General features: G+C 43.3%; 39 protein-coding genes and 1 pseudogene (1 of these 40 running past the window's edge). 4 read left to right on the forward strand and 36 right to left on the reverse strand.

What is annotated here, in order from left to right; all coding sequences use genetic code 11:
• Positions 1–312 precede the first annotated feature (312 nt).
• Positions 313–1,626, reverse strand: coding sequence for an anti-phage deoxyguanosine triphosphatase (locus AC1DLI_RS07745; protein WP_477601197.1), 1,314 nt, complete (start codon positions 1,624–1,626; stop codon positions 313–315).
• 97 nt (positions 1,627–1,723) lie between these two features.
• On the opposite strand from AC1DLI_RS07745, the gene AC1DLI_RS07750 reads away from it, so the two are divergent.
• Complete coding sequence (locus AC1DLI_RS07750) at positions 1,724–2,287, forward strand: guanylate kinase (RefSeq protein WP_477601199.1); 564 nt, start codon at positions 1,724–1,726, stop codon at positions 2,285–2,287.
• Positions 2,288–2,347: 60 nt separating this feature from the next.
• Here AC1DLI_RS07750 and AC1DLI_RS07755 read toward each other — a convergent pair whose 3' ends face one another.
• The 16 genes from AC1DLI_RS07755 to AC1DLI_RS07830 all read right to left on the reverse strand — a co-directional run bounded on the left by AC1DLI_RS07755 (position 2,348) and on the right by AC1DLI_RS07830 (position 25,072).
• Positions 2,348–3,517 (reverse strand): Gfo/Idh/MocA family protein, encoded by a 1,170-nt coding sequence (locus tag AC1DLI_RS07755; RefSeq protein WP_477601201.1) that lies wholly within the window; start codon positions 3,515–3,517, stop codon positions 2,348–2,350.
• A 243-nt stretch (positions 3,518–3,760) separates the two neighbouring features.
• Positions 3,761–4,672 (reverse strand): Rossmann-fold NAD(P)-binding domain-containing protein, encoded by a 912-nt coding sequence (locus tag AC1DLI_RS07760; RefSeq protein ID WP_477601203.1) that lies wholly within the window; start codon positions 4,670–4,672, stop codon positions 3,761–3,763.
• A 114-nt stretch (positions 4,673–4,786) separates the two neighbouring features.
• Positions 4,787–5,203, reverse strand: coding sequence for a hypothetical protein (locus AC1DLI_RS07765; RefSeq protein WP_477601205.1), 417 nt, complete (start codon positions 5,201–5,203; stop codon positions 4,787–4,789).
• A 46-nt stretch (positions 5,204–5,249) separates the two neighbouring features.
• Positions 5,250–7,109, reverse strand: a complete 1,860-nt coding sequence (locus AC1DLI_RS07770) for a 3'-5' exonuclease (RefSeq protein ID WP_477601207.1) — start codon at positions 7,107–7,109, stop codon at positions 5,250–5,252.
• A gap of 726 nt (positions 7,110–7,835) precedes the next feature.
• Positions 7,836–8,858, reverse strand: coding sequence for a class I SAM-dependent methyltransferase (locus tag AC1DLI_RS07775; RefSeq protein ID WP_477601209.1), 1,023 nt, complete (start codon positions 8,856–8,858; stop codon positions 7,836–7,838).
• Complete coding sequence (locus AC1DLI_RS07780; protein ID WP_477601211.1) at positions 8,830–9,684, reverse strand: polysaccharide deacetylase family protein; 855 nt, start codon at positions 9,682–9,684, stop codon at positions 8,830–8,832. Before AC1DLI_RS07780 ends, AC1DLI_RS07775 begins: the two co-directional genes overlap by 29 nt.
• 109 nt (positions 9,685–9,793) lie before the next feature.
• Positions 9,794–11,287: a glycoside hydrolase family 32 protein gene (locus tag AC1DLI_RS07785; RefSeq protein ID WP_477602321.1), complete on the reverse strand. Its 1,494-nt coding sequence runs from the start codon at positions 11,285–11,287 to the stop codon at positions 9,794–9,796.
• 267 nt (positions 11,288–11,554) lie between these two features.
• The gene (locus AC1DLI_RS07790) at positions 11,555–13,018 is read right to left on the reverse strand and encodes a glycoside hydrolase family 68 protein (RefSeq protein ID WP_477601213.1); all 1,464 of its coding nucleotides are present in this window, start codon (positions 13,016–13,018) and stop codon (positions 11,555–11,557) included.
• A 165-nt stretch (positions 13,019–13,183) separates the two neighbouring features.
• The gene (locus AC1DLI_RS07795; protein WP_477601215.1) at positions 13,184–14,467 is read right to left on the reverse strand and encodes an ABC transporter substrate-binding protein; all 1,284 of its coding nucleotides are present in this window, start codon (positions 14,465–14,467) and stop codon (positions 13,184–13,186) included.
• A 27-nt stretch (positions 14,468–14,494) separates the two neighbouring features.
• Positions 14,495–15,685, reverse strand: coding sequence for a helix-turn-helix domain-containing protein (locus AC1DLI_RS07800; protein ID WP_477601217.1), 1,191 nt, complete (start codon positions 15,683–15,685; stop codon positions 14,495–14,497).
• Positions 15,686–15,689: 4 nt separating this feature from the next.
• The gene (locus tag AC1DLI_RS07805; RefSeq protein WP_477601219.1) at positions 15,690–17,471 is read right to left on the reverse strand and encodes a sensor histidine kinase; all 1,782 of its coding nucleotides are present in this window, start codon (positions 17,469–17,471) and stop codon (positions 15,690–15,692) included.
• Positions 17,472–17,719: 248 nt separating this feature from the next.
• Positions 17,720–20,017, reverse strand: a complete 2,298-nt coding sequence (locus AC1DLI_RS07810; protein ID WP_477601221.1) for a DUF2357 domain-containing protein — start codon at positions 20,015–20,017, stop codon at positions 17,720–17,722.
• Between the two features lie 5 nt (positions 20,018–20,022).
• Entirely contained in the window at positions 20,023–22,089 is a 2,067-nt protein-coding gene (locus AC1DLI_RS07815; RefSeq protein ID WP_477601223.1) for an McrB family protein, read from the reverse strand.
• A gap of 2 nt (positions 22,090–22,091) precedes the next feature.
• The gene (locus AC1DLI_RS07820) at positions 22,092–23,141 is read right to left on the reverse strand and encodes a DNA cytosine methyltransferase (RefSeq protein ID WP_477601225.1); all 1,050 of its coding nucleotides are present in this window, start codon (positions 23,139–23,141) and stop codon (positions 22,092–22,094) included.
• A gap of 23 nt (positions 23,142–23,164) precedes the next feature.
• Positions 23,165–24,385, reverse strand: a complete 1,221-nt coding sequence (locus tag AC1DLI_RS07825; protein WP_477601227.1) for a DNA cytosine methyltransferase — start codon at positions 24,383–24,385, stop codon at positions 23,165–23,167.
• A 123-nt stretch (positions 24,386–24,508) separates the two neighbouring features.
• Positions 24,509–25,072 (reverse strand): site-specific integrase, encoded by a 564-nt coding sequence (locus AC1DLI_RS07830; RefSeq protein ID WP_477601229.1) that lies wholly within the window; start codon positions 25,070–25,072, stop codon positions 24,509–24,511.
• Positions 25,073–25,705: 633 nt separating this feature from the next.
• Between AC1DLI_RS07830 and AC1DLI_RS07835 the strand changes: the two genes are divergently transcribed.
• A complete protein-coding gene (locus AC1DLI_RS07835; RefSeq protein ID WP_477601231.1) occupies positions 25,706–26,146 on the forward strand; it encodes a GIY-YIG nuclease family protein in 441 nt (146 codons plus the stop codon).
• An 868-nt stretch (positions 26,147–27,014) separates the two neighbouring features.
• Here the strand turns inward: AC1DLI_RS07835 and AC1DLI_RS07840 are convergent.
• Positions 27,015–29,009, reverse strand: a complete 1,995-nt coding sequence (locus AC1DLI_RS07840; RefSeq protein WP_477601233.1) for a hypothetical protein — start codon at positions 29,007–29,009, stop codon at positions 27,015–27,017.
• Complete coding sequence (locus tag AC1DLI_RS07845) at positions 29,002–29,547, reverse strand: hypothetical protein (RefSeq protein WP_477601235.1); 546 nt, start codon at positions 29,545–29,547, stop codon at positions 29,002–29,004. The genes AC1DLI_RS07840 and AC1DLI_RS07845 overlap by 8 nt, the downstream gene beginning before the upstream one ends.
• 268 nt (positions 29,548–29,815) lie before the next feature.
• Here AC1DLI_RS07845 and AC1DLI_RS07850 point away from each other — a divergent pair, with 268 nt between their 5' ends.
• Positions 29,816–30,148, forward strand: coding sequence for an MrcB family domain-containing protein (locus AC1DLI_RS07850; RefSeq protein ID WP_477601237.1), 333 nt, complete (start codon positions 29,816–29,818; stop codon positions 30,146–30,148).
• A gap of 340 nt (positions 30,149–30,488) precedes the next feature.
• Here the strand turns inward: AC1DLI_RS07850 and AC1DLI_RS07855 are convergent, their stop codons facing one another.
• From AC1DLI_RS07855 to AC1DLI_RS07910, 12 genes are all read right to left on the reverse strand, one after another.
• Positions 30,489–31,175 carry a nuclease-related domain-containing protein gene (locus AC1DLI_RS07855; RefSeq protein ID WP_477601239.1) on the reverse strand — a complete coding sequence of 229 codons (687 nt, stop codon included), beginning with the start codon at positions 31,173–31,175 and terminating at the stop codon, positions 30,489–30,491.
• A 585-nt stretch (positions 31,176–31,760) separates the two neighbouring features.
• Entirely contained in the window at positions 31,761–32,231 is a 471-nt protein-coding gene (locus AC1DLI_RS07860; protein WP_477601241.1) for a hypothetical protein, read from the reverse strand.
• Positions 32,232–32,251: 20 nt separating this feature from the next.
• Positions 32,252–34,291: an ATP-binding protein gene (locus tag AC1DLI_RS07865; RefSeq protein WP_477601243.1), complete on the reverse strand. Its 2,040-nt coding sequence runs from the start codon at positions 34,289–34,291 to the stop codon at positions 32,252–32,254.
• Positions 34,288–34,467, reverse strand: a complete 180-nt coding sequence (locus AC1DLI_RS07870) for a hypothetical protein (protein ID WP_477601245.1) — start codon at positions 34,465–34,467, stop codon at positions 34,288–34,290. The genes AC1DLI_RS07865 and AC1DLI_RS07870 overlap by 4 nt, the downstream gene beginning before the upstream one ends.
• Complete coding sequence (locus AC1DLI_RS07875) at positions 34,454–36,586, reverse strand: DEAD/DEAH box helicase family protein (RefSeq protein ID WP_477601247.1); 2,133 nt, start codon at positions 36,584–36,586, stop codon at positions 34,454–34,456. Before AC1DLI_RS07875 ends, AC1DLI_RS07870 begins: the two co-directional genes overlap by 14 nt.
• Positions 36,587–36,592: 6 nt before the next feature.
• Entirely contained in the window at positions 36,593–39,946 is a 3,354-nt protein-coding gene (locus AC1DLI_RS07880; RefSeq protein WP_477601249.1) for a sigma factor-like helix-turn-helix DNA-binding protein, read from the reverse strand.
• A 682-nt stretch (positions 39,947–40,628) separates the two neighbouring features.
• On the reverse strand, positions 40,629–41,360 hold the full coding sequence (locus AC1DLI_RS07885; protein WP_477601251.1) for a restriction endonuclease: 732 nt from the start codon (positions 41,358–41,360) through the stop codon (positions 40,629–40,631).
• Positions 41,361–41,383: 23 nt separating this feature from the next.
• Positions 41,384–41,602, reverse strand: coding sequence for a hypothetical protein (locus AC1DLI_RS07890; RefSeq protein ID WP_477601253.1), 219 nt, complete (start codon positions 41,600–41,602; stop codon positions 41,384–41,386).
• 60 nt (positions 41,603–41,662) lie between these two features.
• Positions 41,663–42,544, reverse strand: a complete 882-nt coding sequence (locus AC1DLI_RS07895) for a glycerol kinase (RefSeq protein WP_477601255.1) — start codon at positions 42,542–42,544, stop codon at positions 41,663–41,665.
• A gap of 710 nt (positions 42,545–43,254) precedes the next feature.
• Positions 43,255–44,976 (reverse strand): restriction endonuclease, encoded by a 1,722-nt coding sequence (locus AC1DLI_RS07900; protein WP_477601257.1) that lies wholly within the window; start codon positions 44,974–44,976, stop codon positions 43,255–43,257.
• Positions 44,977–45,157: 181 nt separating this feature from the next.
• Complete coding sequence (locus AC1DLI_RS07905; RefSeq protein WP_477601259.1) at positions 45,158–46,051, reverse strand: hypothetical protein; 894 nt, start codon at positions 46,049–46,051, stop codon at positions 45,158–45,160.
• A 380-nt stretch (positions 46,052–46,431) separates the two neighbouring features.
• Positions 46,432–48,285, reverse strand: coding sequence for an ATP-dependent nuclease (locus AC1DLI_RS07910; RefSeq protein WP_477601261.1), 1,854 nt, complete (start codon positions 48,283–48,285; stop codon positions 46,432–46,434).
• Positions 48,286–48,534: 249 nt separating this feature from the next.
• Here AC1DLI_RS07910 and AC1DLI_RS07915 point away from each other — a divergent pair, with 249 nt between their 5' ends.
• Positions 48,535–49,470, forward strand: a complete 936-nt coding sequence (locus AC1DLI_RS07915) for a hypothetical protein (protein WP_477601263.1) — start codon at positions 48,535–48,537, stop codon at positions 49,468–49,470.
• Positions 49,471–50,418: 948 nt separating this feature from the next.
• Here AC1DLI_RS07915 and gntK read toward each other — a convergent pair.
• From gntK to AC1DLI_RS07940, 5 genes and pseudogenes are all read right to left on the reverse strand, one after another.
• Positions 50,419–51,870: pseudogene (gene gntK, locus AC1DLI_RS07920) on the reverse strand (gluconokinase); the annotation flags it as partial.
• Between the two features lie 4 nt (positions 51,871–51,874).
• Entirely contained in the window at positions 51,875–53,221 is a 1,347-nt protein-coding gene (locus tag AC1DLI_RS07925) for a GntP family permease (RefSeq protein WP_477601265.1), read from the reverse strand.
• A gap of 79 nt (positions 53,222–53,300) precedes the next feature.
• Positions 53,301–54,917, reverse strand: a complete 1,617-nt coding sequence (locus tag AC1DLI_RS07930; protein ID WP_477601267.1) for a response regulator — start codon at positions 54,915–54,917, stop codon at positions 53,301–53,303.
• Positions 54,892–56,727 carry a sensor histidine kinase gene (locus AC1DLI_RS07935; protein ID WP_477601269.1) on the reverse strand — a complete coding sequence of 612 codons (1,836 nt, stop codon included), beginning with the start codon at positions 56,725–56,727 and terminating at the stop codon, positions 54,892–54,894. The genes AC1DLI_RS07930 and AC1DLI_RS07935 overlap by 26 nt, the downstream gene beginning before the upstream one ends.
• Positions 56,687–57,671: the 3' portion of an ABC transporter substrate-binding protein gene (locus AC1DLI_RS07940; RefSeq protein ID WP_477601271.1), read on the reverse strand. It continues 335 nt past the right edge of the window; 985 of the gene's 1,320 nt are visible here — the last part of the coding sequence; the start codon falls outside the window, past its right edge; the stop codon is at positions 56,687–56,689. Before AC1DLI_RS07940 ends, AC1DLI_RS07935 begins: the two co-directional genes overlap by 41 nt.

The raw sequence follows: 57,671 nt of genomic DNA on the forward strand, positions 1-57,671 counted from the left end.
CGCCGCCAGCGTTCGTCCTGAGCCAGGATCAAACTCTCCAAATTGGTGTTTGAAATGCTCATTACTTTTTTATCGCTTTTCTAACGATCCGTTAGGATCGTAAGGGCAGTTATTACTCGTTGTTCAGTTTTCAAAGAGCAATCTTTTTTCTTTCGTTCCGGTGTGTTTCTTGGCCGGAATAAGAATATACCATGGACAAGACTAGTAATGCAAGTGTTTTTTTAAAATAAATAATAATAGCTTTAAAAGCTCTATGTTTCATGTTTATACAGAATAGAAGAGCAATCATGATAGACCGATCCTTATGATTCACTAGATATCGAAAAGCCTGCCGCCTGCCGCTTCATATAAACGCGAATACATTTTCAAAGCATAGGTATCCGTCATCCCAGCTATGTAATCGCAAACTAACCTTGCGTTCCGCTTGTCGGAGGTTTTACTCCAGCTTGCCTTTTCATCCTCGGGCAGCAGATTTTTATCGTTCAGCATCGCATCGAACAGCTTTTCGATAATTTTGCCTCCTCGCCATTCGAAGGTTTGCACCTTCTGCGAGAAAATGACATGATCCACGACGAGTGTTTTCAAATCCTCCAGCAGCTGCATAGCTTCTTCGGCGATGACCGCCTTATACCGCAGTCTATTAGAAGAAAAGGCCGGCTGCGCATCCTTTATCGTAATTTCATGAATAAAGCCGGATACTAAATCAGCAAAGAAACGCTTTGTCTGCTTGTTTTTATCGCTGTCCTTATCCAAGAAAATCCGCAGCGATTCGGCTATCCGCTCCGATGAAATCGATTTATGCCGCTCGACCACCTCGCATAGATCATCCCTTTTGATCAAATTTAGCTTAAAGGCATCCTCTAAATCATAGGTAGCATAAGCAATATCGTCAGCCAGCTCAATGATCGAGCATTCAAAGGTTTTGTTTATCGTTTTTCTATGCTTTCCGGCCTGCGGCTCGGATATTTGTGTGAAATACGCCTTCTCCTCTGGCGAAAATGCTTCCAGCACCCATTCAAACACAGGCTCATCCTCTTCAAATATGCTGCTTTTGGGCGGTTTGCCTGCTACATCCGGATTATTTACCCGATTCATGCTGGCAGGATATTTTAGAATGGACAATAAAGAAGCCCTGGTTAGATCAAGTCCCGCTTCCCTATCCCCTTCTCTGCTGGTCAATAATCGAAACGTATGCGCATTCCCTTCAAAATTAAGATCAAAGGCTCTCATGCATTTGTTCAACGCGCGCTCGCCTTGGTGACCAAACGGCGGATGGCCCAAATCATGGGCCAACGCGGCTGCTTCTATAAGAGAGGTATCTATTTTGCTATCCGCATCATTAAAGATATTGTTCTTTTCATTTAACGTTGTGGCAATTCCTCTGGCAATTTGAGATACTTCAAGGGAATGGGTGAGGCGCGTGCGATGAAAATCTCCTTCGGTGATTCCGATGACCTGTGTCTTGGATTGCAAACGGCGAAACGCCGCCGAATGGATGACCCTGCCGAAATCGCGCTCAAAGTCGTCCCGGATCGAAACCCGCTGCTTCGCATTTTCTGTATTGATATGCCGCTCTATATCTTTTTCATTATAGAATGGGTTAAAAGGATGATTAGTTAGAATCATAGGCTCGCTCCCAGCTGAATTCGTTTAGAGCCATTTTAGCAATATATGGTCTTTATTGTAAGCAAATGTTGAAGAGATAATAAAGGAGAGCTAGAGCTTGGGAAATATATTCGCATTTTATGGACCGTCCGCGTCAGGAAAGTCCGAAATTCAAAAAGAGCTGGCAAACAGCGGCTATCCAAAAATCATTACAGCTACGACAAGATCCCCGAGACCGCATGAGGAAAACGGGGTCCATTATATTTTCATGACGACTGCCCAATTCGAGCAAGAGCTTGAGGCCGGCTCCTTTATCGAGTGGACCAATTACAACGGGCATTATTACGGCACTTTAAAATCCAGCATCGAAGAGGTGTTGAGTCAAAATGGCAAGGCTCATATCGTTCTGGATTTGGCCGGCGTGCTCGCTCTCAAACAGCTGTACAGCGGTACCGTTGCCATATACATAGGAGCTGACATTGAAACAATTACGAGAAGGCTTACGCTTAGAGGAAGCCTGACGGAAGAAACGGTTAACCGAATACAAAGAGCTGAGCAGGTCGAATTAAGCAGCGCCTATACGCAGCATGCCGATGAAATCGTTTGGAATCATGACTGTGTTGATTTTAATGATACGATGCTGCGAATACAGGAAATCATAGCAGCCGATCAATCGCAATAATTGCAAAGAAAGAGCTCTCCTGCCCGAAATGGACAAGAGAGCTCTTTCTATTAACTGCATTTACTGTTCAACTTGAACCCAGCGCTCTTCTTTATGGCTCTTTAGGATGGCTTCCATTATGCACATAGAAACATGCCCGTCTTCGAAGGTCGCGAAATTCGCCTTATCCTTGAGAGGATCTTTGCCTTCTCGTATGAAGGTGTAATATTTCAGCATCATATTTTTCACCGAATCCGGCCAGCCTTCCGTATGCCCGCCCGGATGATGGATTGACGGTCTCGCTTTTTCGAGAAACAAAGCCGGATCGGCCATCAATACCTCATTCGAGCGATCGCGGTGACCAATCCACAGCTTGGCCGGCTCCTCCTGCTTCCAATAGGCGGATTTGCAGCTGCCGTTCAATTCAAAGCTAAGCGCGTTTTTCCGGCCGGCACTGACTTGCGAAACCGTAAAGGCACCCTTGCTGCCATCGTCGAAACGTATAAGCACCGATGCATAATCCTCCGTATGGATAGGAATGTCCTCGTACTCCTCATCTGCCTGATCCTCATCGCTTCCGCTGAATGTATCCGCATGGGATATGGGCTTTTTTCGATGGGGATGGACAGTCCATAAGTCGGCGAACACTTGCGAGATCTTCTTGCCCGTCACATATTGGACGGTGTCGCACCAATGCGATCCGATATCCGCAACAGCCCGCGACCTGCCTCCCGTCTTATCCTCCAAACGCCAATTGTAATCCGTCTCGTAAAGCAGCCAATCTTGAAGATAGCTCCCATGAACCATATTGATCCTGCCGAATTCATTTTGCTTCACCATCTCCGATAGCTGCTTCATCATCGGAAACTGGCGGTAGTTAAAATTAACGCCGTGCACGATACCATGCTTACGTGCCAATGCCAGAAGTTCCCTGGATTCGGCGCTCGACATCGCCAAAGGCTTTTCCGATAGTACATGCTTTCCAGCCTCGATGATCTCACGGTTAATCTGAACATGCAAATGATTCGGCGTACAGTTGTGTACCACATCAATGTCCGGATTGCGGAGCATTTCCCTATAATCGCCGTAGGCAAGCGGCACGCCAAGCTCCTCCGCTTTCTTGTCAGCTCTTTCTTGGCCGCGCCGGGCCACAGCAATGACTTCTACGAATTCAAGCCTGCGTACAGCCTCAATATGTGCGGGTCCGATAAAACCGGTTCCGATAATGCCTGCTTTGATTTTCGTTTCCAATACTTTCACCGCCTTCTAGAAGTGCCGTTCACTTCGATCTCGCTTTGTTCGTATTTACCCATTTGTAAGCTATGTTAAACGCTGTGTAACCGACGTGCCGCAGAGCATGATGCGATACACCATTCGGAGCGAGTGTGGTTGGGCAACGCGAACAAGAGGCAACCGTATTGGCTGCCTCTTGTTTACATCAGTGAGCACATGGCTGCAAGCTCGCCTCGCGTTAAGCAGTGGACGGTTTAAGCTCTAGGTAAGCAAATGAAGCAGCAAAGCTTTCTGCACATGCATACGGTTCTCCGCTTGCTGATAGATAATGGAACGTTCCGACTCCACAAGCTCCGCTTCAATCTCAAAGCCGGGATGTATAGGCATATCATGCATGATATAGGGCGTGTGTCCCGCGAGGTTGTTGCGATTCAACTGAAAAGGCAGCATCGTCTCTAATCGCCGGTTTTTCTCCTCTTCATAGTGTTTTTCATGGAAAAACTCCATATCGATCCAAGTATCCGTGTAGACAAAATCCGATTGCGATACCGCTTCTGTTAGGCTGTCTGCCTGCTCTATGAATCCGCTGCGATATGCCTGCCGCATGAGCTCCTCATCCCAGGATGGGGGATTTATAATCGGCGTAACCAATAGAAGCTTAACTCCTAGCGTCATGCAGCCTGCAACCAATGAGTTGGCTACATTGTTATGAATGCCGACATACGTGAGCGTAATTCCCTTAAACGTTCCAGTAACCTCGTAAATGGTCATAAGATCCGCTAACGCCTGGCATGGATGATATTTTTCACAGCAGCCATTGATGACAGGTACCTCGGAGTATTTAGCTAATTCGAGCACATCCGAGTGCTTCTTGAGTCTAGCCATGATCACATCGCTATTTCTCGAAGCATATTGTGCTTCATATTGAATAGGAGAAAGGCTGAAATTGCTTGCATCCCAGTCCATCACGACCGCGTAACCGCCCATTTGGTTTATGCCGGATTGAAAGGATAGGTTGGTCCTTGTCGATGTTTTCTGAAAAAGCATGAGAAGTCCCTTTCTCTCGGCTGCATGGTAAAAGCGTTCCGGGCTGCTCTTTATCGCAATTCCCTGCTCAATGATGGAATGAATCGCAGCCGCATCCCATTCTTTTAATGATATTAAATGGTTCATCGTTTCACCTCAATTGAATATTCATACAACATAATGAATTAATATTCAATTTAAGGTGAGGGAGGGTATTTGTCAACCGTAATAGAAAAAAGCCCTATAGAATCATCTACAGAGCTAGCTTGGAAGGAGTGAGGAAAAGAAGTTATCGATCCGCTCAAGATCTGACGGATTCATATCAAAAGCCCCAGAAACGAGTCGCTTCGATGATAAATGTTCGAGATAGACATGCTTGGACAGTAAATATTCCAGCACGAAATCCCCTTTTCGGTTCACGCACTGAATCGTAAGGCTAAATTCCTGAGGGCTCATCCCCGCAAGCGGCGCTGAACCTTTGCGCTCAAGGTTTATTTTCTTAACGGCATAAATAAAGGACCGTACATCGCGCGCCTCCACCCACACCTGCGGATTCACGCCGCTATATTCGTTATCTCTTATATTAATCGAGAAACAAATGCCGGGGAGAAGATGCTGCTGCGATTCCACAAATTCAAACGTTATGCTGGATCGCTTATCCGTTGATTCTATTCGCACGGAGCGTCACCTCTGATTTATAGCTTTGAGCTAAAATGGCTTTCGATCAGCCCATTTTCTTCGCGGTATGCTTTTTTTCCTTCCGCTGCTGCTGAATCTCGTCCAGGTACAAGGTAAACTTCGAATCTCCGCTGTAGGAAATAAACAGCCAATCCAGTGCGCGAGTCAAGGCCATATAGAAGAGTGATACCTCACGCTCCTCAGCCTCCTCCAGCGAGAACGGCATATTCTCCGTGTTGACTATGAATACCGCGCGAAAATCGAGTCCCCTTGCGCCATCGACGGTCGATATTTGGATAGCATCGCTGGCTCGTTCGGACGGTTGTTCTGAATCGGTATCTACCGTTAACACGATATACGGGAGGCCTTGCCGTTCCAACTCCTTACGGATCATATCGATATAAGATAGATAATAATTATTTTTTACGCGATGCAAAATGACCATTTCGGCGTACGGTACCTTTTTCTCGTCATGCAGGTATTGGATACGCTTCACGACAGCCGCCAGTTCTTCTTGAAAGCTGCTGCAGCGCAAAATCGCAGGCTCCGGCCCTTTTCGCCGTGTGCTCTGGGGTGGGATGATCTCGACACCGTCGATCGAGCCCTCCTGTACTTTGTTCTGAAGCGGCGAATGCTGCTGATAGAAGTTCCACGCAAATTGAACGATTTGGGCCGTATTGCGATAATTAATGGATAGGATGCGTGAGCGATCTCTAGAATCTTGCGGTTGATTTTGCGTGCTGGGACTCAGCATGTGGTTTAGCAGCCTCAGCCACTCCGCGTCAAACTCCTGACCCTTGTCGATGAGAATGGCGTCGTAGGATGGAAGGATCGCTTCCTTCTTCTCCAGCTTCGCGATAAGACCGGGAATATCCGTTTCCCTAGCATTCAACACCTTCGCCAACCACTCATGAAAATGATAAACCGCAACGTTATGCTCACGGATCTTGTTATCCTTTTGCTCCTCCAGCATCATCCAATCAAAAAGATCCTCAGGCTCATCCATTAATTCATCAATCATTTGCCGAAGGCTTATCGATAAGGAACGGCTATGGCTTAGGACAAGCATTTTCCAATCCGGATTTTGTTTGGCCAATATTTTGGCGCGGCTTGCAAGGATAACTGTTTTCTCGCTAGCGGCCTTTCCGAGCATTAATCGATGCCGGTCCTCGAGCTGCTTCGCCATATTTTCCGGATGCAAATCCGCTGCCTTAATCGAATGCAGCGACAGCAGGAGCTGATCCTGCTCATTCGTGTGCTGGCGGAATTCTGCGCCGATACGCGCCTCAGGGAATAGATGATAACGAATCGACTGTATATCTTCCTTCGTTAATAGGTACCTGCTTCGGCTCCAGGTTGCGAACATGCCATGAATTTTTTCGATAAACAGATCGGCAGAGAAGCCTTCATCCTCCGGATCCATCTCATCACGGCAAAGCACAAACTGCGGGGAAATAACGTCGTATAGGTTGTACTTGTCGAAATCCACCTGCTTCATCCGCGTAAAGACGGTGCCGAAGCCGTAAGGGAATTTTAGTGCGACTTGAAGGCCGCCTCCCTGCTGGATAAGCTGCGGGTCTTTCTTGAGATGGTTCACCACAAGACGCGCGATGTCCCTCACTTGCTTATATGGATTTTCCACAACTTCCAACCGTCCCGCAGACGTATAAAGCTGCCACTCATCATGATCAATTTGAAACAATGCCGACGGGGTATAGTCCTTTACTTCGAGAACTACAATCCCCAAATCGGGTCCTATAATGACAAAATCAGGCCGGCTCCCTTCGATTTCCGGTTCGTAATACACCACGTAGTCATCCGCTAAATACGCCTTCAGCGTCCGAAACAGCAGCCGCTCGCCCGCAGTCGCACTCGTCCGTATCACCTCGGGAACCATGTACGCCATCCTTTGTCACCTCTCGTTCGATTTTCTAGTTGATGCTAGTATAAAGCCTATTTTGCTGGATGTGTAGCCAAAAACGTTGGAAGAGCTGTATTGCGCATTTTTCCGCCATACGGGTGTCTGGTTAATTTAGATGGAATTTCTCCTTCTAAAATGATTGAACTAGCCGGTTTTGATCCATTAGATGGAATTTCTCCAGTTATATTTTAGATTCCAACGGGATTATCGGAAAATCGGAGAATTAACGTGAGAAATTCCATCTATTTTTAAAAATCGAACGGGCTCGGATCATTTACATGGAGAAATTCCATCTAATGCTGACTAGATTTGAATATGGCGAGCCTTTCTGATCAGAAAGAGCATATCGAGCTGCGCGGCTCCTTTCTAGTGAAATGGAGCAGCCTTGCTCCTTTCTAGAGAGAAGGAGCACAGAGAGCAGCAGTTCGGCGCTCCATAATAGCGTTTAGCTAATTTAGATGGAATTTCTCCTTCTAAATTGACCGAATCCACCGGAATTGATCAATTAGATGGAATTTCTCCCGTTATATTTGAGATTCCAGCGAAATTCTCGGATAAAACGGAGAATTAACGTGAGAAATTCCATCTATTTTTAGAAATCGAACGAGCCTGGTTCATTTACATGGAAAAATTCCATCTAAAGTTGGCCAGATTTGAATATGGCGGCTCCTATTTTGTGAGATGGAGCAGCGCTGCTCGCTCCCTGCTCTTTTAGCGCTCCGCCGTCGCCGCGAAATAAATAGGCAGCATTCCGAGCGTCAATGAGTCAGCGAAGGTATGCAGCTGAGCAGCCTGAAAGCCTTGGGCTTCCAGCAGCCTGATCAGCTGTTTTTTCCTGAAAAAGTTCGCTTGCGTGCGATGGATCGTAGGATCGGCCGTATGCGAACGAAGCAGCTTCTTCCTGACAAACTGGACCGCTTTTTTTCTGAAAATGCCCTTTCTAGCGAAGAGGTAATTGCCTATATAGCCTGAGCCATGCACGAGTAGAAACACCTTGCCTCCCGGGGAAAGCACCCGGTACATCTCCTTCAGCGCTTGTTCCGCGTTCAAATATTGCAGCGCCACTCTGCATACAACAAAATCAACGGAATGATCCGCGAGCGGGATCCGGTGCGCATCAGCAGCCTTCGCAATAACCGTACAGCTCCGATTGCTTTGTTCTAGCAACAGCTCAACAGAATGACCCGCTAGCGGAATCCGGTGCGCATCAGCAGCCTTCGCAATAAAAGTACTGCTCCGATTGTTTTGTTCTAGCAACAGCTCAACAGAATGATCCGCTAGCGGAATCTGATGCGCGTCCGCAGCCTTCGTAATAACCGTACTGCTCCGATTGTTTTGTTCTAGCAGCAGCGCTTTCAACAGCTCAATCTGGCTCGCATTAGCATCAAAGCCATATATAATGTCCGGATCGCTATCGAGCAAGGAGAATATCGTCGCTCCTGCTCCGCAGCATAAATCTAGTATTCTTTTGCGGTTGCTGGCCTCTTTTTGCAGAAGGAGATCGAAGGAATCAGGCTCATAAACCTGCCTATAATGCTCGTAGCAGGCATATCCAAACTCTTTATCCAAGAGCTTTAAATCGCTGGACAGCACAGCTTTTGAAATCAACGCTGCCTTGATGGCTTCTGTCGGCTGCTTCCTATTCCTTCTGTTGAAGCCATTTTCTCTGCCAAAAAAATACGCGGCACCAGCCAGCAAATCCCGGTTAAGAACAATTTCTGATTTTACGCTCACTCTGCGCCTCTCCCCCGATCTGAGGGTAATATCGGTTTAACGACATACAGCTATAATCGGCCAAAAGCATTTTCAGCTTGTGATACGTGGCTTCTAAACCATAATAACGTCTAATGCCATTAAGCTTCGAAGTGTTGAAAATACGAGGCTGATACTGATCCAAATCATAGGGATGGATATAAAAAACGAACGAGTCCCGCTTTCTTATGATGCTGCTTGCCCCTAAGCTAAATAAACGATAAGGATAGATGCGAAAATAACCTCCGCCGCCCCAAGGAATATTTAACCCGCTTAAAGGATAAATCGGCAGAGGGATCTCCCAAAGGCCTTCCCTGATTTTAAAAGGAAAAGAGTTAGACGCCGGTAAATTAAACTTAGAGTATAGCTTGTTAAAGGTATTGGGAATTAGGCTTGAATCATAAGTAAAACCTTCTTCTATTAATAGATCGAGTCCCCAATCCGTTATGGAAAAACACGGAGCGCGATAACCATGCACTTTTGAGCCTATTATATTTTCTAAAATGTCCTTGGACATTCGGATGTCTTGCTTGAACTCTTGGGGGGACTGTTGATAGACTAATCGATGGGAATATCCGTGGGAAGCGATTTCATGACCTCTGCGATGTATTTCTTTAATTAAGTCAGGTCGTCTCTCCGCAATCCAGCCTAGGGCAAAAAAAGTGCCAGTCGCCGCATTTTCGTCCAGTAAATCTAGGATTTGATGGACCGGCTTCTCCAGCCTTAATTCATAGCCCGCCCATTCCGAGAGCGATAAATCCGGGCTGCAAAACCAGTCTTCCACATCGACCGTAAAAGCCATTCTCATGACGATCCCACCCTTCTCCCCTATTATTCCTCATACGTCGAACGATGGCAACATTTGTATGCGTTAGAATGATTTTGGATGGGTGGGAAGAACGATTACATCTGCTAGACTAAGCTTTGTTGAAGTGCTTGATGACCACATTTTCAAAGACCGCGGTGCCGCCTTCCGAAAAAAGACTAATGGCTTTATCGTTCAATTCCGGAAAAATTTCATTGGAAAAAGCGATTTTACCCTCATCAATAAATACCTCGATGCTTGTTTTATCAATTAGGATCTTTAAGTGAACTTTCTTCTTCCTCACATCAAATGGCGCTCTGCTTTCAAGATATCTATTACTCGTGTCGGGCTGCCCTGTAAAAGCTCGATTGACGTAAGCGTATTGGCCTTCTACAAAAACTCCGACATCTACATGGCGGGTTTTGTCTGTTGATTCACGAAGCCTTAATCCGATATTGTTAATCTCCGACCAAGAGATATCGGCGTCAAGCTGGTACGTATCGCCTGTTACCGGAAGCGTCGCAGAGCCGTCAACTTTTATTCGTTTAAAGGAATCAACCTTGCTCATCCATTGATCTAATGCATCAATTGGCTGTGATACCAAGCTGTACGCGTGATCCCCGACTTGTTTTAATTTAATTTGACGAACAATGGAATCCGTACCATTAAAGCCTTCTTTCAGCGTTGGCGTATTGTGGGGGTAATCCCAATTATTCATCCAGGCCAAAGCATAACGATAATTGTATTTATCGCTGCCTTTTCCCTCTTCAAACGTTACAGCGCCATACCAATCGAAGCCATAATCTAACCACTGAGGTTCTTTGTGATCCGCGGAAAATTCCTTCCCGTTGAAGCTGCCCGTCCAGTAAGCGTAGGTGTTTGGTTTTCCTATCGATTTTCCATTTGCGCTGGCACCCAGAATCCATTTCAAGCTGCCGTCATCCGCCCGCATCAAATAAAGATCGGGGCACTCCACAATGCCGATATTTTCCGTGAAAAAACCGCTTGTATATTGCCAATCTTTTAAATTATGAGACTCGTAAAAACCTATCTTCGTTCCTTCCGCCATGGCCATCACCCATTTATGGGCTTGTTCGTCCCAGATCACTTTTGGATCTCTAAAATCTGCCGTGCCCGGATTTGGCATAATCGGATCATCGCGATAGGATTTAAACGTTTTGCCTTTGTCCGTACTGTACCATAGATATTGTTCCTGTTTCCCGCCATCTGCAGAGGGCTGGGTTACAATCGCGACAAGAGCTCCTTTTCCAAAGCCAGCCGTATTATTATCGTCCACAACGACGGATCCCGACCACGGATCGCCGTTTTTGTTTGTGTATTTAGGAATGGCCACCCCTTCATCCTGCCAAGACATCAAATCCGTTGAGGTGGCATGCCGCCATTCCGTCCCGTTTCCATCTGGATAATCACGATTATAGAGATAATAGTAATGATATTTTCCATCCAAATAAATCGGCCGCTGCGGGTCGTTTTTCCACTTGTCGGGTGCTGTGAAATGATAGGCAGCCCGATAAGTCGGCTTAGGATAAGAATCGTTGGATTCCTTCTTCTTGTTTTTTCCTAAGTCATAGGCTACTGAAACTATCGCGACCAAACCGATTATACAGATGATGAATACAACGATTCTTATAACGACCTTCTTATTATTGTTCAAATCGACACCTCGCTTTTCATGCTGCTGTACCCTGAACAAGCGTAAACGGCTGTCGCCGTCCTCTGTGGCAAAAACAGTCGTTTCGCGGAGATATATAAGCACATTTATATGTGAAAACATATAAATTCTTATATATTAAAAAAAAGAAAACGCCAATGAAAAATTGACATTTTCTTCTTTTGTTATTGAGGAGGCTTGTTAATTGTTAATCGTTAATTGCCCTTGTTCCAGGATGCTGTTTTTCACAACGGAAGTCTTGGAGCCTTTAATGTTCATCACGAAGCTTGGGGCAAAAGTAGAATGATGATCCTCAAAGTAGCCTCTATTCGTCATGTAGCTTGTGATGACTACATTATTGCCTTTCACTTGCGGAATCGCAAAGTGAGCGTAGCTCCATGTAATATCATAAGGATTAAGATCTTGATGAAGGACAAGTCCTGTGTCGTTCAATGGTTTGTACGGACCGTTCAAGTCATTTGAAACGTAACCAAACATGTAGATGTCTTCTTTATCGATTCCATCAATGTACATTTTCGCTCCTCTTGAGCTTGTGAACAAATACCATTTGCCATTCAGTTCAAATACGTTAGCACGTTCAATCTCATCGGTTACGGTATTCGATGCGATCAGCGGCTTCATTTCTTTTTTGAACGTATAATCGTCATTTAATTCAATGATACCGAGTGCGCCATTCGCAATTTCCGCATAAGGTTTGTTCGGGCTTTGCAGCAGATTGTTTTTCTCCGCTTCGAAGAACGCCTTGTTTCCGCCATAGTATGCTTTATTAAATAAGGACTCTGCTCCTTGGTAACCTGTTTCTGACCCAGTATTCGCTTCAAAAACAAGGTATTTACGGCCGTTCTCCTCTACATAGTGAGGATCTCTTAAGGTATGGTTATCGTTATAATCGCCCTTACTGAAACCAGTGGTATCAACAGTTTGATAAAGCTTGCCTTCTTTGCCGTCATAGATCGATTTGAAATCTTCTACGCCATCCACGTTCAGCGTATCGCCATTCGGCTGAGACACATTGATTTGAGCCGTTGTTAACGTTTGTTTCCCGTAAAATCCACGAGCCGGATCCCAAGGGTGACGATTGGTATAGAACAAGCGAACTTTGCCGTCGGAAGTCATCGTTGCGGAACCCGACCATTCTTCGGCTTGATTGTTTAGAATCGCGTCATTCGGTACGAATTTGTCGCTATCCTTAAATACCCGGCCGGCATTCTTCCAGCTGCTAAGGGATGTATCTCCAGCTTTCTTATAGAACAAATAGATAAACGTGTCCGAACCTCGTTTAGGGTCTCCCGCCAAACCAAATACGATTTGGTAGCCGTTATAGTTTGCCACGGTTCCATCCGCATTTTGAAGCGGCCAAGTATCCCAAACATCCATTTCGATTTTGTTGCCATTCTCATCGTACTTGATTGCCGAAGGAATGTTCTTAATCGTTGAAGCATCGAACGCGGGCACTTTGAATTTTTCATTGTTCTGCTGCTCAGGTACTTTCAACATGTCAGCGCGTGTGATGTGGGAAAAACCATAGCTTTCATTAAAATCGCTGCTGTTGTCTTTTGCAAATGCCTGCGTTCCGCCTCCTGCCAGTAATACGGCGGTGAAGGTTACTGCTGTCGCTTGTTTCATCATTCTTTTGAAATTCATAATCTAACTCCTCTATAATTTGTATTTGGTTTTCTCAAGACCAGATGTAAACCTCTGATAATGGTCTACCTCTCTCCCCCCTTGTTCTGTGCTACTCATATTTTAATAAAGACGAACCGTTGTGGACATGTTGTACATTGATGTATCTACGGGCTTATATTGATCCTACTCTTGCATATCACTCTGTTCCCATAAATTTTGGAGCTTCTGCAGCAGCTGATCGCGGCTAAACTGGTTACCTACATAAGCTTGCGTGACATAGCCAAGCTCCTCTCTTACCCTCGTAGGAAATTTAAACCAATTCCAGGACAACGTTTTATTCTCATCGGTGTAACGAATAAGATCCTTCACGAGCGCTCCTGAATCGTTCGTTTCTATATTTTTAAAAGCGGAAATAAACTGAAATTGTTCTTTCATAAACGTCTTTCCTTGTTCCGAAGAAACCATCCAGTTTAAAAATTTCTTAGCTTCCTTCTTTTTCTCTGGCGAAGATGCTTTATTTACGGCCCAGTTATTGGAAACACCTATCGGCAGGGCATCGTTTCCGGCATCATCATTAATCGGCATAGGTAAAAAACCGATGTTCATATTCGGTGTGATTTGATCAATCTTGGATTGTACCCAGTTTCCTTGCTTCAGAATGGCCGCTTCCCCTGTTGCAAACAACTCAACTTCCGTATTATAGTCTGTCGTCAGATAATCTTTATTGCCGTATTGAACCGTCAAATCCACCATCCGAATGACATCTTCGAACTTTTTGTTGCCTACGATGGTTTCCGTCCCTTCTTTTAATCCATGAATAAAAGCGTCCGGATCATCCTGCTGGGCAAAAGCAATATTGAGCAGCAGAACGAAGAACCAGCTATCCGAATAGCCGACCGCGAACGGGGTAATTCCTGCGGCATGCAGTTTTTCCACGGCTGCCTTTAATCCGGTAAACGTTTTTGGCGGCGTATCGATCCCAGCCTTAGCGAATAAGTCCTTATTATAAATAAAGCCATAGCCTTCAAAATTGATAGGCATCCCGTATGTTTTCCCATCCAGCCTCATCGGCTCAAGCGCCGCATCATAAGTATTTTTCACCCATGGTTGATCGGACAAATCCTCCAGGTACCTTTTCCACATGACCGCTTCTTCATAGCCGCCGTTAGGAAAGATATCCGGACCTTTGTTTGCCGCAAATCTCGCTTTCAATTCGACAAGGTAGTTTGCGCCGCCGCCAAAGGTTAACACATTCAGTTTGACGTTCGGATTTTCTTTCTCGTATTGCCTCGCCATTTGCTCGAACTGTGTGGAAATCTCTACTTTAGGATTAAGCACCTCCAAAGTGATGGTCTGATCCGCAGTTATAACATCCTCTTCCTTGACCATAGGCTTGTCCGCCCCGCAGGCAGCAAGCGATAAAGTCAGCAGCACGGCTAACATCCATTGGAAAACCTTGGTTTTCATGATTTCCCCCCTTTTCTATGAACGACATTAATGAAGCTGCTCCACATTCGTTATTCGCTGATTTTCTTCATCATTCCGATATTCAAGCGGCGTCATGCCGACGTTTTTCTTAAACAGCCTCGAGAAATAATTCTCATCCTGGTACCCGAGCTTTAGCGCAATCGAGTACATCTTCTCATCCGTTTCGCTTAACCACCGTTTGGCTTGATTAATTCGCAATTGAATGATGTAGCTGGACAGGGTCATCCCCATTTCTTGCTTGAATCGGCGCGAGATATGTTCACGGCTTAAGAAGAACCGAGTCGATAATTTGTCCAAGCTTAACTCTTCCATATAATGCTCATCTACAAAAGCGACAATGTCATGCATGCGCCTCGCATCATCCAAATCCGCCAAACGATGGATCGCTCTGAACCTTTGTTCGGCCATTGCCTGTTGTGCAGCTTGAAAAGCTTGAGGGAGCTCTTCCAACGATTCGATTGGAGGGCAGCTAACGAGACGAACAGGAATATCAAAGTGCAGAGTAATCCATTCCTCTACCTTGAAGAACTGGCCGTGACTAGACAGGATCACACAGACATTAGGGTCGTTCTGAAGGGCATAAGCATTTCCCCACTCCCGCGTAACTAGTTCATCAGACAAAAGCTGAAGATAGGGACCCGAGTGATGGGTTTGGTAGAAATACATCATCGTAAGCTCGTAAGCATCCGCTTGTGGCAGAGACAAGGCAATTTCCTCGGAATCAAAAAGTTCACCTTTGCTGGCAGAGGTTATTTCCCTATTTAAGCGAAACGTCTTAACCTCTTCATAGAAACCCGATTCCGAATTACGGCGTTCTTCCTCACCTTTTTCCCAGGCTAGAACCGCTCCCGCCAAGGTTTCATTCAGCATTTCTTCTTCGATCGGTTTCATCAAATAATCAAAGCATCCGTGCTTGAACGCTGTACGCATGAAAGCATAATCGTCAAACCCTGAAATCATAATTACTTTTCCCGGGTAATCGTTCGCATCCAACCATTCGATCAATTCAATTCCGCTATTTTTGGGCATTTTCACATCTGTCATGATGATTTCCGGACATTCCCGTTCAATCAGTTCTTTAGCCTCTACACCATTTTTGGCTTCCAGAACCTCGGTAATTCCGTGTTCTTCCCACTGTCCCAAAAAACGAATTATTTTTCTAACATTGGACTCATCATCCACAATAAGAGCTTTCATAATGTCAGTCCTCCTTAAAGTAGAGTGGAATGACCAGCCGCACGGAGAACCCTTGCCCCTGCATCGTTTCCAGTTCAATTCCCGCTGTTTGATCATAATGAAGAACCAAGCGATCATGAATATTTTTCAGGCCGATATGCTCGAGTGAATAGCTTCCTTCGTTCACCGGCGCGTAGATTTTATTTTTTAATGCCGTCAGCTCATCATCCGTCATGCTGGTTCCGTTATTTTCCACGACCAGATTCATATAATCGCCACGTATTTCACCGTAAATTCGCAAGGCGGCCTGCTCGCAGCCCTCGTCATAACAGTGTTTAAAGAAGTTCTCAACGAGCGGCTGCAAAATCATACTCGGAACCGGAATAGCAAGAATCGCCTTCGGTAAATCGATGGAATAGCTGAAATCGGTTTGAAACCGTTCCTCTTGCAGGTTCAAATACGCTTTGACATAATCCGCTTCACTCCGAACCGTCGCCTGTTGATCCACACGAATGGAGTAGCGCATCATTTTGGACAAGGAGGTAATCAGTTTATATACTTTTGGAGATTCTGAGAATAGGGCCACCGCAGCAATCGATTGCAGGGAGTTGAATAGAAAGTGCGGGTTGATCTGGGACTTTAGCGCCCTGTGCTGGTTCTTCCTGTTCTCGATCTCAAGCTTGTACTCCCGGTCGATGTGACGGGTGATCCGATTCATCATTTCCTTGATATGCCTTTCCAGACTGCCGATCTCGTCCTCCCGCTTATCGTCAAACGGGGCATTCAGATTCCCGCCTTCAATGCTAAGCACTTTACGGCTAAGCAGCTTGATGGGACGTGTAATTTTGTATGAAATAATAGCGATCATTAACAAACCAAGGACGACCACAATGACACCAACGATGATGTTCGTGTAGGCGGTTTTCCTCACGTTTTCAAACAAAAATTTGCTTGAGGTGATCTTCACAAAATGCCAGTCCTTTATCGGCTCATGCAGCGTTCTGGAGAAGATGATATCGCCATCAGGAGAAATTGCGCCTTCGGCCGACACATTTATTTTCTTCTGTAATTCGGCCGGAACGGCCTTGCCGATCAGCGCTTCATTGCTTGCATAAATAACTTGACCATCCGAATCGGATAGCCATACGGTTTCTTTATTTTTTTGAAGAAAATGATCCGCTATGCGAGCGATTTTGCTCAAATCAATGTCTATCGTGATGACACCAAGAAATTCATTCGATAGTGTATCCATGAGTTTGTGATGAACCGTCAACACAACCGTTTTATCCGATTGGGGTAAGTTCGATGTATTGTTATAATTTTCAATCCGATGAGGCGGTTCAACCAGATAGTTCATTTCAGAGTTTACGAGCTTCTGAATAGCCGCTTGCTTCATGAAATCCGGTTTAAGCTTCCGGGAGCTTAACAACGTATTATAGACGGTAAACGTGCTGTTTCCTTCGTCGATGTAGAACCGGACCTGCCGAATCTCGCTCCTCATCAGATAAAAGGTTGTCATATCCTTATAGATTTCAAGCTGGTTGAAATAGTGAGATTTATCAAAGCCCTGTTCAAAAACTCTGAATAAGTCTGGATTTCGATATAAGATATACGGAAGATTAACGATGTCGTCCAAATATTGCTCCAGTTCTTCGGACGCCTGCTGCATTTGTTCGCTGCTGTTCTCAAGCTCATGCCGTTCCACATTCTCTTTCGTTTGCCAATAGATCAACAGCACGGATAAAAAATACGGAACAATGATAAAAAGAAGCAGCATGATTATTAAGCGGGTTTGAATGCTTTTCACAAAAATGCTCCTTTGTTTCATGATAGCTTATCTATCATTATAACTTTCTTGTATGGCAAATGGTTTCACCAATAGCTGGTAAACACTATTCGCAATAGCCGAACAAAATGAAGGGGCTGTCCTCTAAGTAGATGATTCTACTTTAAAGGCAGCCCCTAAATGTACAGGAAATCGTTATTCGTTTATACGGTTAAGTATCAGACGACCCAAAATATCTGTCAATATTATAAAAAGAGTAGAAATTAGCTTCATGTATATTTTCTTAGTACTTCCTCAAATGTTATAACTGAAATTGTTTGTTCATCATTAAGATATCTCCAGTTTATGTTATCGTAGCGACTATCACTTTCGATTCCATACAAAATATACATGCAATTGCTTTTCGTATCGGGAAATTTTAAGAATTTCAACTTATCTAATGTTGATATTTGAGGTCCATTATTAATTTTAAATAACCTAATCACTTTTTGATCCCATTTACTTAGCAAAAGAACATGACTTGCCATAAATAATAATGGATTGATAACCATATCCCCGTTTTGAATATTCATATCAGAAGCAAATGTTTTAGTTTCTATGATCCAATTCAATATATCTTCACTTTCAATTGTTGCTACTACAATGTTTGTCTCAGCAATTGGGATTTGTCTCTCTGAAGAATTCTGTTTTCTTTCTGGAAGTTCAGCAAAAATATTCTCTCCCACGAATGAATTCTGAATTTTATAATTATTAAATGACAATCGCTCTCTCTTAGAGGAACGATTACAAAGATGTCCAACTACTTTATCTAGAAACTCAGATAATCCACTAAGGCCGACTGCTTCACCTGTTTTTCCCGGAGTAATTGCAAATGCTCCCACTCCTGGTAATATTTCATGGTACCCAGACCAAGTCTTATCTTGGGTACCCGGATACAATACATAAGCCCCTTCAGAGCGTTTGATTGCATCTCGGTATGAATGCATTTTGAGCAGGTCTGCTCTTTTATATATTCCTACCCTTTGTCTTTCTTTTTCATCGTCTAAATTTTCATCATTTCTCCCAAAAAGCCCTTCAATATTATCAACTTTATATTTTGCATCAAAATGAATATGAACCATAAGTTCTTGTCTTTCTGCTTCTATTGAAGAAAATTCTGCTGGCCAAAAACTCAAAGTGTAATCGGGTCTCATTTGTTGAGTCCAAGATCCTTGCTCACCTCTATGACTGGTCCAATTAAAAGTTTTGTTATAAGAAAATTGAATACGGAGGTTTCTGCCCTTGTTATTATAAATTCCATCAATTACAAGTTGTTTCCCTGACTTCAGTTTCAAGTTAAACCCATCAGATGTCATCTCTATCAACTTCTTTACAGGTGGTTCAGTTAAACTAAACTTTTTCGACACTACCTGAAGCAATTGAAAAAATAACCAGTATTCATAAAGAAGCGGCAGATCACGCTTACCAGAGCCGAAAACATCATCGCTACCTTCCCATATGAGATTTGCTGCTAATTGAAATCTCAACCAAGCCTGCATTAATTCACGATATCCTGCTTTCCTCTGTAAAACTGTACTACCAAGGGGAATGTAGGTAGGTTCTGGTAAACCTCTAAAAAAATCTACAGATAAAGTTTCATATAGATATTCGTTTAACCTTTTCACATCTTTTAACAATCTTTTATCAGCAAGGTTCTTTTTTGACGACAAAATCTTTTCAATTTTACTTAAGAAATCAGCGTATACTTGCAATGTGTACTTTATAAATCGATTTTCTGGAGTATCATTAACCTCAGTCTTTTTAGTTACTGTTAAAAACGTTGGAATAGATGGATTTCTTACACCTCTGGCACTTAGTAGGCCATGAAGTCCATGAGTTGATGGTATTGACATTCTTTTTTGACTTTGAGCAATTTGTTTTAATGTATTAGAGTCAGCCCTAATATTTTTTCTAATATCTTGCCGAATTCTCTCATCGATTAAATCTTTGTGTCCAATAGAAGTTATTCTATTTAATGCATCCTTAAATTCTCTAGAATCAAGAACTGACTTTAAAAATGCAAATCTTTGTTGAATTGTATCCGGATCTTTACTAGAATCAGAAACAAGTTTTAGTTGTGTTGGAGATTTAATATCTAAAAGAAGATCATTGCATTTTTCCCCAATGTACTCAAGCATCCTACGATAATCTTCTCTATAGTTAACCTTCGTTGATCGTATTTCGATGGTTGCATGACCATAAATAGTTCCATATTGGTCTTCTAAAAATAATGGTAAAAGCCCGTTGAAAGAACCTATTTCAATTCTTCCTTTTCGAATTGAATCATTAATACGACTGGGTATAACCACTGGATTATCTTTAATATTCAAACCTGTACCGACATCGATTAATTCATACTCATAAATTCCATTTTCCACTAGTTGAACTGGTTCTTCGTTATAAAGTCGCTCTTCTATAGAGTTTAAAATAAATAGAGTATTTTTTCTTTCTGCAAATATCCTAATTTTCCCTCTTATTCGTTTTAAATCGTTTATAAATTGTACATCTGTCACATCGACCATCTCCATATGTATCAGGCCTCCGCGAAACTAGTAAACCCATTTTGTTCTAGTTGTTTTAACATCCTAACAATTTTTTTATAACTTAAGTAATAAAACGCGTTTTCTGGTTTTTTCAATAAGTCACCATCTTCGTCAAGTGCCAGAGGGTGTTCTTCATAATTCTCCATTAATGCACTCTTATGAGCCATGTTCAAAATAAGTTCTTTGTTTGCGAGAGTGACAACATTATTAAATATTTCATACTGGTGGTCGGTATAACAAAGTGTTGCTAAAGCACATAGTAATGGCTCCAATTTCTTTCTTGAGCCATGTAATTTAGGTAGGATCTTTTGTAATACTTGGACATCCATAGATAGGTCAGACATTGCTCCATTAGGAGAAATTAACTCATAATAGAAAGTAAATCTTGCCATTTCCTTAACTGTTCTAAAACCAAATTCAGAACCATATTCACTTAAGATGTCAAAAAACAATAAAATATTTTCTTTTAGTTTGCTTTGGGTCGAACTATCTAATTCTGGTTCTTGTCTGGACATTGCAACAAAGGCCGAGGCATACTTTTCCCCTTTTCCATCCAACTCTTTTATTCGTATTTGGTATGGGCTGTCCAAAAATGCTCCTATGTCTTCACGGCTGACAGTAAATTCAATTACGTTTGATCTGTCAAGGACTTTTGGCGAAAACATATATGTTGTTTCATCAATATTAACTGTGCCAATAATAAAAAGATTAGGCGGTAATTGATCAATGAAAGGTGGTACATTATCTCTAGATATTAAGTCACTATGCAAGTATAACTGCTCGTTGGATTCGATCGCAGAAAGAATATCAGCGAAATATCTTTCAACATGTGATAAGTTCATTTCATCAAGAACCAAAAAATAAGGATTCATTATATCATTTGTTGCCTCTAGAATAATATTTAACGCTTGTGTCTTGACGTATTTGTTTGTATCCAAAGCATCAGCATACCCAAGTATGTTATCCCTGCTTGTCCAGTCAGCACCTACAGACACTAATTCAAAATTCTTTGAACTTTCTGCCCTGTTTGGAGATATCCATCTCGCAAAAGCCTGTGATAATTTCGTTTTCCCGGAGCCTGAAAGACCGGTGAAAATTACAAACGGTTTCGCTAGGCAACTTGCAATAAACCGCGAGACGAAATTAATATGATAATTTAGTCCCGCGGCAGACAGATCTTTATGAAATGCAGTTACTATATCACTTATAGGTGCTGTATCATATTCATTAGTTAGTGCAGCATCTCCGATATAATAAGCAAACCAATCCTCTTCATCTTGTGCATCATAATATCTAGGCGGGTTTTGTAAAATTTCTTTTATTAGTGGTAATGCACCACCAGTTAAATGACGAAAGCCCTCACTATCAACACTTTGACTTATAATAAGTCCTCCCCAACCTGCAAACGAATACCATGGTGCTATTCTTGCAGGTGGTTGATCTGTGTGAACCGGCTCACCCAATAACTCTATTAAGTCACTTTCATCGCCCTCGGAATAATTATCCAGTTGTTGTCTTGCGTATTTTATCTTTTGTATTGCTTCTTCAAGATCTCTCATCTTCATTGTCCTTAGAATGGACCTGTTCATCTCTTCGTGATGTAGTTTCCCGTCTAATTCGTACATTGCCTTCCAAATACAAATACATGGTAAAACATCGCAATCGATTGGTAAGTCATAATTATCTGAGGGATTTCGTAATTGATAACGAGATAAAATGCTGATTGCAGTTTTGGTTACATGTGAAAAGATTTTATCCCTTTCCTCTGTTAAATCAGACTCCATTTCATGTATACCAACGCCTAACCGAGATAACCTTAACTTATTATCTTGATCCTTAAAAATTAGACCTAGTTTCTCATATAACTTTCGATAAGATCTGATTCTTTGGTCTGTTACACCCCATTTTGTGGCTTCCGCTTGACCTCTATAGTCATTCCACTCTTGACCATCAAGTTGAATGAACTTCTGTAAGTGATCTCGTAAATTGGAGGAAATTTTTATGTCAAGAGTTGGGAATTCTGTTGTATCTCTTATGCCACTAGGCCAATGTTGCATGCTTACTCTCCGTCCATTAAAAGAATATCTTTAATTTGTGTTGCTATGGCTTTTGCCAACATAGGAGGTACAGCATTTCCTATCTGTTTTGCGATCTGGACTTTTGACCCATGAAAAACAAATTCATCAGGAAATGTTTGTAAGCGTGCTCCTTCTCTTAATGTAATTGTTCTATCAAGTACCGGATGACCAAATCTTCCTCTTGAAAAACTATCAAAACGCGCAGTAATCGTTGAACTTGGCTTGTCCCATGCCATTCTACCATAGACATCTAAATGTCTATGGCTACTGTTGTTTTTGTGACAATCTAATTGTAAATGTTCTGGAAGGGAATCCCTTCCTTGACCTTCGGATATAGACCTAATTCTTTCTAAATTAATGGGAGATAGTCTATCGGCCTTATGATTATAAATATCATCTTCAGTTTTTTCCATCAAATCTGAGATTGCTTCTTTTACAGTAGAAGGAGCATCCAACGAAGGTCTGTTAGGTTCAGGAAATACAAACTTCGCTAAAGGGCCTTCTATTTTTTCGCCAACAATAAAAACACGTTTTCTAATTTGAGGAACCCCGAAGTCAAAAGCGTTTAATTTTTGTGTATGAATTATATATCCAGCGGCTTCACATTTCTCTGCCAACTGTTTAAGAACAGGTTTTCCTCTTGTTGATAGTAAACCCGCAACATTCTCCATAACAAAGAATTTGGGTTTAATCTCCAACACTAAACGGATATATTCCATTACCAATTGATTACGCGGGTCGTTGTCCTCCCCTCGCCTCTGAACACTAAATCCTTGGCAGGGAGGACCACCAAATATGACATCAAGATCTTTAGTCTTATCTTGTATGGAGTTTTCAATTACATCTTTATTGATCTCATAGATATCACCAACATGACCATGATTACCAAAGTAATTATTATATGTTTGAATACATGCTGCATCGTTATCGAGTGCGTACATAATCTTAAATCCAGCCATTGAAAACCCAAGGGACATTCCACCCGCCCCAGAGAATAGATCAATGGATGTTAGTTTTTTCGTTCTGCCCATTTCGTCCTCCAGATATACTGCATTTAATTTCTTTCTTGCTTCAAATGAGCAATTACACTGCTATATGATTGAAAGAACGGCTGATTAATACTCTCGTCATCTTCATTACGATTTTGGCCTGCCATCATAGTTAAAATATGAGCGGCCAAATGTGTTGAAAATATTGGAGGAACAGCGTTTCCTATTTGTTTATACTTATCATCAAAAGGGCCTTCAAAAATAAAATCAGAAGGGAATCCTTGCAAGAGACCAGCTTCTCTTATAGATAGTCCTCTATCTTGTTCCGGGTGTGTAAATCTTCCACAAGAAGGAGTCCTGCACCTAGCGGTGATTGTAATTGCTGGCCTATTCCATCGGAGTCGTCCATATACATCGTAAAAACCTTTGACTTTATCTAAACATGCAGGGCCCACTCCTTGTGGACGGGATCCCCCATCCTTAGGAACCTGTTTTAAAATCTCAATCGTTTCTTTTCTGTGGTTCGAAGTTTTATGCATTGGATCGTCTTTATTTGCCTCGCCTGCATTTAAAGGAGGAAGATGCCCAATAGCATCCTTTACTGTTCTAAATACATTTCTTTCAAATACTGGTGCTGGTACTGTAGGAATGTAATGTTTAGATGCTAAAACAACTGCTCTATGTCTTTCTTGTGGTACTCCAAACTCTGCCATATTCACAATACTTGAAGTCACATAGTATCCCTTCTCTTCAAGTACTGTTTTAAAGGTATTAAAATGGTGCCAATGCTTTTTCGCTAATAAATCTGGCACATTTTCCATCACTATAAAATCAGCGTTCAAACCAACAGCAATTTCGGCAAATCTACCAACCAAAGAATTTCTGGAATCTTTTCGTGGATCTTTTTTTCTGTGAGAAGAAAAGCCTTGACAAGGTGCGCATCCAATAACAATGAGTGGATTATTTTTATTTCTTCTAACTGCTAAGATATTCTCGATATCTTCAACATCAGCGTTACCTAAATCTAATTGGTTTGATTCAATTCCAAAGTTTCTTTCGTACGTCATGTTTGCATGTTTATCAAAGTCAAAAGCACCGATGTTCCGGAAATAACCCGTCTCTTCTCCTACTTTATGAAATCCATATGACATTCCACCAGCGCCTGCAAAGAAATCCACAAAATCGAAGGTAGTTTGTTTAAGATCTTTTCGAATTCCAAGCCAATCTATATAATTCAGGTCATTTCTTAATACACTAGTATCAGTTGTATTATCTGCAATAGTCATTGCCACTCTATATCATTCCTTTTGTAAAAATTTAGAAATATACTGTTTCTCGACTAACAGTATTTCGAATACGTTTTCTTTGGTGACAGTCTCGCTGACTCCAACTCCTGAGTTCAAAGTCATTCACAAAGAAAAGTTTTGCATAGCTTTGTCAATCATGTCGTCAGTAATTCCAATATACCTAATGGTAACGGATTGCGATGAATGTCCAAATATTTGTTGAAGTAAAGCTAGATCTTTATGCTTTTGGTAAAAGTGATACCCAAAAGTCTTTCTCATACTATGCGTCCCTATCGAATCTTGGATACCTGCGTCACGTGCTGCAGCATTGAGTATGTTCCATGCTTGTACTCGGCTAATCGGCTTATCTCCTTTTCGAGAAGGAAACAAATAATCAGAATCATTCAGATAATGACAGTACTTTTCAATTTCGTTCCTGAGTGTATTTGTAATTAATATACGACGGATGTTACCTGTTTTTTTCTCGCGCACCTTAAGATGTGTAGCTGCCTTGACCTCACTTACTCTTAATGACAAGATATCACTAATCCGTAGACCCGAATTAATCCCCATAAAAAACATAAAATAATCCCGGTAAGATCTGTGTATCAGCAGCTCCTTTATCTGACGGATCTTCTCCAAGTCCCGAATGGGTTGAACTGAATTCGCCCCCAGAGATGACTTCAAACATTCACCTACTCCCAAATCAAAATGTTAGTATCAATTATACATCGTATTCAAAATGTTAAATACATTTTTTAAAAAATTCCAAAAAAATATTTATTGAAAACCACTTTTCATGTACCCAACAACCATATTTCAAATACTACAAATTGTGCTTTTTGTTATTATATATGTTTCTGATCTGTGGTAGCTGACTGAACTTCGCTTGAACACAAAAAAGAGGTTCCGAGGTTGCTCTCCCGTGGAACCTTTTCACCGATGCTTTCGGATTCTAACTATTTTTAACACGCATCAACTTACTTTGAAAACATTTCCTAAAATCTATTAAACCACCATCATTCTTCAGCGATAGCATACTCAATAATGTTATTTACTCGTCAGGTGTAGAATTTTAAAACAAAAAAGTTTCAGTTTCTTACATCGCGTAATTTATCTTCTGCACTTAAAGACCTGCTATCTCAAATGACTGATTAACGTCGTTTCTTTTTTCAGATTTACATAGCTATTTGATTAAAGAAATTGCTTTTATATCAGAATGTGATATAATCTCAGGAAGATATATCGCAATCAGATAAGGTGGTGATTTATTTGGTATCATCAACGGTTCCACAAATGTATATTGACCGGTGTAACGAGATGACCAACATCATTTCTCACATCTGGTCCCAACCGATGTATGTATTTGAAGACTTGCTCCCAAGTAAATTGGAGAAGTCAGGCGCTGTTTATATCATTGGTATGCGCTCGAATGATGATATACTCTACGTAGGTCGGACTAAAGATTTACGTAGAAGGTTGTATACGAACCATCTCATGGGCAACGAGAGTACGGCACGTTTGAAAAAGTACCTAACGAAAGATGAACTTCTCAGGCAATTTGTTAATGACATGAACGTCGTCTATCCAGACATCTATGATCCGGAACAAAAGAAAGAAGCATATATGTATGCGAAAAATTTCATACGTCAGCAGTGCTACTTCAAGTTTTTGAAACTGGATGAATCTCGAATACGTGGCTTGATTGAAGCTGGACTCGCGTATGCTCTTAACACCAGGTTTGTTAAAGAGGAGCATTAAAAGAGAACTTCGGACATGAGTGAACTTCGAACAATACGCTTAGCGGATATGTCTGCCGTCCCATTGTTACCGGTAGTCTTATTTTTATGTTTATTGAGCTCTAGTTCCCGTTCCTTGGTTATAAGGGTTTATCACATATATACAGTGTCAGTGTCGATTACATCACAATAGTCTCTCCGATGTAATCGACAATGTATATATTTTTCATTATTGATTATCCCCTCTTCACAAACCAATGGTTCTTTTTACGACCTTGATAGCTTCTTAAGTCTGGAAATCCCTTTTGAACAATTTCTGTACATTTCAATAAGAATATATAGTCCACTCATTAATCGGAACCATCACAATATATTTAAAACCCTTTCACTCATCTTAATTCAATCGGACTATTCTCCACCAACTACCTTTCCCAAAGACTCCATCATTGTCTTACCTGAAAAATCCAGCGGCAATTTCAAACCCTGTACGTTAATAATTAGTCTTCCTTTCTTTTTTTTAAACTATTCCTTTTGATTTCAATTCCTACTTACTCGGAATCGCAGTATTCAGCGGGAAGACAAAAAACTCAGCCGGTTTTCAAGCTGAGTATTACAAGTTATAAATGAGTGAAGACACGACTTTTCCCGCCTATTTAAACTCTGCCCGCTAGCGCTAGTCATATTGGATCTCCATCAGTCCATCGTACTTCTTCTACATGTATGGTAAATGGCTCTGTGCCGCCGATAACTTTGTCTTAACTTATGAAGTTTGGAGCGCTGTTCTTCTTTGTCAGATTTAATTGATCAATTGGAATTAGCACCTTGTCCTGCCCTGAACTGTGACCCATTCATAAAGGATACTTTCTTTTCAAACAACAAGGACTCTTTTATTAACTATTTCGAATTTCAACGATGAATCCTGGAGAACCCTGTATCGACACGGTTACGCTCTTGGAAATAACTATAGTTTTCCTCTCAGATAACAAGTAACCCTTTGCTTCTTCTTTATAAAAAGGAGCATATATTTCATTGGTTATTCTTAAATAATACATGCCATCCTCCCTTTTAGACTTAATAAGAATATCCTCTATCTCTTCATCAGATAAATTCTCAATTTCGACAGATAACCGCCCCGATTCAATCTGTAATAAGTTATTATCAAAACCAACCCACAAATGCCTTTCTGTCTCAATTGAATTTAATGAATCTATTAAAGATCTTAACTTTTCCTTACTAACTTCATCCTCTTGATACAAAAATACTGAATCAAACTTAATCCCATAGACTAAACTATTTATGGTTACACCTTCATTAGTCAAATTCTTTATTACATTAAGTAATCTCAAAATCTTATTATTTTCTTTGAATGTAATAGTTTCAACTAAAAAACCCTTATAAGAAAAGTAATTTAATAGATAAGGCTCAAATGCCTTTTTAAAACTATTCGCTATACTTTTAAATTCAGACTCTTCCTTCTTTGCAACAATTTGAATTGGTACGTTAACCCTCAAAGTATAAGTTTTCGTTTCCATTTCGTATTGGTTATTTGTCTTATCCAATTTACCATTTGCAAGTTGAAGGTACGGATCCTCATTCAACATTTGTTCTACTTTGTTATAAATAATAATTTTATTCTTATTAAGAATTTCACTTGAATTAATGTAACTGTTTAGTTCTTTAAATTTTATTTGTTTATATCTGAATAAAAGCTGCTCCTTTAGTTGGTTCAGCTCGAATATTGTTGAATCATTGTCACCTTGGTTGTAGCTGAAAAATTCTTTAAAGTTCAAATAATCATTAATTAGTTGTTCAGTGAATATGAATTCTTTTAAATTACTATTAAGAAATGGAAATACCTCACTCTCATTAAGGATATCTTCTGGAATATTGTCTATGTTAAAAGTTTCAGAGGAGCAATTGAAGAATAAGAAAAATTCCCTAACAACACTATCCATCATCAACCATTTGGCTTGCTCATTGTCCATTCTTTCCCATCGTGAGAGTTCTCTTTTTATTTCAAAATAGTGCGTCCACATAGTAGTAAATGAAAAATATGTATCCTTCCAAAAAGATCTCACTAATACGCCGAACTCTTTTAGGTGAGATTTTTCTTCAGATGGTATAGATTCCTTAAATATTAAGTAGTATAAATAAATAGTTATCTTTAACATAATTACTTTATGATCTACTTTATCAGAAAGAAGATAATTACTCTCTGAAAGCTTTTTAATAACTTCTCTAAAAATTAATATGTCTAATCTATCGATCGTCGCTTTCAGTATGTTTGCTAAGATATTCTCAAGCAGCTTTACTTTTTCCCTATCTTGATCAAAGCCATCGCTAAGACTTAAATAAAAGCAATTAGTAATAAAATATGAGATAAATTTGACTTTCTCATCATCACTTAGATGTCTATTTTTTGAAATTACTACATAGTACCTACTAAATAAATAAACTATATCATTATCATAGTAACGTCCCTGATACTCCCCTGTGTTCTGGAACAAATCCATTAATAAGCCAATAAAAGAAATATCTTTAACTGAGTTGAAACTTTTTAGTTCAGAGTGCACAGAAAAAAGGCTATCTAATAATTTTTCAAAATAGAGACTTGTTACAGAGCTTTGACCTTCGACTTTATAAAAACCTCTTACCAGTTCTACCGCATACTCTTGATAACCAGCTTCGACTAACTTCTCTGCAATACTATCAATATAACCAACTAAGGTCTTCAATAAAGTTGATTCAATAGGGCTCTTACTTTCCTTTAAAATCTCAGCAAAAATCTCTAAAAAGAATTCGATATTTCCTCTTACTTCGTTCATATCTTTCTTTTCAACATAAGATAAAGTATGGGTATAAAGATTATTTAGTATTTTATCCATTTGTATTTTCCTCTACTGTTTTGTTTTCCATTTTTATGCTATCCTTGCATTTGTCTAACAAGTACTTCTTGATCTCGGATGAGACCATTTCCTCAAACAATATTATTTTAAGACTACAATGCAACATGTGAATAATTATTATCACACTTATAGTAAAGATTAGCACTACAGCAGCAAGCGCTAAATATGCCACAAAAAAGTACTGCAATACTATAAGTAGAATGATTATTACTAATTCGTCGTGAAATTTATAAATCTTTCTATTATATATTAGTAGATAATCCAATACCTTTACACCATACTTTTTCTGCTGATTAAATCCAATTATTAATGCTAAAATCGCGATACTCAGTGTAGTAACCCCTGCATGCACTTGCCAAATAGTATTTATTAAAACGCTACTATCCTTCTGACTTACTGTTAGAAGCTCCTTCAAGGAGCTCTTAGACTCTCCTTCAAAATATAATGTCAGGAAATATCCCAACAAACTAATTAAAACCATCGTTACAGCAATTTTAAAAATTGAGTATATTTTCATTTATAACACCCTTCGACATTTTGAAGTACCCAGTAATTTGGAATCAACAATCAGTATACTCCGAACTACCAAAATTAACTATATTATTTGATATATTCCTCTGCTAGCTGTTGTTGTTCTGTTACTTGGTCAGCGTAAAGATTGTAATTATCCATCACATTTTTTAAGTCAGCTATTAGCTTATCGTCATCCGGTATAATATTTCGGTCACAGTGTATAATCGCTACGGTAGAAACTTGGTAATTCGACCTAATCCACTGAAGGTTAGATGAATATTAGCATCCTTGTGTGGGTATTAAAGCGGCAAGAGCGCTCTCATTTCCTGCACTTTTTACTCCAAATAGCGATAACCATCTCTTATTCCACGTTCTCTTGTAGGAACGGTGACTCCTTAATCCAAAGATCAATAGGTCACGGCCACTGGGCCAATATTCCTTGGATTGCTATTCTTGATAAGCGTATTACGACAACTACACAGTATGTTGAGTACGTTGTTTATTTGTTGGCAGATGATATGTGTGCGGTCTATTTGACTCTTGCTTGCCCCGATTTAGTGTCAATGTACGTATTTAGACTCTGTAAAAATAGACTCCTGCAGTGATATTGTTGATCAATTGGTATTATAGTTCGCTAATTCAGTGTGAGCATAATCCCTTAATTCGGCTAAGACATAGTCATTCATTTTATCCTATATATATATGGTTTGAAGGTAATGGACTCAGGTGTTGCTTCCAAAATGGAGGATAAAGCTACACCATTCATGCTGTTATCCTGGTAATACGTTAAAAACCGCTCAGCCACTTGGTTGAGCGGTAACCTTCGATTAAAAGACTCTTTATATTCATCAAGAATAGATAGAATTTATTTTGTAGGACTTTTGTCGGCTCCGGAGAATCGAAGCAAGCTCTTGTGGCAATGTCATATTATTTCGCTCCAAACTATCAGATAGACTTTTTTGCTTTTTCTATATGTTCAGCTCTAATTGTGGGGTCAGTGATATTTGCTTTGGCTATTATATCTTTAATAGCCTTAACTTCCTCACTATTAAACCGCGGGGACTGTAGCTCTGCTTTTAATCTAGCTAATTTTCGTTGTATAAACTCAGATAGCTCTACATCATAGACAATTAACTCATCCGAGCCAATCTTTCTAAGCTCAGGATCAATGCTGAATCTACATCTCATTGTAAAGGAAATCATAGATATGTATTTCACATTATTGAAATCAGTGAGCAGCAGCTCTACCGCTTTAATATGTCCATAGTTTTGCATCAAAGGATTATACATTTTAAAGCGATTGCTTACGTTCCAATACTTGTCCTTACGAGCGCCCTTTATCTCACCGTAGTAATTCTTAGTTTCTATAACAAAAAGACCATATGGTGAAATGACAAGATGATCGACCTGAGAATAACCAGAGCGTGATTTAGGATTAGGGATGAGAAGATCGTTTAAATGCTGGAACTCCTTTGACAATTGATCCAACTGGATGTTTATTTTATGTTCGCCTAACTCTCCGATACGTGTTGGCTCAACTCTGGGTTTAGAAAGTTTTTTGCTCATAACTTTTGTGGGTTGTGGCTTTTGTGCAGGTTTAAAACTGAATAGTGATAATAGTTTCTTTAACATGTGGGAGCTCCTTGGTGTTTATCATTTTTGTTCTGGTATTATTCGTCAAAATAGTTCAATAGTCCTTCTTAGTAGTAGATTATACGAAACTAGTTCATAAAATGAGATGGCGGAGTCATTTATTGTTATGTAGTATTTGTGTGAACAGCATTAAAAGGGCGACCAGCAAGTCGCCCTTTTAAGTTGTATTTATTTAAACATGTATATACAAACGTTTCATATTCACTTTATACATTATTGCTCCACATTCCACATGCACCGTATGCGGGTTACGATCTCCTTAGTCTAGTTTCTGTTATAGACCGGAAAACCCTATAGATATTGGGCTTTTCTGTTCCCGTCCTATTCCTTTAGGATATAACAAGTGCATTAGTGTTTAATTTTTACATCAGATTTACATCAATAAATCATTTGCCTTCTGGAGGTAAGTCGTCAAATACACCGATAAACGGGGGATTTCTCTCTTAATCCGTCTCAAGCTCATAAAGCTTGGTAGCTACTTTATCTCAATTCTTAATCTCTCTTCTCCCAGTTAGTAATCATTGATTGTTCAAACAATAAGGAGATCTTCCAGGCTCATTCCTCTTAAAACGGATCAAAACTGGTCGCTTCCTCATGAATAAACACCAGCAAATCCTTCTCAAAATCAAATGCATTGCTCTTGATATCCAGCACCAGACTCCTGTCCGCCGCGGTCACCAGATACATGCTCAGAAAACGCTCGATAAACACCTGCATCCCGCCTTCCGCGTACTCCTCCAGGATCGGCCGGAAATCTTCGATCCGCCCGAGCTTGTCTAGCTGCATCCCAGCTTTTGAGAATGCGATCGTCACGTAAGGAATCAGCTCCTCCTCCGTAAGCGTCACGAAGCGAAAATCGTTCGTCGGTAATGTCACTGGTAGGCTGCGGTTGTATTTGTAGCCGAGACTGGCGCAGAACATGAACGTCTGCGCGTTCTGGGGGAAGATCCCCTTGTCTCGCAACGTATGGTAAATACCCTCATATTTCTTGCTCCAATTCAAACGGGGGTCGCCCGTGTATGATATAACTCGCATGATCCTGTCTCCTCCCCGTGTTATCTGTCCGGTTGAAAGCCAAGTACGCTTTCGCGGATGACTTCTGTTTTGCCTGCCTCCGGAATGTGCAGTCGGTGCGCCTCGCCCCAGCGGCCGGTTTTGCGCAGCTCGGCGCATTCAACTCGGGTAAACTCGGTATCAGTCGCAAGCAGGATCCACTGCGGCGTCATGTCCGGGATCAGCCGGAGCAGATTATCGCGGTTTTCCCCGGAAATCCGGCCGAACGGCGTATCCATGAACAGCGGGATTTCGAGCGTTTTGTCGGTGCCGCCGGAAATACTGAGCAGAGAAATAATAAAAGAGAGCGACAAAATCTGGCGCTGACCCGACGACAGGTTCGGCAGGAAGTTGGCGCCGTTCCATGCGAGCACCTGGAGTGAGAAGTCCTTCTCGATCTTCACTTCACGCAGGTTCTGCCGGCTGTCTTCATCGATGAATTTGCGGAAGTTCGTGGTGGTGAGCTGCTCCACTTCCCGCGAAATTTCGTCCACGAAATTGGTTTGGATCGACTTCAACGCGTCTTTGGTAGCACCCGCGATGTCTTTCATTTTGACCTTAATGTCCTTCTGAGTTTCTTTCTTTTCCAGCTCTTTGATGATGAGGTCGATTTCGCGCTTCTCCGTTTTCAGGCGGTTCAGCTCGTCCCCGCCGCCGTTCAGCTGCAGCCGAAGTTCCTGGATCCGCTCGGATAGGTTGTTACGCGCCGTCTGTAGGTTGCGGAAGTCGGTGTTCGGGCTTTGGCCGATGCCTTCACTGATATCGTCGATCGCTTTTTGCAGCTTTTTGATCTCTTTGTTGATCACGTTATAGCCTTGCAGAAGCTCGCCGCTTCTTTCGCTTGTAGTCTTGTTGCGCTCGATCATGGAGCGGACTTCTTCCTTCAGGTCCAGGAGCTCCCGAGTATGAGATCCCTCTTGATGCTGCTCGATGAGCAGCTGGACGGCCTTGTGCTGCTTGCTGTCCGGGGTCACGTCAGAGTCACAGATGACGCATTTCCGATCCGCCAATATCTTCTGCAGTAACTCTTTCGCAATGTCGTACGGGTTGCTGAGATTAGACCGGGTATGCTCCAGCTCACTGTAAAATCGCGTATACTCATCCTTCATCAGCAGGTTGAAACCGTGCTTCGTGAACTCACGGATTTTGGCGAGCTGCACCGATTTGCGCGCGGTTAAGTCCTTAAGCTGCCCAGTCAGGTGCTCACGGCGGATGACCTTTTCGCTGATTTCCTGAAAGCCTTTGAGTTGATCGTCGATCTGCGCGATCTGCGTTTCCTTGAGCTCGAGCTCGGCGCGCCAGCCATCTACATTCTCCTCCAGCTTCGCGATCGCCTGCTCTTTCGCCTGCTGCTCGGCCAGCTTGGTGCGGTATTCGCCGCTCGCGGCTTTTTGGACTTCCTGGTGGTAATTCGTGTACAGCTTGGTCACGACCTGCAGCGATTCGTCCAGCGCGTCGAGCTTGAGCAGGTTTTTGATGCCTTTGGCGACTTCCTTCTTCTGGCTCTGCTCGTCTCGCATCAGGTGCTCGATCCGCTCGCCGTCGAACAGGAAATAATCCTTCATCCGCCGGTCAAATATCCGGTTCACGATCCCGGCAATATCGTCCTCCCGGTCGTACGTATGCGCCCGTCCCTCGCGGTCAATGTGGAGGAGGCTAGCCGACAGGAAATCCTCCTGCACCTGGTTGTCGTCGAACAACTGGGACACTAGCATCCGCTCCAGCTCAAAATACTCCCCCTGATGCGAGAAAAACACCTTTACCCGAACCATGCCAGAGCCATCCCCAGACTCCCGCAGCGCGTTGAGGTTGCAGATATAGTAGATGTCGCCTTTTTTGCCCATTACCTTGTCCTTCGCGAGTTCCGCCACACCGAACAGGGAGACCATCAGGGCACGGTAAATGGTCGTTTTCCCCTTGCCATTCGCCCCGTACACGACGGTGACGTTCTGACTGCTGTCCGCTGGAAAGCCCGCAAAATGAATCGTCTGCTCACCGTAATACTGCTTGAAATTGAAGAGTTCGAGCTTTTCTATTTTCACGCCTGGCTCTCCTCTTGCAAAAGATTGCGCATTTTAATTTCCAGCTTTCCCAACACTTCCTGCTGATTCAGTCCTTGGCTGAAGCTCTGGATCGCCTCGATAACCATCTCCTGCACTTCCTTGGGGTACTGCTTCAGCTCCCCCATAATTTTCGGATGCACGTCAGTTGTATTCATGGTCTTCCAACTCCCCTGATAGTGTCGCGTAAATTTCTTCTGGCTTCAGGCTTAATAAGTACCCGAGCCGGTACCGCTCCAGCACCTCAAACGCCGGCTGATGAATGGCCAAATGATTGGCCGCGCAGAGGTAAAACTCCACAAAGCGGGCAAACTCCCGCTTCAAAATCGTCTCTGGCGTACTGCTCACGTCGCTGACCGTACTGGGCGGGATCATGATAAAGTCGTGGATGTAAGCGCGCTTCTTAGTGAGCGTGGTCCGCAAAATGCGCCCGCGGCGCTGGATGAACTGCCTCGGATTCGACGTGCTGGCCAGAAAATACGCCCGCTTCGTCGCCGGCACGTTAACGCCTTCGTCTAGGCATTTCATCGCAACGATCACCTGGATGTCTCCTCGGTCGAACGCCTGCAAAATCACCTTCCGCTCCGCATTGCCCGTTCCCGCCACAATTTCCTGCACGCGTAGACCGAGGTCGGCGATCCGCCGCAAGATCTCCCGGTGCTTCCCTTCGGGGCAGTAGACGATTGTATGATTAAAGTTCTCCAGGCCTATCTCGGCCACATGACGGCGCAGCACCGTAAAAAAACTCTCGATCTTCGTCTCTGCCCGGTTCAGCAGATTCGCCCTCTGCGCGGCGAGAATACTCGCTGCCTGTCGGCGGGACGAGTCTTTTTTAGCAGCCTGCAGATGCTGCATGATGCGTAGCGACAGCTTTTTGTACTCGCGGTAATCGTCTTCCCCCATCTCCACATAGTGGGGCGTGAATTCGTACGGCGTCAGGAAGCCTTTTTCAATCGCCTTCTCCAGCCCGAACGATATGACCTCCCGCGAAAAATAATCCGTCACCACCTGCGTCCCCCCCAGGTCCCGCCACCGCTCTGGCGTAGCCGATAGGCCGATGCGCATCCGGATATCCGGTTGGAGCGAGTTACGCAGATAAGCGGCCCCGAGGTAATGAGCCTCATCCCCGATGAACAAAATGCTGTTCTTATCCCGGATCCTCATCACCAGCCGTAGAAATTTATCCTCGTCCGCATTGGATTGGTGGGTCACGATGAAGCACAACGTCTCTTCAAACCCGAGGTTGTAATCGTCGATGAGCGCATTCGCCTGGAACAGCCAGTTACGCGACGTCGACAGCACCGGCGAGAAACCGAACGACTGCACCTCCCCGTTCCACTGTTCCACCAGATGCTTGAATGGGACGGAGACGATTAGGGCGATTTTCCGACGTGCTTTGTAGACGCCGGCGGCGGCTGCGAGCGAAGTGATCGTTTTGCCCGTGCCCGTCGCCATCGAAAACAGCCCGCGGCGCTCGTTGCCCTCCCATTCATGGACCGCTTCCTTTTGGTAGTCGTGCAGGCGGATGTGCGGAGGAATACGGATCGGCAGCTCTTGTTCCTCTGGTTTGGCTTGGGTCATTGCCACGTCGTATGGGCGCTCCGTGTGCACGGTGATCTGCACCAGCTTTTCGAGGACCAGTCCCGGCATATCATACATCCGGAAAAAACCGTTCTCCCCCGCCGACAGCCTGCGAAACCGCTCGTCATGTTTGTCCACATACGGCGCCTGCCCCTCCACCCAAGAACAGTAGACCGAAAAGCTTTCGCCGTTGTAGTTAGCATGGACCGAATCGTTGTAGCTGCCGTGGATCGCCACCCGGTCGCCCGCCTCATCCGTAAACACCGCAAATTTGTCGTGGAAGTCGCCTTTGTTGTTCCGGGGGATCGCGAACTTCACATCCAGCAGTCCGTCCGCCACCAGCCAGGCGAGCAAACTCAGAGTTTCCCGCGCGCTTTGCGTTTCCTCCTGCTGCAGGCTGTCCAGCTCGTGCACAAGCGCTTCGTACAGCATCCGGTCTTCTTTCGCCTGTTCTCCGCGCTGTATGGCTTCAAAATCTTCCTCCGAAAGATGCGGGGAGGTGATAAGCTCAGCCTTTCCTTTTCGTTCGATGAGGCTTCGAATGCCCCCCAGGTTCAGCCGCAGCCACCCCGACGTAAAATAGCCGACGCCTCGCCGATACAGCACCGAGTGATTCAACAGCGGTAAAAACAGCTTGTCCACGATGTTGTTCTCCGAGGAGTCGTAGACGTAATCCAACGTAAGCTCTCGCAGCACCGCTTCTCACCCCTTCATCTGCAGGCGGTACAACTCCTGCGTCATGATTTCTAGAGAGGGAGTCGTCACGTATGGCACGTCTTCGTCCGCCCCATCGTTGAAGTACATTTTGCTCATGTTCCGGGTTATGAGGTTCAGCTCCTGGAGCCGCTTTTCCATTTTGCCGATAGAAGTTGCCCCGCCGAATTCCTTGATCAGCACGTGGTTGATGAGATCCTGTTCGTTAGCAATGCCCGTCGGATTGTCGTCCCGGATAACGACGCGCCCCGTTATGCCTAGAATTTCAAAACGCTCTTCTGTTTTCAACAGCGAAATCATCAGCACCTGTGTCCAGGTAATGTCGTGGTCCAGCTTCGGAAGTCGCGATTCGACGCCGGTCCCATGGATAAAAGCATCCATATCGAGGCACTCCTGCCCCTGACCCTGAAGCGTATCGAACGCCTCGTCGATGAGTGAGAGGAACGCAGCCTGCTTCTCCTCCGTGATGCCGATCGTGTCCCGGTGCACGAAGGCGAGCGCCATGTCGTTTTTGGATTCGTATGTGATGAGTTTGTCCGAATTGTATACGAGATTGTTCCACCCAATACTCTGAAAATAGCTCTCTAGCTCGCTCCGGTAAAACACCCGCTCACCGCTCAACATATGGTTTTCAAGCAGCGCCATCCGCGAACGCCGGGTCGATGCCAATTCTTCCTCCGCCGGGTCGAACAGGCCGAGCTTGGGAAAAATGTAAAAGCTGAACACTTCTGGATACTCCCGGTCCAACAGGTAGTACAGGATATGGTATGAATCGACGCCCGCCAGTTTCATAACGGCACGGTTGACAATTTTGATAGAGACGACGGAGCCGACGGACTCCAGCTTGCGGACGAGCCAGTTTTTGACGGACTCGAGCCCTTCTTCGTTCACCTGAAGGTTCTCGATATGGATGTACTCCTCGTAACCGGCACGAATAATCTGGTCGCCCATCCGCTGCTCGATGTGGTACGTCTGCCAGCCCAGCTGGTCCTTGAACAGGTCGAGCATCTCTCTACGGCTCACTTTTCGTTTCTGAGCCTTCATATACTCCTGGAACATTTGTGTCAGGGGCTGCCGGGCCGCTTCCAATCCGCCTTTAAGGCAGATCCGCGGCGCTTTGACGAAGTCGAAAAACTCCTGCCCATGCAGCCGGAAGCACGTGTAGAGCGAGTACGCGTTTGTGATACCGATGTTGGCGAGTTCTTTTTGAAAATGCCAGAGCGTGCGGGTCAGACGTATCTGCGGTGCATTGCTATCCTTTAGCAACTGCACGGTCCACGCCATCATCGGCTCGATGTCTTCGAATTTCACTTTTACGGAAGAACGTGGAGTGTAATAGCCGTTGTCCCAGATGAGGACGTCCTCTTCGTTGCGCAGAAGGCTCGCGTAAATGCTCCGGTCGTAGCTACCAGCAAACTTGTCAGGGTAGATCGCAAGCATCTTGTCAGTGAACCGTTGCGAATCCTTGATGATGGCCAGCCCATCTGGGAAATAAGCCTCAAAAACTGCCCATGTCAAGTCCTTTTTGCTTCCGTCCGCGGCAAAATAAATCGACTCGTACATGAGAAAACGGCTTGGAATGACCGTCTCCTCCACGAATGTGGGGCTTAGATGGGAGGTCGGATTTTTTTTGAAATAATCCTTGATTTTCTCCCGGAGTCTGATAGGATGGTACCACCGTCGCTCGCTGAACAAATAAGCGACGAAAACCCCGATCTCCTCCTGAATCCGCGCTTGCTCTCCTACCAAAAACGCATGATATTCGGTGCTGTATACGATTCCGATGTCGCATTTTTTGATAATGTTCGCGAGCACCACTTCTTCCGCTTCGCTCAGCTCGATCGGGCTGTTCAGAATTTCCTCGATTGCCACCAGATTGTACTTTCCACTGACCGATTCGTAGAGCGTAAACACCATCGGCATGTGGCGGAACATGAGCTGTTCGAAGCCTCTATTCTCGATTTGGCGGATGCGCTCACGTGTGATGCCTTTTTCATCCGCAATTTCCTGCAACGTCCATTCCCTGCCAAGGGGTCCTTTATTGACCCGTTTGTAGAGAATGTCCCATACATTCGCCTCCAACATTTCGGGGTGGCAGTTGCGGTTCTCGGCGATGGCGGACAGGTCGGAACAAAACCGTTCCCACAACACGGGCAGCGGCGTGTCGGTCTCTTCCCCGTCCAGGTTGATCTCCAATACCTCGAACACGTGGAGCAGGCTTTTCATGCGGGTTCCTTTTTTCCAGAGCCGTTCGAGCAGTTCGGTTTTTGTGAAGCTGGCGAGTTCTCCCCATGTCTGGATGCCCAGGTGATGGAGCCGTTCGGCGACATCCGGGTACGACGTCTGCTTCGTGATGACGGTCACGAATAGATCGACGCGTATGTCGAAAAGTAGTGCGGGCACGTGGACATGCTTCTCTGGCTGGACGGCGGGTGCCAGGTTGTCAGTGGTCGTCGTGTGCGGGCTTGCGTCGCCGTTCCCCTCTATTTCCGCCAGCAACTCCAGCTTAAATTTGTTGATTTTACCTGGGCCGATCTGGGGCTTGGCGCGAAAATAGTCCGCCAGCCGTTCCGGCAGCTGCCCGTACGTCGTCAGGCCGTCCGCGAGCAGGCAGTTAATGTTGCGCAGTACGGAGCTGGAGAACACGGTCTCGACTTTGCACGATAGCATACCGGGCGGAATTTTTATCGCCATGTCGTCGAAGTGCACGGTTTTGGAAGTGATTTCGGTCTCCCAGACCGGTTTGGCGGATGGGGCAGAGACCATGCCGGGTTCCATCAAAGTACTGGAGCCGGCGGATGTAGTAAAGGAGTCCGAAGCGATGACTGTCGTCTGGTCATTTCCCTCAATTATATCGACGAGCTTTTCAACAATACGGAAATGCTGCTCTTGTAGCTCTTCCATCAAGGACTCATACCAGAAGGGCAGGTTAAGCTTTTCCAGATGATACTCAAGCGTAGGAAGATGCAGGAAAGAAAAATCCGCTGCGGTTCGCAGGCCGAAACCCGTCAAAAACGACGAAAGAAACCGTTCGGTTTTGTATGTAAAAACCACTTCGGTATCGGCTGGGTCGGTCCCGTCGTAAGAGAGGAACGGGCCTTGATTGAGGTTGAGGGACGAATATGGTTCCAGTTTTCCTGTATACCGGACACCGAGAAAACCCAGAATCCGTACGACATTGTAAAACATCTCAGCATTTTCTCTATGGAGCAGCCGGAGATTTTCTTCCGTTATCTGGCTAAAGGTAGTTAAACCGTTTTTTTTGACGAAGTAAAGCACGTCCGGGTTTGAGTTGCTGATGATGCGTTTCACCAGACAAGGGTGGATGCTGATTGCGTTCATGGCGCACCTCGTGTTTCGCAAGCAAGATTAGAATTCAATCTACAATTTCTACATATGTTTCCAGGAATCCTTTATTAATATATGATGATTTTTTTAATGTGTAATGGTAATTTTATTATAAAGATGAACATCTATTAGGAGATTCTTTTGCTTCAAAGCGTTGTGCAGAGCTTCATAGCTCTCAGGCTTCATCATCCACCCTCTATAAATCACGGTTTCCAGCTCGTACGCATATCGTACAACATTCTGGAATTCGCCCATATAAAATAATTTAAGAATTGAACAACTAGGGGAGGGGGTTCTTAACATCATCCCCCGAAATAAGAACGCCAGCTTGGTTTGATACCAATTCATCTATGTGTATAAGTCGCGAATCATTGTTTCCTAAGTAAAAGATAATACATTGACACAAATAGAGATGAGTCATCCAGCCGCTTGGTTGAGCGGTAACCTTCGATTGAAAGACTCTTTATATTCATCAATAATAGATAGAATTAAGACCATTTTGTAGGATTTTTGTCGGCTCCGAAATATCAAAGCTAGCTCTTGTGGCAGTGTCATATTATTTCGCTCCAAACTATCAGATAGACTTTTTTGCTTTTTCTACATATTGGGCTTAAATCAAGTCAAGGGGTCTTTTACTGACTTTGAGTGAATCTTCGGTGAAAATGACGGAAAATGTCTATATTGATCTTGTATGCCTACATTTAGGAAATGATGTACAACCCCAGAATTCATTTCCTTCTCTGCTCTTTCTTTTGATCATTGGAGCTCCACACGTGCAAGTAGAGTCGGATGACACAGCTAGTTGGTTTTGAGCTGACTGTAATTCAGAAATTGTGGGTTTCACTGTTTTCGGTATTTTCTTAGACTCCTTATTCCCCGGTTTCCATTTGCCCCATGATTTTAGTTTTTGTTCTATTATTCCTCCGTGCCAATAATCAACTTTAAACTGCTCTGCCTCTGTTCTGGCTGGCCCGGTTAGATCCGATGTTGTGATTAGAAGAGTCAGAATACAATCATGGTTTCGCTTAGCTCCGACCAATTCTCGTACAACTTTTACGTCAACTAAATTGTGATTTGCATAACATTTGGCCTGTACCGCTGTTTTCTCACCTCTCTGATCGATGATGTCTACACCACCATCTCTACCACCAATACCGACTTCATGAACCGTAAATCCTTGATCTCGGAAATAGAGGGCGAGTAATCGTTCAAATTCAGCACCAGACATACTTTCTAATGAACTGTTTAAAATTTCTTGGTCCGGTCTACTTTGCTTTGAATGCTGTCGTTGGGATTTAACACTGTTATTTGATTTTCGATTTACTTTCTTTTTCTGTTTCTTTTTACTTGGAATTAAACGTGTAACAACGCCAATCGTGACTATCAAGATAAACATGACGATAATCATAGTTGTTACATTCCAAGAAGCAACTATGCTTTTATTTTTTCATATTGATTTGCACAGGTCATTAAAATATAAGCAGATCCAGCAAACCCAACTAAGTTCGCAAGCTTTTCTGGTATCCAAGGGCTGAGAAATCGGTAATACAACACTGCTCCCAGAAATAAGAAGAAGAGGATGCACATGAATATAAAGATTAATGGAGCTAATAAACTTTGATTCATTGATTGAGCGAGTTCGTTATTCAACGGAAATACCCCTTCTTAAGTAAAGTTATATAAGATCAATAAGTATTTAATATATTATTCTTAGTACGCTTGAATTCCAAACTTTAAAAGTTTCTTGGGTAATAGATCATCAAGGTTCTGGATATCACTATCAACAAGTTCTATTAAGTTAAATCCATATTTTGAATAAACCTTTATCTTTTCTTTTTTTCTTTCTACATATCTTTCATCGTTCTCAAGACCCCAAAACTCAATATAGACTTTTCCAACTGGAAGATAGAAATCACAATAGACCTCTTCTTCCACTGGTAATCTCCGTTCATAGGCATGGACGATCTCAGACATATACAGCCAATTATCAATTAACATTTCTGCACGAGAACGAACATAGTGACCATCGGCTGCACGATGCTTTGCCTCAAACTTATCACGAAAATTAGAACTAGAAGGCTGCTTATCTTCTTTAATATCTTCCGCCGGTGTTCCTTGAACAGACTGGAAGGTTTCGAGAAGCCTTTTGTTTGTCAGAATACTTGAATCCCAACAAACATAAGGGACTCCCGTTTGCTCATATTCAAATTGTTTTCCACCTAGGCTTTCTCCAAGCTTTGTTACGATCCAACCTTTTACATTTTTTTGAACCATTCCTAGCTCTGATAAGATTGGGTTAATTCTAAATTTTGAAATATTAAAATGCTTACTCAGTGTAATTGCACTTAATAATTTATCAGAACCACCAATCTCTGAAAGATATTCTTTTATCTTTCCATCCCACGCTATATAGGTACCATGCTGAGGATGGCTCTTCATTGTTCCGCCCAACTCAACACCTTTATTGGTTAATACCCAAGCCTCATTTTCTCTTTGAATGCATCCTGCGTCCGTTAAAGATTGAAATAGGTGCTTTGCTTGTAACCCCAGTTCTTTTGCTAATGCTGTCGTTGATATTTGTTTCTCGCTCATCTGATCCTCCTAGTTGATTGACTCTTCCAATTCAATTAAAATGTTGTGGCTATTTCTACTTCTCATAGTCTAGTTTCATTACTTTCAGTTAGGATTGCTTGGGACTAACTGAAATGAATTGTGGAGTCAATTTCTTAAGTACCTGGTATCTCTATAAGTCGGAAATAATTACCTTTGGTAGATTTCGACAAAATAGTACAATAGTCCTTCTTCGAGGACAATTGATTCTCAATTCTCTATAGCAATAGTTTGAAATGAAAAAGACGCTGCTATAATCTAGCATACGTCTCAACCTTATTCTCCATCTAGCCTTCTAAATGTCCTTTGTCTTTGCTCTGCACACGAAATAAAGACTGAGCGTGTACCTGATGCATTCAAATTTCCTTTTGTCTATTAAACCCTCAATTGGCATTTTTAATACACTTTGAATATTAGACGATTTAATAGACTGAAACAATGACCAATCAAGGGTATTTTAATCTGATGTATATAAAGTCTAAAAAACGATCGTTTTTTAGACTGATACGATAGCTGGAAATGTTATAGAAATAATAAATTGACAGAGCATAGTAAATAGACATCTATTTTTTGATGTCAACAATCCGTCTACAATTTTAGGACACAGAAAAACCCAGCCCTCATTCGGACTGGGTTTTCATGGTGGAGGCGAGCCATGGCTTGTGCAAAACCACAATTCGCCGATGCTATGTTTAGTTGTTCTCGGCCAGTATTTTCTTTGCTTCTCGTATATCAATTTTCGCGTGATGTCCATGCTTGCTTAATAGGTGCAATAAATTAGAACCGTTCAACAAAGTGATAGGTTTACCCTTTGCAAATTCGTATGCGTCTGGTCCGTAATCAGCTGTCGAAACAAGAATCCCTTTGGTGGCTCCCTCGTTTAATACTGTTCCGTATAAGTCCCTAACAGCCGATACGCTTACAGTATTCGTGTACCGTTTGGCTTGTATAACTATTTTCCCACCCCGGATTGGGTCCGGATCGAATGCTACGACATCTACACCACCATCTTTGCTCGCTTGCGTTACTTTTACTTCTCCACCATTAGATGCAAACTCTTTTTCGAAAAGTTCGCGAATAAGATGTTCGAAATCCTCCCAGTTCATTGCCGCAAGATTCGTTGACTGATCTAACTGGTTTGCTACCTCATAGCTTTCGACAAACCTTCTATCTGCTTTGTTAATCTGAAGTATAGGTTGAATGGGCGTTAGCGAGCTTAACTTACTACTTGCTACACCTTTAAAATTTTTAAAACAAGTTTTCGGATCAACATTCGCCAGATCGACAGCCAAAAATTCATTTTTCTTTATTTGGATTGTGAGAATGCAGTTATTTTCTTCTTTACCCGTTGCTTTGTTTATGGCTTTAACCCAACCGTTAAACGAAATGGCTTCAATCGCATTTGCCACGTCTGCCTCAAAAATCTCATGAAGGGTTCGTAGTGTTATTTTATACATGGCTTCATCAAACATCTTCTGCAACTGTATTCCAGATATATGTCCTTCCTTAAGTTCGTTCTTGGTTGCAATATATCTCACTTCTTTGAGCGTTGGAAAACAATAGATCGACGGCAACTGGTATTCGACAATTAATATTTTGTTTTCCGGATTATATTCCAATTCATAACTCTTGGGAAACGACTCCGGATATTTTGAATTGTATAGAACCATGTCGCAATATTCCACAATAGAGTCTGGATTTTGATTGAGATAAGAGTCCTTCATTATTTCAATTTTTCTGTTGAATTCTTCTTCTTGCTTATCAAATTCATTCTTTCTCTTTGTCCATTCCTCGACTTCATTGTTCCAATTACTGGTTTCCAATTCAAATTCCTGTTCCAACAATAGGTTAAATGTGTCTACTTCAGCTTTTTGTTCCTCCCAATTCAAAAGTAATGCATCATACCGATTTTCATACACTTTTATTGCTGTTTCTCTTTTCGATTTAAATAATTTCTCAACAAAAGATAAAACAATAGGCTCTTTATTAGGTTGCTCTGGATATTCTTTTTTCAACTTGGGAATTGGTTGAACAGGTGAATTTTCCGAGAAACTCTCTTTCTTTTTTAAACTCTCCCAGTTAACTGTATCATTAATACTTAATGTATGAATCAACAATATCTCGATTTCTTTAAGTGCCTCTTCAGCTTCTTCGGTTCTCAGAATAGCTTCTTCTTTATTCGCTTCTTTTTCTGCGTGGTTTTTTCGTTTCGTTTCGGCAACATCCCATTTTTCAATCCATTTTTCAGTTTGCAGTTTCACTTTATTCTGAAGAATATCCAACTCGAGAGCGGATACAATTTTATGTTCTTTTAATCCATCATGATACATTTCAAGTGAATACTTCAATATGCGGGTCCCCGAAGAATTCCAGTGCGCTTCGGCCTTACTTACTGTGATATACTTACTACCCATAATAACCCCCAAAAATTAGATATAATAATTGATAATTGATTCTCTTACAAATAGAAGCACAATAAATATATGTTTGAATTATGCTCGCATGCAGCCCCAAATTATAGTATGTATAAGGCTATGCTTTTCCTTATAGTTGTGGGAGGTGAGTTCATTCCATATGTACTTAACAGCAGGATGATTATTCTGATTCCCTAAGTCTTTTAACTATGTTCTCCTTTTCCTTTAATTGACCATATCCAAGTGAATTATAATACTTGATATGTTTTTCAGTTGCTTCAAGAGCTAATTTAAAAGCATTATCTCCAAAATCATTTTTGATATTTTTCAGAAAATATTCTGTTCCATAATTACTCATTGTCCGACGATATTCCTTACCTTCTATCATAGCTAAAAAATCACCAATAATATCTTGTGCAGAACCCTCATTCATTCCAGTGATTTTTGATACTTCTGTCTTCCCTTCATTTCTTGTTAATTCTCCTGAATAAACTCTCTTAGCATATATGTATGCGAATTCTACCATCTCGTTAGTGATTTTCGTCCTCTTACTTAAAATGAATAGATGCTTGTTTTCCATTAACACATTCATTATCTCACCCCATATTTCAACAACGTCATTATTCACAACAAAGACTTTACCATGAGAATTGCTAGCATCGGTTTTCATTTGAGCGAAATTCCCTCTGAAATCACTTGAGTATGTATCAGGATAAGCAATTTTGTTGCTGCACCTTTCAGCTAATGCTTCAACTGTAACGGTTCCCATTTCTTCCTCGAGTTCAAAATAGGCTTTTATTATCCTATGATTATTTTGTTGAGGTTTACGAGCCCAAGTTGGAATTTTCCGATTAGCTTTCGCAAAATTACTGTCCTCATCGTTCAGATAACTACTTCTAACAGTAGGTTGTACATTAAAAGCTTTGGAAGCCTTCGAGAAACTATCTGAAACGTATTGAATTATCAAACGTGTAAATAGATCATCTGAATTGTCCTTATTCAGTTTTAACGCAAGTTCAAATGTTTCAGCTAACTCGGGGTCTAAGCTGAAGCTAATTGTTTTATCTTTAGCCATAAGGAAACCTCCTTCATTTTATATTATTATAGTAATTCGGTATATGTAATATGTAAATACATATTTTCATATTTGCACATCTATTTTATTGTAAAACAAGAAAAGCCGTCACAGGGACGGCTTTATGGCCTTACGTTGGATGTATCGACAGCCTACCCCATTTATGACCGTATTATTGATGTAAACAACTTATTTTACCATTTTAATCTATGCGTTTGCAGGCGATGTCAGCTACACTGGTACTACCCCATCTAGGGAGGATCTCAAAACGGAAAAAACCGTACGCCAAACAATTCATTACATGAAAAAACCGGACCCTTACTGTTAAGGAAATCCGGTTTTATAATAGCAGCTCAGAACGAAATTCAACTAATTAACTTTTAATTAGAAGTAATATCATCTCCGGCCGCAACTAAATCTTGACTCGTAAAAACAGAGACAAACTCCTCTAATTGAGCAATGCTTATCCATTGAAGAGCCCCATAAGGTGGTTCCTTGCTGTGATCAAGCAGAGCCTCAAGAAGTGACTCAACTTTTTTGAATGCACTGCTATTTTGCTGAAGGTTCAAAATTGCGTTGTAGGGTTTCTCATTACAGACTTCTTCCCCAAAATAAGCCTTCTCAAAATTTCCCAATGAAGCTAAAAGCCTCACCTTTGATGTCTCTGGTCGATCGGTTACAACATTATATATCTTCTCATTAAGAGCCCAAGCTGGATTTTTAATTAGTTTACCTTTTCGCATTGTAGTTGGGGTATCACTATCATGTAAAACGGAATAACTGGATCCGAAGTGATTAAGTATTTTGATCAAAGATACAATAGTCGCCTTACCTCTTGCCCTAATAATATGTACATCATTATACATCCCCGGTTTTGAAGCAATAATATGTTTTAACGCTGTATACTCAGTATCACCCTCGACAATAATACATCGCCCTCCAAAAAAGAACTCTGCAACATATGGGTCAAAGATATTCAACAGCTTTAAGCGTGCTCGGTCTTCATTGTCTAATTTTGCCCTTTCTGGACGAAACACAGTTGTTCCTGAAATTTCCCCATCTATTTGTTCAACTCTTATTATTGTCGTGTTATCTCGAGAGACGTCAATAAAAGCAGGCGAGTGTGTTGTGACCATAACTTGCCAATTACCAGTGTTGGGTAAATCATATAGTACTCGGCATGCTTCCCTTACTGCAGTAGGATGAAGGCATAATTCTGGTTCATCTAGCAAAAGCACATGTGGTCGAATTGTCCCGTTCTCAGGTAATTCTTTCTTTGCACCTTTTTTTGCTGTTTTTGCTATATTAGATTCTGCAATCATTCTTAGAGCACTCCATAATAATGTGCGCCGTGCCCCACTTCCTTGACGATCTAGTGTGCTTAAATGACCACCGTTAGCATAGCCCATTTTCAGCTGAGCGTTGTTAAGTTTGTTAAATAAATTAAGGTCATTTTCTACATCTTCTTCAGTTCGAGGATCGAATTTGACTACATAACCAGGAAATACCTCACTCAGCAATCCTGAGACCTGTAGTTCTATTTTCTCAATATGAGTGTTAGATTCAATAACCACTTGCTGTCTTAACGTTGTTATCGTTCTGAGAAGTTGTTTGTACTGAGATTCTTCCTCTGACTGTTCTTGAACACTTTTCACTCTCTCTTTAATAACATCTGACAGCAACTTAACAATAGCATCCGTCTGAATTTTTGGATCTGAAAAAGCATCAACACGATGTGGTTTAGGGCGATAGGAATTAGCTATATTTGCAGCCCCCCAAGGAACACCATCATCAGCCCACATTCCCTTGTCTATATCGTATCCTTGCCGCTTAGGAGGGCCGGGTGAAGACCATGTCCACTTCTCAATTACTATCTTCTCAAGTGTAATGGGGTCTATCGAAATCCATCTTGATCCTGGAGCATTATCATGAACAATTGTGTGTAGCTCTATTTCGGGGTTTGCATCATTTTTAATAATACCTCCGGGGAAATCATCCAGCAAAAGTATAGCTTCATTAGAGCCTTCCGACATCGCAACTTCGTATGCACGTAGGATAGAACTCTTACCCACGTTATTTGGACCAACTAGAACCACAATCTTATCCAACTCAATTGTAACAGGCTTATTGCCTATCGCCCGAAAATTTCTAATAACTAATTGTTTTAGCCGTGGCCGTGAAGTTACAACTTCTTCAAAAGTTCCTAACTGATTATTAATATCTAGCACCTCCATTTATGGAATAGTCTTTTTAACATAATAATTCAACATACTTCCGCTTGTTTCCTTTATGTGGAATTAAACATTACTCCCAATAACTTAATAAGGCTGCCGAATCGTTTCCGTGGCAGCCAAGGTCTATAAAATAAGAAGGAAATATCACCCATATGGCGAATAGTGATGAGGTGGTTTCGTTTTCTGAAAGTGATGTTACTCCAGATCAAAGTGGATCATCTATATTGTACTAAGTAAAGGGGCGAGACCATGGGGTACGTTGAAGAATTATCGAACCTAGAAATGCGAAACCTAATTCTTGAGGTGCTGGCATACGAGGGAAAAGATATTGATGCAGAAGGAAAGACGTTTAAAGATTACGGATATCAGGGAACACAATCCGATTTATACCGCTTGTTAGACGGGTTGTTGATTGTAAAAAAGATCAAACCCGAAAATGAAAAGATAAAGATTCATGCGGCAGCATGGGGCGGCAGCGGATTTACTTTATTTGAAGGGTCAACGACTAATCTCAAGCGTTCGGAAATTCTAAAGTTATATCAGGAGTTTCATAACTTGATATTGCAGGGTGTAATCGCCCCCGGCGCTTACGGCAATTACGGTGATGATCTTCCGTATTTCCATGTCACGGAGTATGGCAAAGAGTGCATTAAACAGATAGACGTACTTCCTTATGATGAGGGCGGATACCTGACAAAACTAAAAACCATCCAAGGCATGGACGATTGGATCACTTTTTATGTGACAGAAGCGCTGAAATGTTTCAATGCTAACTGCGTAAATTCTTCAATGATCAACATCGGACTTGCCGGAGAAGTCATTATTGAACATTTGGTCGATAATTATGGTAGTTTCTTGAACAAAAAGATTCCGTTGCTTCAAACTAAATACCTAAGGGAATTGTCTAGTAACTGGGGTATATCTGCAAAGTACGACACGTATCTCAGTTATCGGAAGAAATACATTGACGCGACTGGCGACCCCGAAGTTAAAAAGCTAGCAGCTTCTCTCGACAAATCCAGCTCAACCATCTATGCGACCTACACAAGGCTAACACGAAACTCTGTCACGCATCCGAATGAAATCATCATGGATCGTATGAAGGTATTGATGTTCTTCATCACATTTGTTGATTACTGTGAAATGCAATACAAATTTATAAATCACTACAAGAACAATAGCTGAGTGATGCGTGTCAGGATCATTCCAAGACATCTGATCACTGTTTATCTGTGCTGTTAGAAAGTAAGCTACATCTTTAGGACCTTTCCCCCTCAATAGACGAAGGCAAAAGCTACAACATATGGTTATGACCCTCTTTAAAAACTTGGTGCGAAAACTGAATCCCTTTCTTTTGGGCCAAAAACACAGCTTGGAGGCAGTTTTGGCTCCCATCGGAAAGTTGTGCGAAAGATCCTCGAGTAACCACAATTAACTGTTTTCGTTCCCATTCTTTGTCCTTCTGACTAGCAGAGGGGTTTCGGCAAGCTTTCTCGCTTCAACGACTGATTTCGCAAGGACTTTTATGACCAAATCGCAAAAAGTCGACCCCATCCGCCAAACCGGCGGATGGAATTTTGTTTCTTGTTGTGTGTCCCAGTCGAGTCCTAAATGCCGGCATCCCGCACTTCAGCATTAATAATATTCCAAGCTTGTACACGGCTAATCGGCTTATCATCATCCGTGAAGGAAACAAGATAGAATTCACTTTCAAGCTATCAGTATGTGTTTTCATCAACTTAACAGATTGTGTATTTTGTTAATTTCATTCTTCTAGCTGTACACCACTTTTATACAAAAAAAGTTCTTGAAGATACTACGAAACCTATTTACCGATGCTTTCGGGTTTCTAGCCCTTTTCATACTTAGTCTCATAGCCTGCATCAACCTGACGATCATTAAACACATCGGAGCAAAACAATACCCTCATAAACAAGCACCTCGCCATACGATCTTTTTAATAATCGTACCACATTCTGGAACTCACCTATATAAAATGATTTAAGAATTGAACAACTAGGGGGAGGGGGTAGTCGTCAGACTATAAAAACAAGAAGCTATGCTCTCGCAAAGCTTCAAATGACTTACTATGCTTTTGACTGTTGACGTTTTAGAAAATATTTCACTGCAAAGCTATAACCATTTTTTCTGAAAGGCTGCAATATGCCTATACTCCTCAGTAAGCAACCGTGACAGACGTACATACATGCGGCTCACTTCCTGATAAACCGGCCTATTTTCTTTATTAGGCATATGCCGATGGGAGCCCCCTACCATGTTCGAGACGGCATGGAGCGAATCGATTTCGCCAAGGCTGTACAGCCCTAGAATAGCCGCGCCCAAACATGAGCTTTCCACGCTGACCGGGACATGCACCTCTTGGTCGAAAATATCCGCCATCATTTGACGCCACAATACCGATTTGGCAAAGCCGCCTGTAGCCTGTATTTTTGTCGGCTGGCCGATGAGCTCCTCCAGGGCCATATACACCGTGAATAAATTAATAATCACACCTTCCATGACGGAACGGATCATGTGTTCCTTCCTGTGGTGAAGACCTAGCCCGAAGAAGGAACCGCGGGCATTGGCATCCCACAAAGGGGCTCTCTCTCCTGCGAGGTAAGGATGGAACAACAATCCTCCGGCACCAGGCTTCACACGCGAAGCGATTTCAGTAAGAAGCTCATACGGGTCCTTGCCCAGCCGGGCAGCCTCTTCCACTTCCTCGGAACAGAAATGGTCGCGAAACCACCGGAAAATCATGCCGCCATTATTGACGGGCCCTCCGATAACCCAATGGTTCTCCGTCAGTGCGTAACAAAATGTCCTTCCTTTCGGATCCGTAACCGGCCGATCTGTAACTGTACGGATTGCGCCGCTTGTCCCTATCGTTACTGCCACGGTACCTGGATCGATCGCGTCGACGCCAAGATTGGAGAGAACGCCGTCGCTTGCACCGACAACAAAAGGCATCGAAGCGGAGAGCTGCATTTCAGCCGCCCAATGCTCATCCATTCCCTCCAAACGGAAGGTTGTAGGCACCGGCTCCGACAGTCTGTCCGGCGTAACGCCGGCAACATTCAGAGCTTCCTCATCCCAGCTCAACGTTTCGAGAGCAAACATTCCGGTTGCGGAAGCAATGGAATAATCGACTACGTACCGCTTGAACAGCTTATGGAATACGTACTCTTTGATGGATATGAATTTATGTGTCTGGGCAAAAAGCTCCGGTTCCTCATGCCGTAACCACGTCAGCTTGGATAACGGAGACATCGGATGAAGCGGCGTACCGGTGCGCAGGTAAATCTGATGGCCGTTCATCTCGTTTCGAATGCGCTCCGTCCAGCCCGCACTGCGATTATCCGCCCAAGTGATGCATTTGGAGAGCGGATTTCCTTGGGCATCCACGGCGATCACGCTGTGCATAGCAGAGCTGAAGGAAACGCATAGCACATTGTCCGAATCCGTACCGCTTTTCAGCAGCGTGTGCTTGATTGTGCCGATAACCGCACGGAAGATTTCGTCAGGATCCTGCTCCGCGATCGCGGGCTTCGGCGAGTAAAGCGGATATTCAATCGAATGGGTGATATTAAACGAATAAGTTTAACGTAAGGATAAACGCAAGCGCTGCAACGGAAATAATCGTCTCTAAGGCCGTCCATGTCATAAGCGTTTCCTTGACCGTCATGCCGAAGTATTCCTTAATGAGCCAAAACCCGGAGTCATTGACATGGGATAAAATGAGTGAACCAGCGCCGGTAGCTAATACAAGCAGCTCGACATTTACACCCGGCACAATAGCCGCGATCGGAGCGACAATACCTGCTGCCGTCATCATCGAGACGGTGGCCGAGCCTGTAGCGACACGGATCATGGCCGCGATTCCCCAGCCGAGAAGAATTGGCGATAGGTGTGAGGCAGTGGCAATCTCCGCGATATAATCGCCGATGCCCGAATCGAGCAGCACCCGGTTAAATGCGCCGCCGGCACCGATGACGAGCAAGATTGTAGCCGTAGGCGCCAAGCAATCGTTCGTAAATTTGAGAATACGGTCACGGCTCATGCCGCGGAAGAAGCCGAGACTGAAAAAGGAATAGATAGTAGCGATAAGCAGCGCGACGATCGGGTCACCGACAAATTTGCATGCCTGAAACAGGATTGTGCCTTTCTCCAGAGCCAAATCCGCGATCGAGGCGATGAGCATGAGAAATACAGGAACCAGAATCGTGAATAACGTATTGAAGAAACCAGGCAGATTATTCGTATCACCATTCTCCGTCAACTGATCTCCCATTTCCTTAGGGACGGATTTATGGATCCGGTTGCCGATCCATTTGCCATACAACGGACCTGCGAGAATAGCGGTCGGAAGCCCGACAATGAGGGAATACAAAATGGTTCTGCCTACATCTGCGTCGAAAATACCCACCGCTGCCATCGCAGCCGGATGAGGAGGAACAAGTCCGTGCACAACCGATAAGCCGGCGACAAGTGGCACACCGATTTTGACAAGCGATACGCCAGTTTGTCTGGCAATCGTAAATACAAGCGGAATGAGCAGAACGAAGCCGACTTGGAAAAATACCGGAATGCCGACGAGAAATGCGACGAACATCATTGCCCAATGGACATTTTTCTCACCGAAAAGACGGATTAGCGTCCGGGCGATGCGTTCAGCGCCACCGGATTCCGCCATCATTTTACCCAGCATGGTGCCAAGTGCAAGCACGACGGCCAGGAAACCGAGCGTATTGCCCATACCCGTTTTGATTGAATCAATGATACCCGTATGATCTTCGGTAGTGAACAAAGGCATACCGGCAGCAAGCCCGGTACCGATCGCCGTGACGATGAGGGCGACAAAAGGATTCAGCTTCACAACCGTAATCAGAAGCAGCAGCACCACAATGGCTGCTAGAACGATAAATAATAACACAAGTAAACCTCCCAAAAAAGTATGATTTATTTACAGGTACAGGCCATTACAGCCGCATACCGCCAATACAAAAATGGTCTTAAGAGAATCGATCTCTGTATTCCTGAGGGGTCATGCCGAATTTTTTTTTGAAAGCATAGTTAAAGGAATGCGGACGCTGATAGCCAAGGCTAGCAGCGATTTCAAAAATTTTGACTGCGCTGTGCTTCAAAAGATACTCCGCCTGGTTCATGCGCACACGCTGCACATATTCACTTAAATTTTCTCCGGTTTCCAGCTTATACACCTTCGAAACATAGACCGGATGAAGATACACATGACCGGCGATCGATTGCAACGAAACATCCTGCTGGACGTTTTGTTCAATAAAAGCATGGATTTCCTGGATCAGGTTCGTCCTTGAATCCTTCGTCTCGCGGTCCATGTCTTCGCGGATCCTGTGCAGCGTCCTGAGCGACCATTCGCGAAGCTGATTCACGGAACGAAACGGAAGACCCTCGGTCATTTTTCCGTACTCAGCCCCTAGCAATTCCGATAAATGCCTTCCGTTTTTATGCGCGATATACGAATAGGCGGAAGCGATCGTGAAGTAAATCTCAAGGAGATGCTCCTGCGAACCGGGCTCCATATCCTCCATGTCGTCAAAAATCATCCGAAGCTTCTCTTCGATGTCACTCCACCTGACTGCCTCCAGCAAATGAATCAATGCCGGCGGTTCGTAGAGGCTTTTCAGAGACCCAATCCCCTCTTCCGAACGATCGTCTTCCAGCCGCATAAACAGCTCCTGCTCGCTTCCGATCCGTTTGCGGAATGCTCCAATCGAACGACTGTACAGCGCTGCCAAATCATAAGGGAAACGCCCGTTATGACAGACCATGACGGAGATTTTACCCTTTAGATACGTACCCACCGCCGTTTGCAGAGCAGCCGCAGTACGCTCGAACCAAACCGTGTCGTTATTCTCAACTGCCTCTCGTTTTACCGTCATCGCAAAAACGAGATAATCATGAGCATCCTTGGCATACCATATCGCATATCGCCCGCCGAACAGTTCTTCGACCATATTACCGATTGCATATTCCTTCCAGGATAGATCTTGAAGATCAGACTGGAGAAACAGTTCGTCCAAACGTACAACCATTAACGAAAAAGATTGCCATTCGTAATCGGAAAGCTCCAGCATCTTCATTTTGTCATGCAGGGCTGCTGTCTCCAATCTTCGGCCCTGAAGCAGCTCAAGGAGCAAATTCGTCCTCAGCAAAGGGAGGTTTTCTTTAAAAGTATAAGTCAGCCTCTGATTAGAGATGACTTCCTCCCATTCCAATTCCAGCTTGGCAAGAACCCGCTCGACTGTGGCCAGCAAATCCTCTTCTTTTACAGGCTTCAACAAGTAATCCTCGGTCTGGTACAGAATGGCCTCTTTGGCGTAATTGAAATCCGAGTACCCGGACAATAATATGCATTTTGTTTTGGGCCAGAGCCGGCGGATCTCCGCGATTAATTGCAAGCCCGACATGCCTGGCATTTTAATATCCGTGATGACGATATCGATGGAAAATTGCCTGAGGAACGTGAGGGCCTCAAGTCCGGAATAGGCCTTAAAAACCAGCTCTACGCCAATAGCCTTCCAGTCGATCGTGGTGGAGAACCGGTCAACGACATGAGCCTCGTCATCCACGATCAATAGTTGAGTCATGCTCTCCCTCCTTTTCCAGCCTGGTTTTCGCAAAGCTGCTCGTCCGGTTCCATGTCAGAACGGCTTCCAGCCCTCCGCCTGGCGCTGGTCTGAACGATAATCCCGAGCCTTCGCCAAATTGATATTGTAAACGCCGGTGTACGTTCCACGTCCCGCATCCGAGCTCATCGGTCATCGGTTCATTCAGTTGAATCATCAGCTGGCGCAGCCTGGACTCAGACAACCCCGCTCCGTTATCGGCTATGGTAATCCGGTTCCACCTGTCATTCTGCTCGCCTGTTATCGTAATAATGCCGCCCTCCACCTGATGCTCAATCCCGTGAACGATGGCATTTTCGACCAATGGCTGAAGCAGGAGGCGCGGTACAGGCTCATCCATCATTTCTTCAGGGACGGTTATGGTGAATGCCAGACGCTGCATCCGCAAATGATGGATATTCAGGTAGTGACGTACCAAATCGAGCTCATCCCGAAGGGTAACCTGCTGATTCTCCACCCTTGAAGTGTACCGGTAATACTCAGCCAAGTTTTCGGCCATTGCGATTACCGCATCGCGATCCTCCAGCATGGCGGAATTGATAACAAAGAACAGCGAATTATACAGAAAATGCGGGTTTATTTGAGACTGCAGCTGCTTTAGCGTTGCTTCGCGGGACCGCAGCTTCTCCGTATAAACATCCTCGATCAAGACCTGAATGCGGCCGGCCATTTCATTGTATGGCCTGATTAAATCATCAAATTCGTTCTTTGCTTCATATTCAATACGCGAGGATAAATCCCCCCGGCTCATCCGCTTCACGCCTCTGATCATTTTTCGGATCGGAATCTGGACGTTACGGTAAAGCAGAAACGAAGCAATGACACCGATCATAAGCAGAAAGGCGATTGAACCGTAGAACCAATTGCGTGCCGTTGTAATGGGAGACAAGATCCTTTGGACCGGAACATAATCCACCAAATACCAGCCCAGCTGGCGTGACTTTACATAACTAACCAAATACGATTGATTGTTGATTGCAGTCGTTTCTTGGCCTGCATCCGTCAAGGACCTGCTCAGCACATTCCGGATAATCTGATCTTCGATCAGCAAGTCAGGCGTGCTATTCCGAATCGGCTGGTAATCCGGATGATACAGGAAGGGATCACTGAGCTTATCCTTCCGGTAAATATCCAGCAGGTCCGTAATGGTCTCCACCGGGAAACGGACCTGAAATACCGCATCAGCTTGTCCTACGGTTGCCGCATTGGCGGGTTCGCTAGTCTCCCGGATAAAGGTGCCGATCGTTGAGCCACGGGAATAATCCTCACCATAGACCCATGTCTTCCGGATGGGACCGTCCCAATCCCACTTCCCGATACCGTTAACATAAATATTAGAGGACAGCACCTTCTTGCCTTTCGGCATTGCGATCGTCAAATCATTGCTCCAGCTGCTGGATACGCTTTGAAGGCTCAATTTTTCCGTTATGCGGGATTGTGCCTTTAACAGGTTGCCGGCCGCCTCGCCGGTTCCCCCGATAAAATCCCGGATGTGCGGGTCGTAGCTTAAGATAACCGGAAATAGGGACAAATTTTCAATGTTCGAATCCATCCGGTTCAAGAAAAACGATAATTCATTCAAATTGGAAGAGCGGAGCTGCTTCTCTACTACACTTCCCGCAATCCGGTTGGAGTAGCTGTATAAGAACAGAACGGGGATAAGCAGCAGAATGATCGTAATGATGATCTTGCCGAATATCGATATCCTGTAACGTATGACGATCACCTTCTCATTCCGCTTCTTTATCCAATATCGCTTGCAGCGCGGCATTTGCTTTGTCCGCCGCCTGTTGAAGATCGGGAGCACCCGTTATCACGCGTTGAACGATTTCTCCGACGGTTTCCCGTGCCTCCGCCACGTTGACGACGGTAGGACGGTCGTGGTCTACACCGCCGACGCCGTATTGTTTGATAACCTCGACCATCTCTTTCGGGAACCCTTCCGTACCCCCTTGCATGTTCCAAACGGAATTACGGGCACCCGGATTCCCTTTGCGCTGCGTTTGAAGCACGATCTCTTTACTGGTCGCCCACCGGATAAAAGCCCACGCTGCTTCTTTGTCAACGGCTCTTGGATTCATGGCCAATCCCCAGGATGTGATATTGTAGGTCCTCGATCCGCTTCTACCGGCGGGGAAGGACGCAAATCCGATATGCTCGGCGATATTGGAACGCGCCGGATCACTTGCGCTTTTATAGATTGCATTTGCATCCGTATAAAAGGCGGCTTTGCCTTCGGCAAAAAATGCGCTCGCTTGCGGCCAGGACATGTTGATTACGCCCGGAGGCCCGTAATCTCTTAGAAGGCTTCCATATAGGCTGAAAGCTCTCATCGCTTCCGGCGTATTAATGGTCGCTTTCTGCCCGTTCGTGAAATCGCCGCCCTCGGAATACAGAAAAGACGAAACCTGAGTGACCAAAGGAGAACGCTGGCCCCTTGCGATAAAACCGTAAACTCCGTTGCCCGGATCATGCAGCTTCCGGACAGCGGATACAAGCTCCTCGATCGTATCCGGCACCGGAATTCCAGCCTTCTGCAAAAGATCTTTCCGGTAGTATAAGATTCCCTGCTCCGTAATGACCGGAATACCGGCAAGCTTTCTATCTACGGTTGCGGAGCGGATGGCTGCGGCTGAAAAATCGGTGTACGCGTACTCAGCGTCCTTTCGAGCATAGTCATCGAGCGGCTCCAGCCAACCGTTTTTATAAAAAAGC

Source organism: Paenibacillus sp. 01T443 (assembly GCF_056398325.1).

Bases quoted from the DNA above. Each gene is read 5' to 3' on its own strand.
- AC1DLI_RS07745 (WP_477601197.1), bottom strand. From the start codon at position 1,626: ATGATTCTAACTAATCATCCTTTTAACCCATTCTATAATGAAAAAGAT.
- AC1DLI_RS07760 (WP_477601203.1), bottom strand. From the start codon at position 4,672: ATGAACCATTTAATATCATTAAAAGAATGGGATGCGGCTGCGATTCAT.
- AC1DLI_RS07770 (WP_477601207.1), bottom strand. From the start codon at position 7,109: ATGGCGTACATGGTTCCCGAGGTGATACGGACGAGTGCGACTGCGGGC.
- AC1DLI_RS07780 (WP_477601211.1), bottom strand. From the start codon at position 9,684: ATGAGAATGGCTTTTACGGTCGATGTGGAAGACTGGTTTTGCAGCCCG.
- AC1DLI_RS07790 (WP_477601213.1), bottom strand. From the start codon at position 13,018: ATGAATTTCAAAAGAATGATGAAACAAGCGACAGCAGTAACCTTCACC.
- AC1DLI_RS07795 (WP_477601215.1), bottom strand. From the start codon at position 14,467: ATGAAAACCAAGGTTTTCCAATGGATGTTAGCCGTGCTGCTGACTTTA.
- AC1DLI_RS07800 (WP_477601217.1), bottom strand. From the start codon at position 15,685: ATGAAAGCTCTTATTGTGGATGATGAGTCCAATGTTAGAAAAATAATT.
- AC1DLI_RS07810 (WP_477601221.1), bottom strand. From the start codon at position 20,017: ATGGAGATGGTCGATGTGACAGATGTACAATTTATAAACGATTTAAAA.
- AC1DLI_RS07815 (WP_477601223.1), bottom strand. From the start codon at position 22,089: ATGCAACATTGGCCTAGTGGCATAAGAGATACAACAGAATTCCCAACT.
- AC1DLI_RS07820 (WP_477601225.1), bottom strand. From the start codon at position 23,141: ATGGGCAGAACGAAAAAACTAACATCCATTGATCTATTCTCTGGGGCG.
- AC1DLI_RS07825 (WP_477601227.1), bottom strand. From the start codon at position 24,385: ATGACTATTGCAGATAATACAACTGATACTAGTGTATTAAGAAATGAC.
- AC1DLI_RS07835 (WP_477601231.1), top strand. From the start codon at position 25,706: ATGACCAACATCATTTCTCACATCTGGTCCCAACCGATGTATGTATTT.
- AC1DLI_RS07840 (WP_477601233.1), bottom strand. From the start codon at position 29,009: ATGGATAAAATACTAAATAATCTTTATACCCATACTTTATCTTATGTT.
- AC1DLI_RS07845 (WP_477601235.1), bottom strand. From the start codon at position 29,547: ATGAAAATATACTCAATTTTTAAAATTGCTGTAACGATGGTTTTAATT.
- AC1DLI_RS07850 (WP_477601237.1), top strand. From the start codon at position 29,816: ATGAATATTAGCATCCTTGTGTGGGTATTAAAGCGGCAAGAGCGCTCT.
- AC1DLI_RS07855 (WP_477601239.1), bottom strand. From the start codon at position 31,175: ATGTTAAAGAAACTATTATCACTATTCAGTTTTAAACCTGCACAAAAG.
- AC1DLI_RS07860 (WP_477601241.1), bottom strand. From the start codon at position 32,231: ATGCGAGTTATATCATACACGGGCGACCCCCGTTTGAATTGGAGCAAG.
- AC1DLI_RS07870 (WP_477601245.1), bottom strand. From the start codon at position 34,467: ATGAATACAACTGACGTGCATCCGAAAATTATGGGGGAGCTGAAGCAG.
- AC1DLI_RS07880 (WP_477601249.1), bottom strand. From the start codon at position 39,946: ATGAACGCAATCAGCATCCACCCTTGTCTGGTGAAACGCATCATCAGC.
- AC1DLI_RS07885 (WP_477601251.1), bottom strand. From the start codon at position 41,360: ATGATTATCGTCATGTTTATCTTGATAGTCACGATTGGCGTTGTTACA.
- AC1DLI_RS07895 (WP_477601255.1), bottom strand. From the start codon at position 42,544: ATGAGCGAGAAACAAATATCAACGACAGCATTAGCAAAAGAACTGGGG.
- AC1DLI_RS07900 (WP_477601257.1), bottom strand. From the start codon at position 44,976: ATGGGTAGTAAGTATATCACAGTAAGTAAGGCCGAAGCGCACTGGAAT.
- AC1DLI_RS07905 (WP_477601259.1), bottom strand. From the start codon at position 46,051: ATGGCTAAAGATAAAACAATTAGCTTCAGCTTAGACCCCGAGTTAGCT.
- AC1DLI_RS07910 (WP_477601261.1), bottom strand. From the start codon at position 48,285: ATGGAGGTGCTAGATATTAATAATCAGTTAGGAACTTTTGAAGAAGTT.
- AC1DLI_RS07915 (WP_477601263.1), top strand. From the start codon at position 48,535: ATGGGGTACGTTGAAGAATTATCGAACCTAGAAATGCGAAACCTAATT.
- AC1DLI_RS07930 (WP_477601267.1), bottom strand. From the start codon at position 54,917: ATGACTCAACTATTGATCGTGGATGACGAGGCTCATGTCGTTGACCGG.
- AC1DLI_RS07935 (WP_477601269.1), bottom strand. From the start codon at position 56,727: ATGCCGCGCTGCAAGCGATATTGGATAAAGAAGCGGAATGAGAAGGTG.